This is a genomic window from Spiroplasma endosymbiont of Phyllotreta cruciferae (assembly GCF_918697755.1).
Genome location: NZ_OU953854.1, coordinates 407,597 through 465,267, shown reverse-complemented (window position 1 = coordinate 465,267; position 57,671 = coordinate 407,597). Strand labels below are relative to the sequence as shown.

78 protein-coding genes and 5 pseudogenes (1 of these 83 cut by a window edge) are annotated in these 57,671 nt (G+C 25.7%); 38 read left to right on the top strand and 45 right to left on the bottom strand.

Features of this window, described 5'->3' with window-relative positions:
• From NL276_RS03040 to NL276_RS03015, 7 genes and pseudogenes are all read left to right on the top strand, one after another.
• Positions 1 to 430: the 3' portion of a recombinase RecT gene (locus NL276_RS03040; RefSeq protein ID WP_253301120.1), read on the top strand. The gene continues 368 nt to the left of window position 1, outside the view; 430 of the gene's 798 nt are visible here — the last part of the coding sequence; its start codon lies beyond the left edge, outside the window; the stop codon is at positions 428 to 430.
• A 108-nt stretch (positions 431 to 538) separates the two neighbouring features.
• Entirely contained in the window at positions 539 to 703 is a 165-nt protein-coding gene (locus NL276_RS03035) for a hypothetical protein (protein WP_253301119.1), read from the top strand.
• A 57-nt stretch (positions 704 to 760) separates the two neighbouring features.
• Positions 761 to 1,000 (top strand): hypothetical protein, encoded by a 240-nt coding sequence (locus NL276_RS03030; protein WP_253301118.1) that lies wholly within the window; start codon positions 761 to 763, stop codon positions 998 to 1,000.
• A gap of 1 nt (position 1,001) precedes the next feature.
• On the top strand, positions 1,002 to 1,181 hold the full coding sequence (locus NL276_RS03025; RefSeq protein ID WP_253301117.1) for a hypothetical protein: 180 nt from the start codon (positions 1,002 to 1,004) through the stop codon (positions 1,179 to 1,181).
• Between the two features lie 76 nt (positions 1,182 to 1,257).
• Positions 1,258 to 1,521, top strand: coding sequence for a transposase family protein (locus NL276_RS03020; RefSeq protein WP_253301010.1), 264 nt, complete (start codon positions 1,258 to 1,260; stop codon positions 1,519 to 1,521).
• Positions 1,488 to 1,808 (top strand): annotated as a pseudogene (locus NL276_RS05195) (IS3 family transposase); the annotation flags it as partial. The gene NL276_RS03020 and the pseudogene NL276_RS05195, both read left to right, overlap by 34 nt.
• 12 nt (positions 1,809 to 1,820) lie before the next feature.
• Positions 1,821 to 2,372, top strand: a complete 552-nt coding sequence (locus tag NL276_RS03015; protein WP_253301039.1) for a DDE-type integrase/transposase/recombinase — start codon at positions 1,821 to 1,823, stop codon at positions 2,370 to 2,372.
• Between the two features lie 77 nt (positions 2,373 to 2,449).
• Here the strand turns inward: NL276_RS03015 and NL276_RS03010 are convergent, their stop codons facing one another.
• The 6 genes from NL276_RS03010 to NL276_RS02985 all read right to left on the bottom strand — a co-directional run bounded on the left by NL276_RS03010 (position 2,450) and on the right by NL276_RS02985 (position 5,431).
• Positions 2,450 to 2,608 (bottom strand): hypothetical protein, encoded by a 159-nt coding sequence (locus tag NL276_RS03010; protein WP_253301116.1) that lies wholly within the window; start codon positions 2,606 to 2,608, stop codon positions 2,450 to 2,452.
• Position 2,609: 1 nt separating this feature from the next.
• Positions 2,610 to 2,783, bottom strand: coding sequence for a hypothetical protein (locus NL276_RS03005; protein ID WP_253301115.1), 174 nt, complete (start codon positions 2,781 to 2,783; stop codon positions 2,610 to 2,612).
• Positions 2,784 to 2,884: 101 nt separating this feature from the next.
• A complete protein-coding gene (locus tag NL276_RS03000; RefSeq protein ID WP_253301114.1) occupies positions 2,885 to 3,193 on the bottom strand; it encodes a DNA methyltransferase in 309 nt (102 codons plus the stop codon).
• A 665-nt stretch (positions 3,194 to 3,858) separates the two neighbouring features.
• Entirely contained in the window at positions 3,859 to 4,449 is a 591-nt protein-coding gene (locus NL276_RS02995; protein WP_253301113.1) for a recombinase RecT, read from the bottom strand.
• A gap of 109 nt (positions 4,450 to 4,558) precedes the next feature.
• Positions 4,559 to 4,747, bottom strand: coding sequence for a hypothetical protein (locus NL276_RS02990; protein WP_253301112.1), 189 nt, complete (start codon positions 4,745 to 4,747; stop codon positions 4,559 to 4,561).
• Between the two features lie 366 nt (positions 4,748 to 5,113).
• A complete protein-coding gene (locus NL276_RS02985; protein WP_253301111.1) occupies positions 5,114 to 5,431 on the bottom strand; it encodes a ricin-type beta-trefoil lectin domain protein in 318 nt (105 codons plus the stop codon).
• A 1,485-nt stretch (positions 5,432 to 6,916) separates the two neighbouring features.
• Here NL276_RS02985 and NL276_RS02980 point away from each other — a divergent pair.
• From NL276_RS02980 to NL276_RS02925, 12 genes are all read left to right on the top strand, one after another.
• Complete coding sequence (locus NL276_RS02980; RefSeq protein WP_253301110.1) at positions 6,917 to 7,201, top strand: hypothetical protein; 285 nt, start codon at positions 6,917 to 6,919, stop codon at positions 7,199 to 7,201.
• The gene (locus tag NL276_RS02975) at positions 7,156 to 7,647 is read left to right on the top strand and encodes a hypothetical protein (RefSeq protein WP_253301109.1); all 492 of its coding nucleotides are present in this window, start codon (positions 7,156 to 7,158) and stop codon (positions 7,645 to 7,647) included. Before NL276_RS02980 ends, NL276_RS02975 begins: the two co-directional genes overlap by 46 nt.
• Complete coding sequence (locus NL276_RS02970) at positions 7,628 to 8,014, top strand: hypothetical protein (protein ID WP_253301108.1); 387 nt, start codon at positions 7,628 to 7,630, stop codon at positions 8,012 to 8,014. The genes NL276_RS02975 and NL276_RS02970 overlap by 20 nt, the downstream gene beginning before the upstream one ends.
• 12 nt (positions 8,015 to 8,026) lie before the next feature.
• Positions 8,027 to 8,482 (top strand): hypothetical protein, encoded by a 456-nt coding sequence (locus NL276_RS02965; protein WP_253301107.1) that lies wholly within the window; start codon positions 8,027 to 8,029, stop codon positions 8,480 to 8,482.
• Positions 8,483 to 8,499: 17 nt separating this feature from the next.
• Positions 8,500 to 9,729 (top strand): hypothetical protein, encoded by a 1,230-nt coding sequence (locus tag NL276_RS02960; RefSeq protein WP_253301106.1) that lies wholly within the window; start codon positions 8,500 to 8,502, stop codon positions 9,727 to 9,729.
• Positions 9,730 to 9,764: 35 nt separating this feature from the next.
• On the top strand, positions 9,765 to 10,103 hold the full coding sequence (locus NL276_RS02955; RefSeq protein WP_253301105.1) for a hypothetical protein: 339 nt from the start codon (positions 9,765 to 9,767) through the stop codon (positions 10,101 to 10,103).
• Positions 10,104 to 10,524: 421 nt separating this feature from the next.
• Positions 10,525 to 11,367 carry a hypothetical protein gene (locus NL276_RS02950; protein ID WP_253301104.1) on the top strand — a complete coding sequence of 281 codons (843 nt, stop codon included), beginning with the start codon at positions 10,525 to 10,527 and terminating at the stop codon, positions 11,365 to 11,367.
• A gap of 12 nt (positions 11,368 to 11,379) precedes the next feature.
• Entirely contained in the window at positions 11,380 to 12,273 is an 894-nt protein-coding gene (locus tag NL276_RS02945) for a hypothetical protein (protein WP_253301103.1), read from the top strand.
• Between the two features lie 15 nt (positions 12,274 to 12,288).
• Positions 12,289 to 12,558 carry a hypothetical protein gene (locus NL276_RS02940; RefSeq protein WP_253301102.1) on the top strand — a complete coding sequence of 90 codons (270 nt, stop codon included), beginning with the start codon at positions 12,289 to 12,291 and terminating at the stop codon, positions 12,556 to 12,558.
• 13 nt (positions 12,559 to 12,571) lie between these two features.
• Positions 12,572 to 13,162 carry a hypothetical protein gene (locus NL276_RS02935; protein WP_253301101.1) on the top strand — a complete coding sequence of 197 codons (591 nt, stop codon included), beginning with the start codon at positions 12,572 to 12,574 and terminating at the stop codon, positions 13,160 to 13,162.
• A 6-nt stretch (positions 13,163 to 13,168) separates the two neighbouring features.
• A complete protein-coding gene (locus NL276_RS02930; RefSeq protein ID WP_253301100.1) occupies positions 13,169 to 13,825 on the top strand; it encodes a hypothetical protein in 657 nt (218 codons plus the stop codon).
• Positions 13,825 to 16,014 (top strand): hypothetical protein, encoded by a 2,190-nt coding sequence (locus tag NL276_RS02925; protein WP_253301099.1) that lies wholly within the window; start codon positions 13,825 to 13,827, stop codon positions 16,012 to 16,014. The genes NL276_RS02930 and NL276_RS02925 overlap by 1 nt, the downstream gene beginning before the upstream one ends.
• 14 nt (positions 16,015 to 16,028) lie before the next feature.
• Here the strand turns inward: NL276_RS02925 and NL276_RS02920 are convergent, their stop codons facing one another.
• The 5 genes from NL276_RS02920 to NL276_RS02900 all read right to left on the bottom strand — a co-directional run bounded on the left by NL276_RS02920 (position 16,029) and on the right by NL276_RS02900 (position 20,391).
• Positions 16,029 to 16,529, bottom strand: coding sequence for a lipoprotein (locus tag NL276_RS02920; protein ID WP_253301098.1), 501 nt, complete (start codon positions 16,527 to 16,529; stop codon positions 16,029 to 16,031).
• A gap of 78 nt (positions 16,530 to 16,607) precedes the next feature.
• Entirely contained in the window at positions 16,608 to 17,630 is a 1,023-nt protein-coding gene (locus NL276_RS02915; protein WP_253301097.1) for a hypothetical protein, read from the bottom strand.
• A gap of 28 nt (positions 17,631 to 17,658) precedes the next feature.
• Positions 17,659 to 18,174, bottom strand: a complete 516-nt coding sequence (locus NL276_RS02910; RefSeq protein WP_253301096.1) for a hypothetical protein — start codon at positions 18,172 to 18,174, stop codon at positions 17,659 to 17,661.
• 409 nt (positions 18,175 to 18,583) lie between these two features.
• Complete coding sequence (locus NL276_RS02905; RefSeq protein ID WP_252154740.1) at positions 18,584 to 18,733, bottom strand: hypothetical protein; 150 nt, start codon at positions 18,731 to 18,733, stop codon at positions 18,584 to 18,586.
• Between the two features lie 236 nt (positions 18,734 to 18,969).
• A complete protein-coding gene (locus NL276_RS02900) occupies positions 18,970 to 20,391 on the bottom strand; it encodes a hypothetical protein (RefSeq protein WP_253301095.1) in 1,422 nt (473 codons plus the stop codon).
• A 25-nt stretch (positions 20,392 to 20,416) separates the two neighbouring features.
• Here NL276_RS02900 and NL276_RS02895 point away from each other — a divergent pair, with 25 nt between their 5' ends.
• A complete protein-coding gene (locus NL276_RS02895; protein ID WP_253301094.1) occupies positions 20,417 to 20,569 on the top strand; it encodes a hypothetical protein in 153 nt (50 codons plus the stop codon).
• A gap of 188 nt (positions 20,570 to 20,757) precedes the next feature.
• Here the strand turns inward: NL276_RS02895 and NL276_RS02890 are convergent, their stop codons facing one another.
• From NL276_RS02890 to NL276_RS02870, 5 genes are all read right to left on the bottom strand, one after another.
• Complete coding sequence (locus NL276_RS02890; RefSeq protein WP_253301093.1) at positions 20,758 to 21,051, bottom strand: hypothetical protein; 294 nt, start codon at positions 21,049 to 21,051, stop codon at positions 20,758 to 20,760.
• 136 nt (positions 21,052 to 21,187) lie between these two features.
• A complete protein-coding gene (locus NL276_RS05335; RefSeq protein WP_502202972.1) occupies positions 21,188 to 21,586 on the bottom strand; it encodes an IS3 family transposase in 399 nt (132 codons plus the stop codon).
• Between the two features lie 140 nt (positions 21,587 to 21,726).
• On the bottom strand, positions 21,727 to 21,990 hold the full coding sequence (locus NL276_RS02880) for a transposase family protein (protein ID WP_253301010.1): 264 nt from the start codon (positions 21,988 to 21,990) through the stop codon (positions 21,727 to 21,729).
• Between the two features lie 86 nt (positions 21,991 to 22,076).
• Positions 22,077 to 22,610 (bottom strand): lipoprotein, encoded by a 534-nt coding sequence (locus NL276_RS02875; RefSeq protein WP_253301091.1) that lies wholly within the window; start codon positions 22,608 to 22,610, stop codon positions 22,077 to 22,079.
• An 84-nt stretch (positions 22,611 to 22,694) separates the two neighbouring features.
• The gene (locus NL276_RS02870) at positions 22,695 to 23,642 is read right to left on the bottom strand and encodes a hypothetical protein (RefSeq protein WP_253301090.1); all 948 of its coding nucleotides are present in this window, start codon (positions 23,640 to 23,642) and stop codon (positions 22,695 to 22,697) included.
• Positions 23,643 to 24,095: 453 nt separating this feature from the next.
• Between NL276_RS02870 and NL276_RS02865 the strand changes: the two genes are divergently transcribed.
• The 10 genes and pseudogenes from NL276_RS02865 (at position 24,096) to NL276_RS02825 (ending at position 30,324) form a co-directional block, all read left to right on the top strand.
• Positions 24,096 to 24,557, top strand: a complete 462-nt coding sequence (locus NL276_RS02865; RefSeq protein WP_253301089.1) for a hypothetical protein — start codon at positions 24,096 to 24,098, stop codon at positions 24,555 to 24,557.
• 17 nt (positions 24,558 to 24,574) lie between these two features.
• Positions 24,575 to 25,861, top strand: coding sequence for a hypothetical protein (locus NL276_RS02860; protein ID WP_253301088.1), 1,287 nt, complete (start codon positions 24,575 to 24,577; stop codon positions 25,859 to 25,861).
• 6 nt (positions 25,862 to 25,867) lie between these two features.
• Entirely contained in the window at positions 25,868 to 26,785 is a 918-nt protein-coding gene (locus tag NL276_RS02855) for a hypothetical protein (RefSeq protein WP_253301087.1), read from the top strand.
• Positions 26,775 to 27,020 carry a hypothetical protein gene (locus tag NL276_RS02850; protein WP_253301086.1) on the top strand — a complete coding sequence of 82 codons (246 nt, stop codon included), beginning with the start codon at positions 26,775 to 26,777 and terminating at the stop codon, positions 27,018 to 27,020. Before NL276_RS02855 ends, NL276_RS02850 begins: the two co-directional genes overlap by 11 nt.
• 49 nt (positions 27,021 to 27,069) lie before the next feature.
• Positions 27,070 to 27,333, top strand: a complete 264-nt coding sequence (locus NL276_RS02845; RefSeq protein WP_253301010.1) for a transposase family protein — start codon at positions 27,070 to 27,072, stop codon at positions 27,331 to 27,333.
• Positions 27,300 to 27,620 (top strand): annotated as a pseudogene (locus NL276_RS05185) (IS3 family transposase); the annotation flags it as partial. The gene NL276_RS02845 and the pseudogene NL276_RS05185, both read left to right, overlap by 34 nt.
• A gap of 12 nt (positions 27,621 to 27,632) precedes the next feature.
• On the top strand, positions 27,633 to 28,184 hold the full coding sequence (locus NL276_RS02840) for a DDE-type integrase/transposase/recombinase (RefSeq protein ID WP_253301039.1): 552 nt from the start codon (positions 27,633 to 27,635) through the stop codon (positions 28,182 to 28,184).
• Between the two features lie 28 nt (positions 28,185 to 28,212).
• Positions 28,213 to 29,247, top strand: coding sequence for a hypothetical protein (locus NL276_RS02835; protein ID WP_253301085.1), 1,035 nt, complete (start codon positions 28,213 to 28,215; stop codon positions 29,245 to 29,247).
• A gap of 16 nt (positions 29,248 to 29,263) precedes the next feature.
• Positions 29,264 to 29,914 (top strand): hypothetical protein, encoded by a 651-nt coding sequence (locus NL276_RS02830; RefSeq protein WP_253301043.1) that lies wholly within the window; start codon positions 29,264 to 29,266, stop codon positions 29,912 to 29,914.
• Between the two features lie 74 nt (positions 29,915 to 29,988).
• On the top strand, positions 29,989 to 30,324 hold the full coding sequence (locus NL276_RS02825; RefSeq protein ID WP_253301084.1) for a hypothetical protein: 336 nt from the start codon (positions 29,989 to 29,991) through the stop codon (positions 30,322 to 30,324).
• A 24-nt stretch (positions 30,325 to 30,348) separates the two neighbouring features.
• Here NL276_RS02825 and NL276_RS02820 read toward each other — a convergent pair whose 3' ends face one another.
• The 8 genes from NL276_RS02820 to NL276_RS02785 all read right to left on the bottom strand — a co-directional run bounded on the left by NL276_RS02820 (position 30,349) and on the right by NL276_RS02785 (position 33,918).
• Positions 30,349 to 30,525, bottom strand: coding sequence for a hypothetical protein (locus NL276_RS02820; RefSeq protein ID WP_253301045.1), 177 nt, complete (start codon positions 30,523 to 30,525; stop codon positions 30,349 to 30,351).
• A gap of 4 nt (positions 30,526 to 30,529) precedes the next feature.
• Positions 30,530 to 30,991 carry a hypothetical protein gene (locus NL276_RS02815; protein WP_253301083.1) on the bottom strand — a complete coding sequence of 154 codons (462 nt, stop codon included), beginning with the start codon at positions 30,989 to 30,991 and terminating at the stop codon, positions 30,530 to 30,532.
• Entirely contained in the window at positions 30,985 to 31,890 is a 906-nt protein-coding gene (locus tag NL276_RS02810; protein WP_253301082.1) for a recombinase RecT, read from the bottom strand. Before NL276_RS02810 ends, NL276_RS02815 begins: the two co-directional genes overlap by 7 nt.
• Before the next feature lies 1 nt (position 31,891).
• Entirely contained in the window at positions 31,892 to 32,593 is a 702-nt protein-coding gene (locus NL276_RS02805; protein WP_253301081.1) for a hypothetical protein, read from the bottom strand.
• A gap of 2 nt (positions 32,594 to 32,595) precedes the next feature.
• Positions 32,596 to 32,733, bottom strand: a complete 138-nt coding sequence (locus tag NL276_RS02800) for a hypothetical protein (protein ID WP_253301080.1) — start codon at positions 32,731 to 32,733, stop codon at positions 32,596 to 32,598.
• Between the two features lies 1 nt (position 32,734).
• Positions 32,735 to 32,899: a hypothetical protein gene (locus tag NL276_RS02795; protein WP_253301079.1), complete on the bottom strand. Its 165-nt coding sequence runs from the start codon at positions 32,897 to 32,899 to the stop codon at positions 32,735 to 32,737.
• Positions 32,892 to 33,146 (bottom strand): hypothetical protein, encoded by a 255-nt coding sequence (locus NL276_RS02790; RefSeq protein WP_253301078.1) that lies wholly within the window; start codon positions 33,144 to 33,146, stop codon positions 32,892 to 32,894. Before NL276_RS02790 ends, NL276_RS02795 begins: the two co-directional genes overlap by 8 nt.
• A 508-nt stretch (positions 33,147 to 33,654) precedes the next feature.
• On the bottom strand, positions 33,655 to 33,918 hold the full coding sequence (locus tag NL276_RS02785; protein ID WP_253301077.1) for a hypothetical protein: 264 nt from the start codon (positions 33,916 to 33,918) through the stop codon (positions 33,655 to 33,657).
• 238 nt (positions 33,919 to 34,156) lie between these two features.
• Here NL276_RS02785 and NL276_RS02780 point away from each other — a divergent pair, with 238 nt between their 5' ends.
• Positions 34,157 to 35,068 carry an IS30 family transposase gene (locus tag NL276_RS02780; protein ID WP_253301076.1) on the top strand — a complete coding sequence of 304 codons (912 nt, stop codon included), beginning with the start codon at positions 34,157 to 34,159 and terminating at the stop codon, positions 35,066 to 35,068.
• Between the two features lie 167 nt (positions 35,069 to 35,235).
• Here the strand turns inward: NL276_RS02780 and NL276_RS02775 are convergent, their stop codons facing one another.
• From NL276_RS02775 to NL276_RS05320, 10 genes and pseudogenes are all read right to left on the bottom strand, one after another.
• Positions 35,236 to 35,766: a hypothetical protein gene (locus NL276_RS02775; RefSeq protein WP_253301075.1), complete on the bottom strand. Its 531-nt coding sequence runs from the start codon at positions 35,764 to 35,766 to the stop codon at positions 35,236 to 35,238.
• A gap of 64 nt (positions 35,767 to 35,830) precedes the next feature.
• Positions 35,831 to 36,814, bottom strand: coding sequence for a hypothetical protein (locus NL276_RS02770; protein ID WP_253301074.1), 984 nt, complete (start codon positions 36,812 to 36,814; stop codon positions 35,831 to 35,833).
• Positions 36,815 to 36,971: 157 nt separating this feature from the next.
• Entirely contained in the window at positions 36,972 to 37,718 is a 747-nt protein-coding gene (gene rnc / locus NL276_RS02765; protein WP_253301073.1) for a ribonuclease III, read from the bottom strand.
• 7 nt (positions 37,719 to 37,725) lie between these two features.
• The gene (plsX, locus tag NL276_RS02760) at positions 37,726 to 38,730 is read right to left on the bottom strand and encodes a phosphate acyltransferase PlsX (RefSeq protein WP_253301072.1); all 1,005 of its coding nucleotides are present in this window, start codon (positions 38,728 to 38,730) and stop codon (positions 37,726 to 37,728) included.
• 137 nt (positions 38,731 to 38,867) lie between these two features.
• On the bottom strand, positions 38,868 to 38,942 hold the full coding sequence (locus NL276_RS02755; RefSeq protein WP_253301859.1) for a hypothetical protein: 75 nt from the start codon (positions 38,940 to 38,942) through the stop codon (positions 38,868 to 38,870).
• A 30-nt stretch (positions 38,943 to 38,972) separates the two neighbouring features.
• A complete protein-coding gene (locus NL276_RS02750; RefSeq protein ID WP_253301071.1) occupies positions 38,973 to 39,305 on the bottom strand; it encodes a KH domain-containing protein in 333 nt (110 codons plus the stop codon).
• A gap of 224 nt (positions 39,306 to 39,529) precedes the next feature.
• The gene (locus NL276_RS02745) at positions 39,530 to 40,081 is read right to left on the bottom strand and encodes a DDE-type integrase/transposase/recombinase (RefSeq protein ID WP_253301070.1); all 552 of its coding nucleotides are present in this window, start codon (positions 40,079 to 40,081) and stop codon (positions 39,530 to 39,532) included.
• Between the two features lie 12 nt (positions 40,082 to 40,093).
• Positions 40,094 to 40,240 (bottom strand): annotated as a pseudogene (locus NL276_RS05180) (helix-turn-helix domain-containing protein); the annotation flags it as partial.
• A gap of 140 nt (positions 40,241 to 40,380) precedes the next feature.
• Positions 40,381 to 40,644, bottom strand: a complete 264-nt coding sequence (locus NL276_RS02740; protein ID WP_253301010.1) for a transposase family protein — start codon at positions 40,642 to 40,644, stop codon at positions 40,381 to 40,383.
• A gap of 71 nt (positions 40,645 to 40,715) precedes the next feature.
• Positions 40,716 to 42,011, bottom strand: a pseudogene (locus tag NL276_RS05320) (polyribonucleotide nucleotidyltransferase); the annotation flags it as partial.
• Between the two features lie 109 nt (positions 42,012 to 42,120).
• On the opposite strand from NL276_RS05320, the gene NL276_RS02720 reads away from it, so the two are divergent.
• Complete coding sequence (locus tag NL276_RS02720) at positions 42,121 to 42,447, top strand: rhodanese-like domain-containing protein (RefSeq protein ID WP_253301066.1); 327 nt, start codon at positions 42,121 to 42,123, stop codon at positions 42,445 to 42,447.
• A gap of 37 nt (positions 42,448 to 42,484) precedes the next feature.
• Here NL276_RS02720 and dnaJ read toward each other — a convergent pair whose 3' ends face one another.
• The 9 genes and pseudogenes from dnaJ to NL276_RS02665 form a co-directional block, all read right to left on the bottom strand.
• Entirely contained in the window at positions 42,485 to 43,624 is a 1,140-nt protein-coding gene (gene dnaJ, locus NL276_RS02715; protein ID WP_253301065.1) for a molecular chaperone DnaJ, read from the bottom strand.
• 58 nt (positions 43,625 to 43,682) lie between these two features.
• The gene (gene dnaK / locus NL276_RS02710) at positions 43,683 to 45,464 is read right to left on the bottom strand and encodes a molecular chaperone DnaK (protein WP_253301064.1); all 1,782 of its coding nucleotides are present in this window, start codon (positions 45,462 to 45,464) and stop codon (positions 43,683 to 43,685) included.
• Positions 45,465 to 45,495: 31 nt separating this feature from the next.
• On the bottom strand, positions 45,496 to 46,116 hold the full coding sequence (locus NL276_RS02705; protein ID WP_253301063.1) for a nucleotide exchange factor GrpE: 621 nt from the start codon (positions 46,114 to 46,116) through the stop codon (positions 45,496 to 45,498).
• 34 nt (positions 46,117 to 46,150) lie between these two features.
• Positions 46,151 to 47,119 (bottom strand): heat-inducible transcriptional repressor HrcA, encoded by a 969-nt coding sequence (hrcA, locus tag NL276_RS02700; RefSeq protein WP_253301062.1) that lies wholly within the window; start codon positions 47,117 to 47,119, stop codon positions 46,151 to 46,153.
• Positions 47,120 to 47,256: 137 nt separating this feature from the next.
• Positions 47,257 to 49,019: pseudogene (locus tag NL276_RS05170) on the bottom strand (ATP-dependent Clp protease ATP-binding subunit); the annotation flags it as partial.
• A gap of 167 nt (positions 49,020 to 49,186) precedes the next feature.
• On the bottom strand, positions 49,187 to 49,561 hold the full coding sequence (locus NL276_RS02680; protein ID WP_253301059.1) for a hypothetical protein: 375 nt from the start codon (positions 49,559 to 49,561) through the stop codon (positions 49,187 to 49,189).
• Positions 49,521 to 49,754 (bottom strand): hypothetical protein, encoded by a 234-nt coding sequence (locus NL276_RS02675; RefSeq protein ID WP_253301058.1) that lies wholly within the window; start codon positions 49,752 to 49,754, stop codon positions 49,521 to 49,523. Before NL276_RS02675 ends, NL276_RS02680 begins: the two co-directional genes overlap by 41 nt.
• A gap of 68 nt (positions 49,755 to 49,822) precedes the next feature.
• On the bottom strand, positions 49,823 to 50,104 hold the full coding sequence (locus NL276_RS02670; protein WP_253301057.1) for a hypothetical protein: 282 nt from the start codon (positions 50,102 to 50,104) through the stop codon (positions 49,823 to 49,825).
• A gap of 209 nt (positions 50,105 to 50,313) precedes the next feature.
• Positions 50,314 to 50,454: a hypothetical protein gene (locus tag NL276_RS02665; protein WP_253301056.1), complete on the bottom strand. Its 141-nt coding sequence runs from the start codon at positions 50,452 to 50,454 to the stop codon at positions 50,314 to 50,316.
• Between the two features lie 243 nt (positions 50,455 to 50,697).
• Here NL276_RS02665 and NL276_RS02660 point away from each other — a divergent pair, with 243 nt between their 5' ends.
• Positions 50,698 to 51,096 carry a hypothetical protein gene (locus tag NL276_RS02660; protein WP_253301055.1) on the top strand — a complete coding sequence of 133 codons (399 nt, stop codon included), beginning with the start codon at positions 50,698 to 50,700 and terminating at the stop codon, positions 51,094 to 51,096.
• A complete protein-coding gene (locus tag NL276_RS02655) occupies positions 51,089 to 51,427 on the top strand; it encodes a hypothetical protein (RefSeq protein WP_253301054.1) in 339 nt (112 codons plus the stop codon). Before NL276_RS02660 ends, NL276_RS02655 begins: the two co-directional genes overlap by 8 nt.
• Positions 51,428 to 51,587: 160 nt before the next feature.
• Here NL276_RS02655 and NL276_RS02650 read toward each other — a convergent pair whose 3' ends face one another.
• Positions 51,588 to 52,565 carry an IS30 family transposase gene (locus tag NL276_RS02650; RefSeq protein WP_370281052.1) on the bottom strand — a complete coding sequence of 326 codons (978 nt, stop codon included), beginning with the start codon at positions 52,563 to 52,565 and terminating at the stop codon, positions 51,588 to 51,590.
• An 87-nt stretch (positions 52,566 to 52,652) separates the two neighbouring features.
• Here NL276_RS02650 and NL276_RS02645 point away from each other — a divergent pair, with 87 nt between their 5' ends.
• The 4 genes from NL276_RS02645 (at position 52,653) to NL276_RS02630 (ending at position 56,933) form a co-directional block, all read left to right on the top strand.
• Positions 52,653 to 53,663 carry a hypothetical protein gene (locus tag NL276_RS02645; RefSeq protein WP_253301052.1) on the top strand — a complete coding sequence of 337 codons (1,011 nt, stop codon included), beginning with the start codon at positions 52,653 to 52,655 and terminating at the stop codon, positions 53,661 to 53,663.
• Positions 53,664 to 53,965: 302 nt separating this feature from the next.
• Positions 53,966 to 54,388 (top strand): hypothetical protein, encoded by a 423-nt coding sequence (locus tag NL276_RS02640; protein WP_253301051.1) that lies wholly within the window; start codon positions 53,966 to 53,968, stop codon positions 54,386 to 54,388.
• A gap of 801 nt (positions 54,389 to 55,189) precedes the next feature.
• Positions 55,190 to 56,350: a hypothetical protein gene (locus NL276_RS02635; RefSeq protein ID WP_253301050.1), complete on the top strand. Its 1,161-nt coding sequence runs from the start codon at positions 55,190 to 55,192 to the stop codon at positions 56,348 to 56,350.
• 85 nt (positions 56,351 to 56,435) lie between these two features.
• Positions 56,436 to 56,933: a hypothetical protein gene (locus NL276_RS02630; RefSeq protein WP_253301049.1), complete on the top strand. Its 498-nt coding sequence runs from the start codon at positions 56,436 to 56,438 to the stop codon at positions 56,931 to 56,933.
• A 27-nt stretch (positions 56,934 to 56,960) separates the two neighbouring features.
• Here the strand turns inward: NL276_RS02630 and NL276_RS02625 are convergent.
• On the bottom strand, positions 56,961 to 57,671 hold a 711-nt coding region (locus NL276_RS02625), incomplete at its 5' end, for a hypothetical protein (RefSeq protein WP_253301048.1).

Here is a 57,671-nt window from a genome sequence, read left to right as displayed (position 1 = left end):
AGATGTTAGAACTGGTGAATTAGTAAATTATGATCGTTTAAAAGGTACTACTTTTAATTGAATTCAAAATGAAGATGAAAGAGAAAAATTACCAATTATAGGTTATGTATCATATTTTAAAATGGTTAATGGTTTTGAAAAAACTTTATATATGACAAAAGAACAAATGGAAAATCATTTTATGAAATATTCTAAAACTTATGCTAAAAATAAATCATTTTATATTGCTACTTTTGATGAAATGGCATTAAAAACAGTATTAACATCTTTATTAAGAAAATGAGGTATTATGTCTGTTGAATTACAACAAGCTTATAAATCATACCAAGCAGTTATTACAACTAATGATGAAAAAATTTATATTGATAATGACAGCAATATAAGCATAAATAAGGGCCAAATTAGTAATGAAAACATATTAAATAATTAATTTATCCGAACCAAGTGAAGAAGTGACAGATAATAATGTAGTTAAAGAAGAAGATATCTCAAATGTAATACCAGTAGTTAATAATAACAACGATGAGGACTGAGCCACTTGATAAAAATGGGTATTGATCCATCAGGAACAGGGACTACTGCTATTGCTGTTTTTAAAGATAATAAATTAATTAATAAATCGGAATATAAACATCGTGATTGAATTGCACAAACCGATATTATTTTAGATGAGTTAAGATCAGATGCAATTATTAATATTTAAGATTGTTTATATACAAGTTCTAATGCAAGTAAAGATAGAGATAATTTATTAAAACTTATGGGAGCAATTAAGTATAAAACAGAAAAATTATCAAATATTAATTGAGTATCACCAAAATATACTAAATCAGTTGTTAAAAATATAGAAAATTTAAGTAAATATAATGATAGTTGTATGTGAGAATATGAAAAAGATAATAATTTAACCTATCAATATGGTAAAGGTTGAAAATATAATAATAAAAAAATAAGTAACCATTTACGAGATGCCATTATTATCGCTAATTATGAGGTTTAATGTGGTAAAAAAATCATATAATCAAAAAACAGGAAAATATTATTCTTGTAAAATTCGGAATGTTAATATTTACTTAAATGAAAATGAAGAACAAGTTTGAAATGAATTAAATTTTAATACTTATTCACAACGAATAGAACATCTTATCAATTTTTATATAAAACATAATAAAGAAAAATAAAAAATTAGAGTGCACCCCAAAAAGTAAGTAAAGTAAAAAAAGACTTTGCTAAACTTTTAAAGGAGGTGCATTTTATATGGCAAGAAAAGGTCAAAAATATAACAAATATACATCAGAATTTAGAACAAAAATCATTGAGGAAATTAAACAAAAAAGTTGTTGAGTAGTAGCAAAACAATATAATCTAAATGCAAATACAGTAGAATCTTGATGAGCAAATCATAAAAAAGGAAAATTAAACAATCATAAAGGACCTAAAATCTCTTTTGGTAAAAGAGATTTAGAATATTATAAAACAAGGTATGAATTATTAAAAAAGCTCCATGACTTTTACAATTAAGCAAACTAAGAATCGTCTCTTTTATTAAACAAAATTGTCATGAATATTCAATAAAATTATTATTAGAAGTAACGGGGTTAAAACGTAGTTATTGAGATAAATATAAAAATTATGACAGTAGCAAAAAAGATAAAGAAGCAATAAATGATATTGTAAAAGTCTATGAAGAAAATTTAAAACAATTTGGATATCGAAGAATTACTAAATATTTAAAAGAAGATTATGATATAAAATATAATTCAAAAAAAGTTTTAAGGATTATGCGTTATAATCAAATACAACCTGAATATGTAAGAAAAATGAGAAGAAAAATGAAATATAAACAGAATAAAGAAAAAAGTTTATTGCAATATCCTGATTTAATTAATCGTAAATTCAATGATATAAAAACAAGGTTTTCAGTGCTATATACTGATGTAACATATTTAATTTGAAAAAGAGAAAAATATTATCAATCAACAATTATTGATGGATATACTAAAGAAATAGTTGATGTAAAGTGATCTAAATATAATGACAATAAATTAGTAATAGATAATTTAAATGATGCAATTAATAAAATAAAATTAATAAAAAAAGATCTGAATGGAATAATAATTCATTCAGACCACGGATATCAATACACATCCGCTATTTATCTCGATAAATGTGTATCTAACGGTATTATAATTTCAATGGGGAAAAATTACCACTGTGCAGATAATATTGTTATAGAAAGTTTTCATTCATTACTTAAGAAAGCTACAATCCATAATAAAATATATAATTCACATGAAGAATATATACAAGATGTTATAAAATGAAATACATGATATTCAAATCGTAAAGAAAAAGATATAATAAAAAAATAGTAAATACTTTTTATTAGTACTTACTAAAATGGGTGCAGTCTAAATAACCAATTAAGGTTATTTTTTATTTAATATAATTAAGTTTTTTTTCCGTATGTAAGTAATAAATATTCTCAATATTCAGTTGAATTAATATTTATATCTTCAACATCAGTACCAGTTATATATTCACCAAGTAGAGTTTTACATGGTCTATTACCTTTTTCAGAACGATAACATAAAATATAATTATTCATTTTAACCATTTTCATTATCTTTTTTACTTTCATTGACAATATAATAATTTATAAAATGCTGTACTCGTTGGCTATGTGTGTATAGACTAGGTAATTCATTTCATATTTTTTCTTGTTCTTTGTTAAGATAAACATTAATATTTCTAATTACAACTTGATATTTTTTTGATTTCATTTTTAAATAACCTTTTATAACATAGATAATGCATTACTTTATTATTTTTAGCAGCGATATTTCCACTATTAATATTTTTATGACATTGATCACATTTTATTTTAATCAAATAAACTAGGTTGGACATATTTTAATCGCTCCTTTGCTAATTTATAATATTTTTCGTTAATTTCCATACCAATTCAACGTCGATTTAATTGTTCACAAGCTACTGCAGTTGTACCACTTCCTAGAAAACAATCTAATACAATATCACCCGGCTGAGAATGTTTAAATAATTGTTCTTTAATCATTTCTAATGGTTTAACTGTTGGATGATCAATATTACCATCTTGTCCAATAGGATAAAAATAAGTAGTTTTGCAATTTTCATAAGACCTAGTATATTTAGCTCCTGATTCAAAATTCATAAGCAATATTCAGTATCTTCATAATATGGATTATTTCTTGGAATAGGGTTAGTTTTAATTCATTTTAATAAATATCATCTTCATTTATTTTTACGAATAACAGGAAGATATTGATCTATTTGTTCAATATTTAGTCAAATTAAACAATTCATATATTTTGTAATTCTCTTAAATTCGTTTAAATATTCTTCATATTTAATATTTTCAATAGATTTAATTTCAACTAAACCGATGGCATTTTTAACTATTGCTTTTCCAATAGGAGTATCTTTTTTTACATTAAGATTATTTTGTTTTTTTCTTATACTTTCATAAAAATAGGGTGGATCAGTTAATATTAAATCAATACTTTTATTAGGGATAGTTTTTAATATTTCTAATGAATCTCCATGTATTAATTGGCCTAAGTTAGTTATCATGCGTAAGGATCAAAATTATTTTCAACCGGTACTACATTAGAAATATCATCTTCTATTACTACATTATTAATATCGTTATAAATATATGGTTTTTCTGCTAATTATTGAGTAGGTGTACTATAATATTATTATTAATAGGTAGTTCATCGCTGACTGCCCCCTGATTTTTAGCGACAGTAATATCAGTAAATGGGATATAATCAAAATTACCATCTTCGGTAGTAAGAAAAAAGTTATCTAATTATTTTATTTATATTTTTTATAAAACATAAGCTTTTGTAATACTATCCCATCTTCTTTAATTTCTTTTTCATCTAAATCAATATCAGAAATATCAATTCCCATTTCTAATGCTAATTTACGATATAATTTAGCTTCAACCATTTCTTTTGGTCATTTAACTCATGGACTATATTCACCATTACCACTTGGACTAGATCCTTTTAATATATCAACATCTGATTTTCTTAACAAAATACCTTGAAAATTATTATTTTTATCTTTTGCAAATGCATAAGCTCCAATTATTTCGTTATAATCACTATTATTAGCATTAAAATTAATTTCATGTATTTTAGGACAAGAATTTAAACTGTCTCACTCAAATTTTTCGCCTTTAAATATAATTGCTTTTCTTGGACTATATCCAGCTTCTTCAATTTTTTTACAATAAACTTTACTATCAATAATTGTTGTTAATTTATTTTTAAATGGAATAATATTAAAATCTTTACTAAAAATTAATCCTTTATTACTTAATTTAATAATTCCTAATGCTGTAATTTTTTCATTATCTGCATTAGAAACTAATGACATATAATTTTGTCCATTTTTCATTTTTAATTCTTCAAGAGCAAGAATATTTTATTTTAAATATTTATCATTAACTTTTAACTCATATTTAATAACGGCACCTTTAATATATTGTTGTAATTCATTTACCATGTTATTTATCTCCTTTAATTTTAATTTTTATACCTTTAATACCAATTAATTGATTATCAATTTCTTCAGGAGTTGATTTTTTCTTTGCAACTTCAATTTCATAACGATCCATAATTGCTAAACCATAATCTTTATAACAATCTGGATAATTATCAAACATTTCATTTAATAAATCTTTTAAATTCATCATTATTATTCATCTCCTTGTCATTTAATATTGTTATCTTCTTATTCATAATTTAATTCCTCCTAATTCTTTTTTCCTAATGCTCAATTTTCATCAGTCATATCTTCAAATGAGACTGCATAACTTTTAAGAATTAATTGATTTAATTTATTAATAGTTTTTTTATTTAACTTTTTCATAATAAATTACCACATAAAATCTAATGTATGATATTCAGGTCTTCTTCTGGGTAAATTAAATCTTTTAATAACATGTGCAATAGTAGAGTCGTGTACAGCTAATTTTTTAGTTATTTATTTATATTTATATCCTTGTAAATACATATTTTTAATTTGATTATATTTACCAGTATATTTATTTTTGTTTGGTCTATCTATCTAAATCGAGACAGATATAATCTTTTAAATTTATTATTTCTTTTAATTGATCACAAATTCCACCCTCACAATAAAAACGATAACTTTTACCATATTTAAATCTTGAATTTAAATCTCTAACAGTTCCATTAGGTAAATTATATTTTTCTTCTATTTTCATACTGGTTAAATTACTAAAATAATATTCTTTTAGACAATTAATAATAAATTCATCACTATATTTTGCATTTCAAATCTTTTTTCTAAGACCTGTTTCATCAAAATACATATATTCAAATGTTCCTATTTTTGCATTATTTATTTTTCCCATTATATTTCATCCTATCTTATTTAAAAATGTTAATTATGATAATTAAGATAAAACAACTACAAAGTGTAGTTGTTTTTATAGTTGGGAGCCAGAGAGTTTTCTCTCTCTTCTTCCGCACCATTTCAGGTCAAAGCGTTCAGTTTTTAAAATAAATCTACTTGCATCTTGAAGAGCCTAATGCTATACGCAAATTTATTTATAAAGTCACTATCTCTATTTTTTATTGTCGTTCGATATTAACCTTGGACTTATCACTACTATCGCTTGTTAAAGCGTCTATTATTTCCGGACTGATTACCGTTGGGCTAGAACGCCTAATTTATAAAATATTAAGTTTTATTTAATAAAATAATTAACTGAAACAGAGAAAGGACAACACCTTAAATGATGAGAAAAAACAGAAGACATTTTGTAAAGATTTCTGAGATATTTATAAATGTGTAAACAACTTAAAGAGGGTATCAAAAAGTTGTTATAAAGTTTTTATTAGAAATATTTAAGATGCTATCCTTTCTCTGGATCAATTAATTAATAATTTTGGTTTTACAAATAAAAAAAACCATTTTAGTAAATGGTTTAATTTATTATTCTTATTCAATTTCTTTGGATATTTTCATACCCCAATCTTTTACATGCGACCTTTTCTGGCTCATATTGTTGTGCAAATTCCATAAAGTACCCTTTTCTTTTGGCACTCTCACTCTTTGTCTGATAATTTAATATTTATATCTTATCATAGTTGTTAGCAAAGTCAACTAAATAGTGCTAAAGTTTTGTATATTGTAAACCAAATGCAACACTTTATGAAAAATAAAGTGTTTTTTTATTTTTCTATTAAAAAACATAAATTATTTGCATTATTCATCGGATAGTATCTTTAAATTTAGAATTTTTATTATAAAAACAGATTAAGTTCTGTTTTCCCTACACAAAATAAACGATATTTTTATAAATTTCCTTTCAAATAAAGGTATTATCCGATGAATAATGCAATACCAAAACTTAATATTTTGATGCTTAAAGATGAACAACTCATCTATGGCGCGAAGCTTTAAAGAAAGTGTGAAAGCGAATGGATTTACTCCTATTTATTTCTTTAATTCTCGGCAAGATTAATCACTTGCGAAATGTCAGAGCACGTGTTTTTTGCTTGTTTTCATAAAAAGAGTGCTGTTAAACCGAAAAAAACAATATCGGACACTAAAAAAACAAAAGGGTTGGAGCTCCAAAAGGTTATTTTCTTTATATAAAGTTGTCTAGGGATGGATGAAGCGTAATTAATAACTTGGTAAACTTTTTTACTTCCGTAGGGGGGTAAACTATTTCTAAATATTCTACCGCCCCCGCTCACCCCCAAAGTGAAGCGGGCGGCGAAATAAATAAATACTAAAATACAATACATTATTTACTAAATATCAAAACATTAACCAACAAAGGAATTTTCTGTTTATTTAAAAAATAAATAAAAAGAAAGGAATAAATATTATGCAAGAATATAAAAGTAAATATATCAATAAAACTTGAAATGAAATAACAACATCATTTGATTGAGTTAATTGTCAACCTGTTAATTGTCGTATTTCCCACCATAAAAATCATTATGATTTACAGTGTTTAGAGTGAGCAAAAATGTATTTAAATTTATTTGCAGATAAATGAGATGTTGTTGCTTCTTATATGCAACATTACAAAATTAATGATATTTTAGATTTGGCTGCGGATGGTTGAAAAATATTACAAATTGAGAAAAAAATAAAACAAATAAATTAAAATATATTATTGCAATTGACCCCGCTGGAAGTGGACAAACTGGTATTATTATTTATAATGTTTTACAAAAGAAAATAATTAATAATATTACCTTTCATTCTAAAAATGAAGAAGAAGCAATAAATAATATCTATTTAATATTAAATGAATTTAAAAATAAAACTTGTTCTTATTTAAATAAAGTTCTTGTAATAATCGAAGATTATCAACTGCGTAAGGGATTAAAAATAACAAACCCACTATCTACTCCTAAATTAATCGGTGGTTTAAAGGTTTTATGTAAATATCTATTTAATTTAAAATATGTTTTACAATCGCCCGTTGTTAAGAAAAATTATATTTATAAAGGAAATATTAAAATGTCAGAGCATGAACACGATGCATGAAAACATTTACAATATTTTTTAACAAAAGGAGTTGATAAAAATGGCACAAACAAAAAGTAATTTACCTAAAAAAACAGCTATCAGTAAAACAAAAAATAAAAGAGTTAACAAATTAGAATTAACTGTTAGATTACATGAAAACCCAATTAAAACTAAAATTAAGGCTTTGGTTGCTGGTGGTGTTGAAGTTGATGCTTGCTCTGCTAAATGTCAATGAGAAGGATTAAATTATTCAACATTATCAATTTATAATCCGTCGGTTGTATCTGCGTTTTTGAAATTAAAAAAAGATGATGAGATAAAAATTAAAGGCTCCGTATTTAATCAACTAAATTTAAAAAATAAACGCTACTTTTTATCTTTTCGAGTTGATAGTTTTGAAATTATCCAAAAAGCAATTAGAAAAAGAACAAATATTAAAAAATAAGGAGATAAAGAAATGATAAAAAATGTAAAATATGTTCTTATTGATAAAAATAATGAGCCTATTAAAAATGAAGATGGTAGTTTTGACATTAAAACTTCTGAAATTATTTTAGAAAATACTGCTGAAGTTGAAGAATTTAATGCAAGTAATTTAGAAAATAGCAATCATCAAATCAACGAATTACAAACAAAAAACACTGAATTAATTTCACAATTAGAACAACAAACCCTGCAATTAAAACAAATTGAAATTAATAATTTTAATAATTCTTTAACTGATAATGAAGAATTTAAAAACGTCTTATTAAAATCTTATGATATTAATGATGATATTGATGTCATTAAAACACACTTACAAAGTGTTTACGATGAATTAATTAAAGTACAAACTGTTAATACTGGTGGTGTACCAAAAACAGAAAATAAAGAAACTAATATTTTAGATACAGACAATGTATTTAATAAATAGAAAGAAGGAAATAAATTATGGCACAAAACCCACAAAGAATATTTGGTGATATTGTTAACCAAGCAACAAAAAATGATCGTGAAACATTTGAACAATGATATTTACAAACTTATCAACAAAAATTTAGTTGAGAGGCATTATTTGCATGAAAAGAAGCCAATAAATTTGGTTTAACATATAAAAGAAAGAAAAATATTAAATATAACCAAGGTTTAGGAAAAGATGAACAAGTATTTAATACTGACGATAGTCTTTTAAACTACACTGAAGTAAAATTTGAAGATGGAACAGTTGAATTAGATACAATTTTAACTTTTGCTCGTAAATTAGACCCTGTAGAAAGTGATTTTAATCCCAATCTTTGAGCTGCAGATATTGAACAAGCAATGGATACTGAAGTTGCTTATAAACGCAATAAAATTTTAGAAATTATTAATAAAGAAAAAGTTACAACTATTCAAGGGCAAAAAGCAGATGATAAAAATGCTTTACAAATTCATGATGAAATTATGGATAAAATATATGAAAATGGCTTTACCCCGTCAGAAACAGTTGTCTTGGGTTCGGCTGATTTTATTCGTGGCATTCGTAATAAATTACAGTTACAACTTGGAGCAAACGACCAAATAAATAGTGTAATAACAACAAGCGGAGCAATGAAAACTGTTGAAGGAACAACATACTATATGGTTCCAAAAAAATTACCAATTATTAATAAAGATGGTTCGGAAGGAACAATTAGTTTATTACCCGATGGCGTTAATGCAATTGCCTTTAAGTTTAGCAAGAAATACGACCCTCTTATTTTACGCAAAAAAGACCACCACACCCCATTAAGGGTTGGCGCTGCTGCATTAGGTACTGGTATGGGTAATACTTTGATTATGGAAAGGGTTTTATATTTAGGTGGAGCAGTAGTTGAAGCTAAGGGAATTATTAAACATATTGTTGCAAAAATTGATATTAGTAAAATTAATAAATTAGACAAACCAACTATTCATGTTACAGATCCAACACAAACAACATCCGAACAATTAAAACCACAATTTAAAGATATTGTTTTAAAAGCAGTTAAAACAGTAGATAGTTCTTTAACTGAAAATGATTTTGATTACTTTATTGAAAACAAAGGTGAAGATTGACCGATTGATATTACAAACAATAAAACTGTTGCTGTTCAAATTGAAGGAAAAAACAGCGCTACTGGTCAAACAAATCCGATTGATGTTGTAATTAAAAACACTTAAGTACTAAAAAATAGTACTTTTTCGTTTTATAAAATATGCCAATTGGAACAAGTAAAACTGCTCTGATTTATCCTGTTAAAAAAACACCAACTAGATTGTCCATTCAACAACAAGAAAAAAGTTTTGGTTTACAATTATTAAAATTTTTAGGAATACAAGTTTTAGCTCTGGGTTTATCTATTTTGACAGGGGGAATTGCTTCTGCTATTGGATTAGGAGCAGGATTATCTAATTTTGCTGCAGCATTTATCTCATTTGGAGTAGAAACAGCAACCGATTTTGCTGTAAATCAAATATACGATAAATTAACATCAGAAGTAACTGCAAAAAGTACTGCCTTAAATTTGTTTACCAGCAATTGGCGGTATTGGTAAATTAACGCGTGCTGCTCGAACAACTAGAATTTTAAAATTAGCAAAAGAAACTAAACTACTTGAAAAATTAGGTGTAATAACTGCTAATAATATTTAGAAGATGTTGTAAAACAATTTACGGATAAAAAGATTTTATCTGATTTAATATTTGATTTTACAAAACAGGCTAATAATAAGACTTTATTAATTATATACTATTGGAAAATTAGCGCGAAATGATTTTTATAAAGGTTTTAAAGTTTCTAATTTAGAAACAATTAATAATTTATTAGAAATTGAAAAAAATATTCAAAAAATAAGTCCTACATTAGTTCAAAAAATACCACGCGTAAATGAAAAAAATGCTAATAAATGGTTATCTGAATATGGATTAAATATTAATAAAATAAGCAAAATTAGTACTAATGAATGATATAACATTATGGCCAATCTTCATAAAAAAGGTGTTGGTAAAAACGTCTTGTTAAATGCTAATTTAATGCGTAGCAGTAAAATATATAATAATAAATTATTAAACATTTTGCATCAAACGCCAATTAAATTAAATAAAGTCTTAAATTATTTAAACCCAAATTTTTATATTCAAAAAGTAACTAAAAAATTATTAACCCCCATTGAAAAACAAATAATTACAATTAAACAAAAAGTAATTAGTAAAATTACCGATAAAACTAAAAAAATATTATCTAAGTATGAAACTAAAGCTATTCAAAAAGGACAATTATTACCTTTTGCGTATGGTTCTGATGTTTTTCTAGCAGTTAAAATTGTTCCTTTATCAGTTGCGGATGAAATTGCTTTAACAATATATTATAAAAATCCTAAATATGCTCCAATTGTTGTTATGACAACTTTAATCAAAGCAGAACAATTTGTTTTAGCTCCTGAACCATTCAAATTTTATATGAACAGCGAATGGTTTATTGGTTGGGGATTTAAAAAAACCAGTTTGTTTAATTTAGTTTCTTTTGCCCCAGTTGCTTATCAACAAGTAGTAAAAGATAGTTTTAAAATATATCGTTCAATTGCTAAGGTATTAAAGTTGCAAGAACAATTTAAAAATAATTTTACTAATAAAGATAAATTGTTAAATACGCTAGAAGATAGTGCGGTTACTAGTTTATTGGGTAATGGGCTAGCATTTCAAACATACAAACAAATAAGAACAAAACAAGATTTAAACAAAACAATTAAAACAAAAACACTATTAAATAGTAAAAAGTTTATTTTAAATAAAATATATTCTAAAAAAAGTAAATGATAAGGAGATGATTAAATGTTAAATGAATTATGACAAAATGTTACTTTGGAAAATTATAATAATTTTATTCCAATGACAGGTAAAATTACACAAGTTCCAGTTCGTTATAATAAGTTCTTTAAAGGTGATGTAGAATTATGATTTAAAACATTTGCTTTAAGAGCCCAAAATATGATTAATTCTTACTTAAACTATCCATTTTCAAAACTAAAATTTGAAACATTTAAAGACCCGTTATTAAAGAAAATTTGTATTAATATGGTGTTTATTACCATTGAACATTGAACATTTAACCGTATTCCAATTGAGTTTTTTACTTCGGCAAATATGATTATTGGTAATATTAATTATTCTTCACAAAATGACCCCATGGCAACATGACAAGGTCTATTGCCTACCTATGCAAAATCATTGGCTAATTTAACAACTTTAAAGAAAATGTTTCGTACTTTTCAAAAAGAAGGTATTGATTTAACAATGATAGATTTAGAAGCATATTATACCCAATTAGAAGTTGATGCATTACTAGATATGGTTGTTATAGAAAAAATTAAAGATGATAAACTTGTAAAAATAAAAGAAGAAATATCAGATGAATTAAAAAAATTAATTGTTATACAAGGTTTCTCGGATTGAGAAGTTGTTGATACTAGTGATTTTGTATCTAATAGTATTTCGGAATATAAAATTAAGAATTTTGATAAGTCAAAATATGTTTATAAAATTTGAGCTAATATTGAACAATATCCGATATTAATGGTAGAAACTTTTAAAAATTATAGTGAAGATATTCATTCGAATTCTCAAATTACTTTATTTATTAAAAAAAACGGGAATGTTCTTATGTGATTAAATAATTCACCCTATAATATGTCAATATTACATATTCAAAGAAAAAAAGTAAGTTAGAAAGGAGATGATTTTGTGCCAAAAGTAGAAGTTAAAGATGTAATTATGTTTTTGAAAATCTTTGGAGTTTCATCATTGTTTTTTATCGCAGGAATTATTATTTGTTTTATCGGAGAAAAAACATTAGGTATTTCTTGACCAGCGTATGTTATTGTTTCAGCAATGCTTATCGGGTCTGGAATTATTGTTTTAATTATTGAAACTATTAGATTTATCAAAACTCATAACAAACAACAAAAACAAGATAGTATTGAAGATGTTATTAAAAAAGAAGATACAAAATAAAGAGGTGATATAAATGGGATTGTTATCAGCCAAAAAGAAATTAAAGAAAAGCTATGATATTGATAGTTATTATCTTAATTTAGCATCAACGATTACTAATCGCAAAAATGTTACTGTTCAAAAACATAATGAAATTTTAGAAAAAAGAATTTGTGAAGATAATGCTAATTTTTTAAATCCACGAGATTTAGAAATTAGCATTTATAATCCACTTACTAATCAAAAATTAGATACTAAATTAATTAATAACTTTTTAAAAATGCAAGACTTTACTAATAAAAATTGATATAACGAATATAAAATTAATAGGAATGGTAAAGGTGCATATTTTATTTTTGCTAATAATTCAAAACTAAATTTTATTACCATTGATTTTTACAATGACCAATATGATGAATTAGGTAATTTAGTATCTTGTACTTTTGATTATGACCCTTATCTTAAAAATAACCAGAGTATTTTTATTACTGAAAAATTAGAAATTGATTATGTAACTAAACAAGTAAAAGTTATTAGAAAGTTAAAAACACGATTATACAGTACTATTACCGACTTATATATTGATGATGCTAAATGAAATAACTATACAACATTGCAAAGATAAGAAATATTGCCACTTAATTTTATTCCAATTGAAATTATTCCTAATAATCCTAATTTTGAACCTTCTGCTCGTTATGGTAAACAATTTGCTAGTATTTTAGATATTATTGCTGAAAAGATAATGTTAGACCCCTTATTAAATGGTGGTAAATTTACCATTAATACTAACGGCGTGACTGGTGTTGTTGACCAAGAAATTAGTAAAATGTTGGCTTCATTTATTGAAAATGACTTGTTATTAGTTGAAGGTGACCCCGATAGTAATTTTCAACCAGTAGACTATATTGCTGGTAATTTTAAGGGTGAGAAATTAACCAAAATATATGATTGATTATTAACTAATTACTATAAAATAAATCGCCATCATGTTCCTGCAATTGCTAAAGGAGCACAACAAACGCAAGCCGAAGTTGCTGGTGTAAATATTCAAACAAACGCATCATACGAACAAATGATATATATTAGAGAAATTAAATTAACTGAATTTATTATTAAGTTAATTAAATATGATAATGCGATTTTAAACAGTAGAACATTCAATATTAAAAATATTGACGAGTTAGTTGTTGATGTTCGCTTACCAGTAAATGCTACTTTAAACAGACAATTAAAAAACAACGAAACTATTATCAATATGCCTAATGAAGAAGGAGAACAAGAATAATGTTAAAACCATCTGAAAAAATGTTAGCACAATTATCAGAAAATGATGAACCAATTGACTATTCAATCGATAGTATTCCATTAGATTTTGCTAATCAATCGCAGTACAGCGACCCTAATTTAGAACAATTATTTACAGAAGACCGCGCAAGAACCTTATATATTTATAAAATTAATAATCTTGTTAAGACAAAGCAAAAACCTACCTTAAATTACTCGCAAAATAGCGTTAAAATCGGTTTTATTGACAAAGATGAATATATTAAAATAACTGGTTATGAAATTAGTGACTTTAATTTTAAATTACAAATACAACAAAATACCACAATTCAAGATAATAGCACAAGTTATGTAATGATTGATGAAAAAGATATTTTAATTAATGATATTTCAAAACAAGACAGATTATTTTTAGAATCTTATGATTTAAAAATAGTGTCTATTAATGAACCAATTAGTGAAGACAACAAAAATGAATGTTATATTATTGAAGAATATAAACGCCCTTATTCACCTGGCGGTGTTGACATTATTAAATACACTCATTTAGTTAAAATAACTGATTTCAAGTGAAAAAATCAAAATAGTATTCATTTAGTATTACAAAAATCATTACCCGAAAATACTGTATTTACTGGTATTGAAATTAAATATCCTAAATCAATGTTATTTGGAAATATTAAGTGCTGAGGAAATGTGAATGGTGTTTATTCTTATCCATCATCAAATATTGAAAATGCTAGTTTGGTTCCTTTGTTATCAATGCCAATAGAAACAGAACATAATTTAAGAGTGTTTCAGTATTGATTTACCGAAAGTTTTTTACCATGAAGTGTTGCCAAAAACTATATTCAAGGAAAAGATATATTAGGTTTATTAGATGTTAAAGAATTAAATATTATTTTATTAAATTATCTAACATATCGTTATAATTATGATCGTAAATTTCAAGGGGCAAAATATGATGAAAAAGGTAACCCTACTAATATAGCGGCAGAATTACGCCAAAAATTCAAAGGACAAAAACCCGAAGATGTCATTGATGGTTTATTTGAAAACTGAAAATTAGATAATTCAACATCTATTAATGAAAATGTTGTCAAAAGATTTAAACAAATTATCTATATGTTATCAAATTATACATATAGTAAATACGCCATTAATAAAGGTTATGATGATGATGTTAAATTAATTGCTCCTTATTATTTTGAATTAATTTCAATCCCCAATAAAATAGAAGATGGATATTGAGAATTTAAAGATTGTCAAGTGTTATTAAATTCATCATATTTTAATTTTGCTGGCGGCCCGACCCCGCCTATAAATTATTGAAATCAAGTTTATGCAAATGAAATACCTTTTAATCAAGTTGATAATAAATATTATTTTGTTATATGACGTAATGATAATAGTGGTGATTGAAAAATTAGTAAATTTAAAAATAATATAAAATTGAATGTTGGCGAGACATATACTATTAACGAGAGCTTATATTTATTCAATGGAAATTTCGCTGCTGATTTAAAAATTGATTTACAAGTTATTTTAAAAAACGGAGTTCCACTTGGGTGATTTTTTGATAGGGATAGTGCTTTTTTAAAATCTGTTTATCGTTGAAATAAAGATAGCGAAACAAATACACCAGTTATTGATTCAAAAACAGGACAAATTACAGATTGAAATTTAAAAAATCAAAATAATATTAATAACAATTATGAAATTAAAGTAACTGTTAAAAACAAAGATATTTCAGAAAACCCTATTTATCAATTAGAAGCCAATTATTTTAATTGATTATCAATAACAAATGAATTGGAAACAAATAATATACCTTCCCTTATTCCTGCTGAAATTAAATTATCAGATGGAGAATATGGCAAGTACTTAACTAATTTAATTGTATCTAATGATAAAATAAAAAAATATTTAAATTACTTTTCACAATGATATAGATTACTTTATTCTAAAGCAGTTTGAGTGGGTATGACTAAAGATTTAGTTGAAGATAATATTAAAATAAATTATGACAAAAAACTATTTGCTTTAAATAAAATTGAAATATCGGGTATATGGGGCGATGGAAATTATGATATTACAATTTTTACAGAAAAAGAACAAATTAATATTAATAATTTACAATTACTTAATAAAAATAATGAAAAATTATCATTAATTAAATTAGAAATATAAAAAGTTATTTAGATTTATAAATCTAAATAACTTTTTAATTTATTTTCAACATCTACATTTGGCTCATTATCTTTATTTCAACGATAAACAGATTTTAAAAAAGCACTATCCCTATCAAAAAATCACCCAAGTGGAACTCCGTTTTTTAAAATAACTTGTAAATCAATTTTTAAATCAGCAGCGAAATTTCCATTGAATAAATATAAGCTCTCGTTAATAGTATATGTCTCGCCAACATTCAATTTTATATTATTTTTAAATTTACTAATTTTTCAATCACCACTATTATCATTACGTCATATAACAAAATAATATTTATTATCAACTTGATTAAAAGGTATTTCTTGTGCTGCTATTCATTCTAAAATACCATCTTTTGTATTTATTTTATTTTTTTCTTTTAATTTTGTTAATTCTTCTTTTGTATATTCTTGTGGTTTATTACAAGCAACTAAACTTGTTGTACTTGTTCCTATTAAAGTAATTGTTCCCAAAAGACTTAATATTTTTTTCATTTTAAAATAACCTTTTTTGTAAATTGCATAATGTTAACTAATTATAAAATAAAAACATAAATTATTTATTAATATATATTAATGTTTGTGTTTATTTTTTGAATAAATGTTATGCGTTAAATAGGCATCACAATCTTGAAAATATCCACAAGTTTGACCAGAAAAATCCATTGGTTCTGTTTGATTTGGTCTTTGAATTTGAGTTTCTAATGAAGTATTTGGATTATAAGAAATTATATAATTATAATAATTATTAGGATTATTTGAATCATTAATTGTAAAACCTCGTCTATTTAATTCTTCTCTAGAATATCCCTGTCTTAAAAATTCAGTTTCAGCATTCTGCATATTTCTTCTATAATCAATATCACCTATTCCGAATAAAGTATACATATTTCCTTCTCTAATTGTTCTAAAGTCTCCATTGGCCGGATCAAAATATTGATAGCTGTATCTTGATAAAGAATTAAGATCATTGTCTTCTCTAATGCCAGTAATTAGATAAAAGCGATTACGTTCTCCTTGATATTGAGGTAACCTACCAGTAGAAGCTAATGCAACAGGTACATTGTTTTCTAAACTATTTCTAACCAGTGTTGCAAACTCATTACTATTAAAATATCCCCTGGTTCAATCAGTTATTGAGTATTGACGTCTATTATTTAAATTATTGCCATTAATAACTCCATTTATAGCACGCACTCAATTTTGGGGAGAAGTACCTATTGATGAACTTGTATTCATATTATTTGGAGTAGAAAGTAGTTGTTGATAATTTCTATTATTTACTCTTGTTTGGGGTCAATAATTTAAACCTAAAATTCTTAACGCAAGTTCTCCTGTTGCTGGCCCGCATCACATAGGTTCTTGTTGAATAATTCTATTTCTAGCTATATGTTCTAAGGTATCAAATAATTGTATATTTAATTCATTATTATTTCTTTTATTTCTATTTAAAATTTCTAAATTATTGCTTTGTGAATAATTAATATTACCATTTTTTATAGTTTCTTCTTTTTGATAAGAACTAGCGGCAATTGTTGTTGGTGCAGTAGTTCCACTAATAGTTAATATACTTAATAAACTTAAAAGTTTTTTCATTTTGTATAATTTCCTTTCTTTATTTTATTTAATTACAACCAGTAATATAGGCAGTTTCTACATCTCCTCAAGTTGATCAATCTTTTATATTTATTTTAAAACAACCATATGTAGATCATCCCCCACCTTCTTTAAATTTTTCTTTAAGAAAACCCATTGAACTTCAAATTGCTCCCCCAACGATTTTTATATAATAATCGCTGTCTATGTTGTGTTGAATTCAAAAGCCATCTCTAATGCGATTTAAGAAATATTGAGTAAATCTATATTTGTCATTAGTATAGCTTAATTCTAATTTTTCGATTTCTTTTCAAGTGGGTGTTTTAAAAATTATATGGTATTTCCCATCACTATATTCTAAATCATCACCAGTTCCATATTCGCGTTTATTCCTATTTAATTTATCTAAATTATTTGTTTTTAAATAGCTAATATCACTATTTTTTATAGTTTCTTCTTTTTGATAAGGACTAGCGGCAATTGTTGTTGGTATAGCAGTCCCACTAATTGTTAATACACTTAATAAACTAAAAAGTTTTTTCATTTTGTATAATTTCCTTTCTTTAATCTTGAAACTTTTTATCAAGATCTACCTGTATTATATATATATATGCAAGTCAAGTATTTTTAAATATATTATTTTAGAAAGGAGGAAGCTATTTATATAATTATTATTGTGATTATATTGTACTAATCTGGGCTCGCGGTGATTTTCATAAGTTTGTGAAAAATGCCTTAAAGTTTAAAAAAAGTTTTGCCGCGCTTTTCAAAATACTTGGGAAAAATTCTAAGCGTTAAGCGAAGAATTTTATAAAGGTTCCCAAATTTGTTTGAAAGAATCTCAAAACTTTTTTTAACTTGTAAGTCATTTTATCACAAAAATTTAAGAAAATCAACCGCTCGCCCAAAAATTAAAATAGCACTTTATTAAAAATAAAGTGCTATATTTGAATTTATACTTTACATTTTAATAAGTTTTTAATATGTAAAAGTTCAATTTTTAAATATTGGATTGTTTTTTCTAATTCAGTAATTCTAATAGATAAATTTGTATTATCTCTATTTAATTGCTGAGTTGTTTTATTAGTTATTCCAATTGGCATAATATATCTCCATTTCTAAGAAATAAAATTGATTTAAGGAAAACAACTTAAAACCAATTAATTAAATAAAAAATATAAGATATATTTAAAAATATAAAATTAAAATGTATAATATTTATATCTAGATATATTGTTTAAGGTTTTTTATCTAGTATTTTGGTTAAGTGTCGTTATCACTTAACTTTTTTATTTCTATACAAATTATAACAAAAAATGGAATAAATTACTTTTTTATTTTATAATTTCATTTTAAAACGATATGGATAAGAACCATAAAATAAAGCATCATATGGGTCGTGGTACATTTTACTGTCGGGTGTGTTTGTTTTGGTATCACTAAATCTTAATTCACTAATACACTTGTCTAAAAATGGAAAATTATCTATTCTGCCATATATTTTGCCTTGCACAAACATTTTTCTTATTCATGTTACACGATTAATTATGCCCGCTTCTTTATTCAATGAAGTTTGATGTTTTTTGGCTTTAAACATTTTAATTTTATAACCTAAATAAGGGTAAATATCTTCTTGTAATTTTTGCATAAAATCGTGAGCATTAATATCATAATGAAATGTAGCATATTCAAAACCATCAAATTTATCAAAGGTATTAATTATTCATTGTCTGTAATGTTCAACTATTTCATTTAAATTCATTGTGTTTTTTGGTGTAACAACATTTTCCTCAATTAAATATTTATCATATTCATTATTTTCATTAATTTTATAACCACTAAATAAAAACACCGTATGGTCTTCACTACCGTTAGCATAATCCACACCAATTGAATAACTATCAAATTGATACTGTTTTGTATTTGGATTATAAAAATCTTGTAAATTATATTCTTTAATATATTGACTATAATTTCGTAAAACATAAATACTGGGGTCATTATTGTTATATTCAAATCCGTAGTATTCAAGTTCAAATAAATCAGGCCGTTCTTCTTTGTTTGTTAAAACAAGTTTTTTAGTAATATCAGGTATTTTATTTCAAACAGTCCCCATTGTTAATCGTAAATTAAAAACACCCAAACCATTAAATGCTTGTTTGTTTTCTGAATATACTTGATTGTGTTCTTTTAAAATATTTTTAATACTTTCATTTAAGGGTAAATATGGGGTTACAAATTTTTCATAAAAAACATGGTATTTATCAAAAGGATTAAAAGTAAATTGATTAGAATATGTTTTATGAAAATATGTTGTTACGGTTATGTATTGTTTTGCTATGTTGTCTCATTCTTGAAATGTCCAAGATAATTCTTTTATAGGAATAGGATTATCCAAATTATATTGTTCATTATCATTTTCATCAATATATTTTTCATAAGACACCTTTAACCTTTTTGAACGAAACATTGAAACTCTTAAATTATTATATCTTTTATCTAGTTCTTTATCGGTTAAAATTTCTTTTTCTTCGGCATGGATCATTTCATCGGTTCAAGCTGATATAATCCCGCTTCCTTTACCAACCTTACCCATAATTTTATTACCATTCGCATAACCCGCAAAAGCAATGCGAACACCACTAGGAAAAACAATTTCGCCACCTTCTTTCATATTTTTCGGTCAAACAATGCCATTTTCATTGTCCGGCCCAATATCAATCTGATATTTATCATATAAGTAATTACACACATTAATCATATCGCCAAATGTAGTATCTTCATGGGTGTTGGCATATCTTCGTAAAATGACCGACGAAGCATCAGTAAAATTGCAAGCAAAAAATAATTTTTCTGCTAAGTGATTTCATGTTTTATTAGTACCTCTTCCAGCTGAAACAAACTTAAAAAAACAAGGTGAAGTAAAATATCGAGCATAACCATCACCAACAAAATCTTTAAATACTTCTCAATCAAAACCAAAATTATAGTCACTAAAATTTAAATCATATTTTTTATTTAAATGTTCATAACTAGTAATTTGTTTTTTTGTTGTTAATATTGCTAAACTGATTCATAATAACCTCCATTTTACATTACATATAAATTATAATATAATTTAATGCAATTAAAAACGAAAGGAATCTATAAAAATGAAATTAAAAATATTTCATCATTTTACTTTTAAAGAAAGAGTAAATGAAGAGTGCACCCAATTTAGTAAGTACCAATAAAAAGTATTTACTATTTTTTTAATTATATCTTTTTCTTTACGATTTGAATATCATGTATTTCATTTTATAACATCTTGTATATATTCTTCATGTGAATTATATATTTTATTATGGATTGTAGCTTTCTTAAGTAATGAATGAAAACTTTCTATAACAATATTATCTGCACAGTGGTAATTTTTCCCCATTGAAATTATAATACCGTTAGATACACATTTATCGAGATAAATAGCGGATGTCTATTGATATCCGTGGTCTGAATGAATTATTATTCCATTCAGATCTTTTTTTATTAATTTTATTTTATTAATTGCATCATTTAAATTATCTATTACTAAGTTTATTGTCATTATATTTAGATCACTTTACATCAACTATTTCTTTAGTATATCCATCAATAATTGTTGATTGATAATATTTTTCTCCTTTTCAAATTAAATATGTTACATCAGTATATAGCACTGAAAACCTTGTTTTTATATCATTGAATTTACGATTAATTAAATCAGGATATTGCAATAAACTTTTTTCTTTATTCTGTTTATATTTCATTTTTCTTCTCATTTTTCTTACATATTCAGGTTGTATTTGATTATAACGCATAATCCTTAAAACTTTTTTTGAATTATATTTTATACTATAATCTTCCTTTAAATATTTAGTAATTCTTCGATATCCAAATTGTTTTAAATTTTCTTCATAGACTTTTACAATATCATTTATTGCTTTTTTATCTTTTTTGCTACTGTCATAATTTTTATATTTATCTCAATAACTACGTTTTAACCCCGTTACTTCTAATAATAATTTTATTGAATATTCATGACAATTTTGTTTAATAAAAGAGACGATTCTTAGTTTGCTTAATTGTAAAAGTCATGGAGCTTTTTTAATAATTCATACCTTGTTTTATAATATTCTAAATCTCTTTTACCAAAAGAGATTTTAGGTCCTTTATGATTGTTTAATTTTCCTTTTTTATGATTTGCTCATCAAGATTCTACTGTATTTGCATTTAGATTATATTGTTTTGCTACTACTCAACAACTTTTTTGTTTAATTTCCTCAATGATTTTTGTTCTAAATTCTGATGTATATTTGTTATATTTTTGACCTTTTCTTGCCATATAAAAATGCACCTCCTTTAAAAGTTTAGCAAAGTCTTTTTTTACTTTACTTACTTTTGGGGTGCGCTCTTAATTTATCTCTTTTTCTATTTTTCATTGACTTTTACATTACCATTTTTGTCTAAAATTAAGTCAGGTTCTTTTGTATCTGAATTTCAACGATAAACTGATTTAAAGTAAGTTTTATTTTTTAGATATTCTCGTCATTGGACTATAGAAACAATATTATTAGTTTTACCAATTACTAAATCTATTGGAAAATATGGGGCTTTATATAAAAATAATTCATAATTATTTTTAAAATCTATTTTTTTTGTTTGCTTATCAGATAAAAAAGTAACGTTTTTAAATTTAATAATTTTTCAATCATTATTTTCATTACCGCGCCATACTACATAATATCATTTATTATCCACTTGATTAAATGACTTTTCTTGTGGTGCTATTCATTCTAAATTGTCTTTAATTTCTTGCTTATCTGTATTTATTTTGTTTTTTTCTTTTAATTTTACTAATTCTTCGGTTTTATATTTATGTATGTTATCTTTACAAGCAATTAAACTTGTTGTACTTATTCCTACTAATGATATTGCACCTAGTATACTTAATACCTTTTTCATATTTTAACCCGCTTTTAGTAATTTGGGTAGTTTAATTAAAAATATAAATAAAATTATTTTATTTCTACTATTAAGTGAATTTAATTAATTAAATTCACTAATAATATCACAAATTGAACCAATTAAAGAAAATATTCCAGAAATTGTAGGCCCTACTTCTGGGATATATTCGGATGTTGATGAAATAAACGAACTAATATTTGAACAAGATGAAAGAATATCTGGTGAATCAATTCTTCTTTTTAATTCATTTAAATCATTTTCTAATCCTTGTACTCTTTCAAACAATTGATTTATATAAATTCTATTTTTAATTGCATATATAACTGTTGATAAATTTGCTAATCTCAATGTAAAATTATGTTTATAATTTTGTTGTCATTCTTTTTTATCATTAGAATTTTTATATGGTACAGTATATTTTAATTGATAATCAGTATCGCTTTTTCAAATTTTAAAATCATTAAGTCATGTTTTTAATGGATAGGCTATATCATCTAAGTTGCGTTTAATTAAATAATTGACAGTAAATTCCGTATTTCCTTCAACTTTTACATAACTATTGTCTTCTAACTTTTCCTTTGCTGAATAATTAAATTTAATTTTTGCATAAGTATTTTTTTTATTAAGTATTTCAAATGAAAAAGAAGAAAAATCTCGTACATATATGTCTCTTAATAATTGACTTTTTAATTGACTTTTTGCTACTAAACTAGCTCAAATCACTGAATCACTATCATCATCAATTATTCCAAGATCTATATTATCTAAGTCATTCTTTATAGTACTAATAGTTTTGATTGATACTTTTTTTGCAGTTTCATGATGTAAATTATACAATGCTGCCATACCACCAAAACGTTTAAACCTTTTAATTTCAACAAATTTTTCTAAATTATTTGTTTGTGAAGAATTAATCTCACTATTTTCTATTTTAATTTCTTCTTTTTGATAAGGACTAGCAGCAATTGTTGTTGGCACAGCAGTTCCACTAATTGTTAATACACTTAATAAATTAAGTAACTTTTTCATGCTTATTTTTCTCCTTTTCTTAATCTTGAAACTTTTTATCAAGATCTAACTTCATTATATATATATATAAGCAAAATTATCACTTATTTTAATAATTTTATCTTTAAAAATAACTCTTATTACGCGTTTTAAGGGGTAAATTAGGAATGGAATACATTAAGTTTATTTATTTTTTTTTATTGTATATTGATAAAATAGTATAATATTATTATTTCAGTTAAATAAAAAAGAGAATGACCCGACATCATTTTTACTAGCATTATATATTAATAAATAATTATTTCAATTTCATTATAATACTTTTTATCTTATAAGTTTAGTATTTATATATAAAATATATTGTATTAATAAACTATTGGTGTATAATCAAGTCATAGGTTTAATCTTTTTCCGTAAAAAGAGTTTATGCTGACTTGTTAATCGAACAAGGATAAAAAAAGAGGAGTTTATAAAATGGCACTTACAAAAGAACAATTAATCGAACAAGGTTTAAGTGAAGAGATTGCAGAAAATATCTTAAATCAGTTTAATAATGAAGCAAAGCAAATTAGAGAAAGTGTACAAAAACGCGAAGATGTTATATCAAAAGAAGACTTTATTAAATTATCTAATGAATTAGATGAATTAAAAGCATTTAAAAATGTTCCATCAACTAAAATTGAAGATATTAAAACTAATTTAGAAAAAGTTAATGGTAGTTCTTTATCGGAAAAAATGAAAACTTTAAAAGAATTAAAACCCGATTTGTTTGTTGAAGAACAACCATCAGTTTCACCAACTAATTTTATTAAAGATATGATTGAAAATTCGGTTGAAAATAAGAATGATGAAATTGAAATTATTAAAGAAAAAGGAGCATATACTCCTGATGAAATTAAAAAATTAACTGATTATACACTTAAAAACCTTAGATAATAAGGGAGTGAAATATTATGGCAACAATTAATTTGCCACAAGTACCTTTTACATTACAAGGTAATACAACAGGGCAAAAAGCCTATGTTGATATGGTTAATGCTTTATTGCGTGGACCTTTATATAATGAATATGCAAGTATTATGCAATATGCAACAGCAACTGCTGAACAAGTTGCTTGATTACCAAATGCTGGTCAAGCATTATATAATTTAACTCATCGTGTAGTATGACAAGATGATTATTCATTGCCAAATGGTGGTGCAACTCAAACGATGGGATTAACAAGAATTCCAGTTCCTATTGATAAAAGATTTAATTTAAAATTAATGAATGAGGCTTTTGACTTAGCATTAATAGAGCAAAATATTAAAAATGGTGTTATTGCTGATGCTATTTCTAGTGTTGTACAAAATAAATTTGTTAATTTAGAATGTGAATTAATTCAGGCTATTTATGATTATTGTTTAGCAGATGGTCAATATGAAGTTATTCCATTTCGTAGTTATACAGCCGAAAATGCCGATGATGCAAATAAAGCATTCTTTACATTAAATGAAACTTTGATTGAATTAACAAATCAAATTAGTAATTTATATTTTGGTTTGCCAACCGATAAAATGTTTATGGTTTTAGGTCGTAGAGCCTATTTAGGATTAACGTCCGCTTATTTAAAAGTAATTGGTTCACAAGCACAATTAAAAGCAATGGTTAATGGTGAATTATATGAAAATACTGCAATGGGTATTCCAGTATCGAAAAGTTTTCATTTAGAAAAAACATATACAAAAGGACAAGTTAACCGTGATAAAGGTTATAATTTTAATAATGTAAATGGTTTAATTATTAATAAACAAGTATGAGCATATCCAATTAATATGGATACTATTCAACAAGTTTTAGATAATGATACTGCTAACCCTAAATGAATTGGTAAAGTGCAATATGCTACGCCAACAATTTTATATCCAAAAACATGTAAAATTATTTTAGAAAAACAACCAACTAAACAAGAAATTGATCAAGCAACTGCTAATTTAAATAAAACATTCCGTGTTCCTGTTGATTATGATATTGGAAAACCTGCTTTATCAACAATTATTACTACATCTAATTTAGGAGCAATTACTATGTCTGGAACAGAACCAACCACTACTGAATTAGAAACAGCAATTAAAGCAAAAAATAGTAAATATGTAAATGGAGATGCAACATTTAGCTCTATTACAGCTACTGGTGCATTAGCAACTGGAAATCCAATTAAATATAGTGGAACAGTTAATTTAACTTATACAAAAGCTTAATTAATTATGAATTTATTAATATTACGGGTTTTAACTTTATTAGCAGAGAACTTAGGTAATAATGCAGTAATAAATAAATTTGTAAATTTAATTAATAAAGTTAATAAATTTGCTTCATATTATGCTAATCCATTACAAAAAATTACAAATAAGATTGAAGATATTTATCAGTGATTAGATCCGTTTACTTATTTAGATTTAATTAAAAAAGGATATCAAAAAGAAATTAAACAAACATTAAGTAAATTAGAAAAAGATAATAATATTAAAAATAGAGAACAATTTAAAAATGAAAATTATCTAAATACTAATTGACAACCTTTAAATGGTAGTTGACTTGATAGTGGAATGTTTAATATAACAAATAAATTAACTTTAACAGGTAATTTAACTATTTTAATATATACAAAAACAGCAAAACATCCAAAATTTTATGGACCCTATGTTTATCCTGGTGTTCCAGTTGAAATTTGAAAATTATTAAGTAATGCTTTATCTAATGCTGGAACATTGTTTTGGCGTTATTGATTAAGAAAATGATTACCTAGTCATTTAAGAAATTATATTAAAAAAAGATTACCACAAGCATTAAAAGAAAAATATCCAAAAGGAAATATTAAATTAACATTACCAACAGTTCAAAAATTACAACAAATTAAAAACTTTATTAATAATTTAAAGATTGGACATTTTAATTTTAATTTTGCTGGTGAAATTAATAATAAAAAATGATATCGTGAACGCCGAAGTGATGTTAAAAATATTAATAATTCATATAAAACACCAGTTAAAAATATGTTTTACAAAACTAATCAAACTATTAAAACAATTAAGAAAACAAAAACAAGAGTTAATAGTTATAAGCCAAGTAATTTAAAAAATAAGTATCGCAATCAATTAAGGGGTGTTTTATATGAAAAATAATTTAAGTAATTTGTTATTTATAACAGTTGAAGATGTTAAAGCAAGTAAACTTTGACAACCCATTAATGATCGTAAACAATCTGCTTACAATGATAATTTAATTTATAATGCTATTTTAAAAACTAGTTTATGAATGGATCGATTATCTGGTGGCACAATTTCCGATAAAATAAATAAAAAAGATTTATTTCCCTGAGTAAAAAAAGATAATACTAGAGTGCACCCCAAAAAGTAAGTAAAGTAAAAAAAGACTTTGCTAAACTTTTAAAGGAGGTGCATTTTATATGGCAAGAAAAGGTCAAAAATATAACAAATATACATCAGAATTTAGAACAAAAATCATTGAGGAAATTAAACAAAAAAGTTGTTGAGTAGTAGCAAAACAATATAATCTAAATGCAAATACAGTAGAATCTTGATGAGCAAATCATAAAAAAGGAAAATTAAACAATCATAAAGGACCTAAAATCTCTTTTGGTAAAAGAGATTTAGAATATTATAAAACAAGGTATGAATTATTAAAAAAGCTCCATGACTTTTACAATTAAGCAAACTAAGAATCGTCTCTTTTATTAAACAAAATTGTCATGAATATTCAATAAAATTATTATTAGAAGTAACGGGGTTAAAACGTAGTTATTGAGATAAATATAAAAATTATGACAGTAGCAAAAAAGATAAAGAAGCAATAAATGATATTGTAAAAGTCTATGAAGAAAATTTAAAACAATTTGGATATCGAAGAATTACTAAATATTTAAAAGAAGATTATGATATAAAATATAATTCAAAAAAAGTTTTAAGGATTATGCGTTATAATCAAATACAACCTGAATATGTAAGAAAAATGAGAAGAAAAATGAAATATAAACAGAATAAAGAAAAAAGTTTATTGCAATATCCTGATTTAATTAATCGTAAATTCAATGATATAAAAACAAGGTTTTCAGTGCTATATACTGATGTAACATATTTAATTTGAAAAAGAGAAAAATATTATCAATCAACAATTATTGATGGATATACTAAAGAAATAGTTGATGTAAAGTGATCTAAATATAATGACAATAAATTAGTAATAGATAATTTAAATGATGCAATTAATAAAATAAAATTAATAAAAAAAGATCTGAATGGAATAATAATTCATTCAGACCACGGATATCAATACACATCCGCTATTTATCTCGATAAATGTGTATCTAACGGTATTATAATTTCAATGGGGAAAAATTACCACTGTGCAGATAATATTGTTATAGAAAGTTTTCATTCATTACTTAAGAAAGCTACAATCCATAATAAAATATATAATTCACATGAAGAATATATACAAGATGTTATAAAATGAAATACATGATATTCAAATCGTAAAGAAAAAGATATAATAAAAAAATAGTAAATACTTTTTATTAGTACTTACTAAAATGGGTGCGGTCTATACTGGTTTAATTGAATATGATAAATGATTAAGTTATATTCAATCTGCTTGTTTATTAGCAGTTATAAATTGATATTTACCAAAAGGAGTTAATGATTTAACTGGTAGTGCTTCATTTTCACAAGGTGGTGTATCATATTCACAAACTAATGACCCAGAAGCAAATGAAAATATTACTTGTGATGTTAAAAATGCTTTAAAATTAGCGGGTGAAATAATTGATATTATATCTAGTAAAACAGTATCTAGACCTTATAATTATAGTTTAGATAATTATGCTCATCCATGAGAAGAAGAATATAAACATATTAGTAAAAAAACTTTTTATCCAACATTATTATTTTGATTAAAAGAGCGATTACAAACAGATAATTCAATAAATATTACTTATCCAACTATTAATGACTTTTCTAAAATTGATTATAACGAATATATTAAACTTATTGTTCCGTTTGATAATGATACTATTTATTATGAAAATAATGTTTGAAAAACAAAACAAAGTGGTCAGTCACAGAATTTGCATATAGTTATTTGTGAAAGTGGCAGAGCTAATGCTGACTATGATAAACAAACTGGTGGTTTAAGAATATGAGATTCAAGTTTTAAAAATAATGACCAAGTTGCAGATTTTAGTGTTATTAAAACAAAAAAAACGCCTGGACTAGAAGCAACAGATGACACATTACCAACTACTAAATATATTAATGAACATTATCAATTAAAAGGTGGTGGTGGTAATGATTGAGAAGTCGTTGATACTAATGATTTTGTACCTGATACTATTTCAGAATATAAAATTAGGAATTTTGATAAGTCAAAATATGTTTATAAAATTTGAGCTAATATTGAACAATATCCGATATTAATGGTAGAAACTTTTAAAAATTATAGTGAAGATATTCATTCGCATTCTCAAATTACTTTATTTATTAAAAAAAACGGGAATGTTCTTATGTGATTAAATAATTCACCCTATAATATGTCAATATTACATATTGAAAGAAAAAAAGTAAGTTAGAAAGGATTTTTAATTAATGAAACAAGATAAAACAACTTGATTAAAAGGGGCCTTACCTTGAAATTGATTTAAAAAAGACCCTATTCCGACTTATAATTGAACTCATAAAGATATTAGAGAATGAGAAAGAAAATATAAAATTCGTAGTTGAGTAGTTAATTTTTATACATTGATATTTTTAGCATTAAATTGTTGATTAGAATATGGCATGATTAATGCAATAAAAGATAGTATTAATTGATATAATTATGGTCAATATTGGGGTAATGGCATCGCAATATTATTAACACCTTTATTTACACATGGAATTCAAGGCATATTTGTTGCTAGTAGTAAACCGAAAGTAGATATGAAAATTGATATACCACGATTAAAAATATCTAAAATGGGATTAGTATTTACAATATTGCCTTTAATTACTTTAATAATTTCTTTAATTATCATTTGAATTGATAAATCAAAATGAAAAAAAGACCATTTAAGACATTGTTTAGATTGTCGGATTAATCCGCGTGTTATTCAACCAAGAATAGCAAAACAATGAAATAATTTAGATGGTATAACAGAAGAGATATTTAAAAATATGCAAGATGAATATACTAAAAAACAAGAAGAAAAATTAAAAAATATACAAAATGAAAATAAACAAGAATTAAATTTAAAATAGACTATATATAGGGGCGGCTGATATTTTTGGGTGGTTATATAGTTTAATTTAATAAATTATTTTGTTCTGAAAAAATGGATGGCCACTGTTTGAGTAAGGATAAGAAAGGAATTAAAAAAATGTTTAATGATACATTAATGATTACTTTACTTGTGTTATCGGGTGCTGGTGGAATGGGTAGTCTTGGTATTCTTGGATTATCTGCTAAAAAAATTAAAAAATATAAAGCAGAAATTAGAGAATTAAGAACTGCTGTTATTGCCCACGAAAAACATTTACGAGGACCTGATTATGCAACAGAATTAGCATTAAAAACAGGTCAAATTAAAAATGTTAAAAAACAAGTTAAAGTAAATGATAAAAAACAAGCGCAAAAAGATGCTATTAGACAACTAACAAATAGTATTTAAAAAATAACCTTAATTGGTTATTTTTTATTTTTCTTTATTGTGTTTTATATAATAATTAATAAGATATTCTATTCGTTGTGAATAAGTAAAGCCATTAAATTCATTTCAAACTTGTTCTTCATTTTTATTTAAGTAAATATTAACATTCCGAATTTTGCAAGAATAATATTTTCCTGTTTTTTGATTAAATGAATGTTTCATAATATTAACCCTTATAATTAGCAATAATAATTACATCTCGGATATGATTACTTATTTTTTTATTATTATATTTTCAGCCTTTACCATATTGATAAGTTAAATTATTATCTTTATCATATTTTCATATACAACTATCATTATATTTACTTAAATTTTCCATATTCTTAACAACTGATTTAGTATGACGTGGTGATATTCAATTAATATTTAATAATTTTTCTGTTTTATATTTAATTGCCCCTATAAGTTTTAATAAATCATCTCTATCTTTACTCGCACTAGCAGATGTATATAAACAATCTTCAATATTAATAATTGCATTTTGTTTTAACTTATCTAAAATAATATCGGTTTGTGCAATTCAATCACGATTTGTATATTCAGATTTATCAATTAATTTATTATTTTCAAAAATAGCAACAGCCGTAGTACCGGTTCCTGATGGATCAATGCCTATTTTTATCATTTCGCTCATTCCTCATCATTGTTAACTGCTGGTACTACATTTGATATATCTTCTTCTTTTACTACATTATTATCTGTCACTTCTTCACTTGGTTCGGATAAATTATTATTTGATATATTTTCATTACTAATTTGGCCCTTATTTATGCTTATATTACTATCATTATCAATATAAATCTTTTCATCATTAGTTGTAATAACTGCTTGGTCTGATTTATAAGCTTGTTGTAATTCGACTGACATAATACCTCATTTTCGCAATAAACTAGTTAATACCGTTTTAAGTGCCATTTCATCAAAAGTAGCAATATAAAATGATTTATTTTTAGCATAAGTTTTAGAATATTTTATAAAATGACTTTCCATTTGCTCTTTGGTCATATACAAAGTTTTTTCAAAACCATTAACCATTTTAAAATATGCAACATAACCTATAATTGGTAATTTTTCTCTTTCATCTTCATCTTGAATTCAATTAAAACTAGCTCCTTTTAAACGGTCATAATTTACTAATTCACCAGTTTTGACATCTGATACTGCTATATCTAGATATTGTCCACTTCTTTGGGCTAATTGAATATAACCCTTATAACCCATTTGAAATTGAGCTTGATTAATTCATTCTTGGATTTCACGACCATTAATAATTCTTGTTATTTTAGTATTATATGGTACGACATAAGCATAACCAAATTGCTTTTCCATAGGTAAATTTAATAAAACACCCTGATAACAAGCAGTCATAATTGTTTTTGGGTCTGCTTTTTGTAATAATTCATTACTATTTGATATCGAAACTATATTACTTTTAAATCTTGCAATTTCATTTTCACTAGAAAATTTACTTTTTATTCAATCAGTTGCTTTATCTGTTCTTAAAAATTCAATAATATTTGCCATATTATTTTTCTCCTTTATTTATTTTGAATTTAATTCCATTAACTCCGATAGTATTAATATCTTTATTACTATCTCATTGTTCTTTAATTTCATTTTTAACAATTTGTTCATCAACAATTAAATAATTTTTAATTAAATTAATAAGTTCTAATTTATCAGCATTTTGTAAAAAATCATCATTAATACCTAATATTTCAATATTTTTAATTAATAATTTATCTTTACGAAAATTACTAGTAATAATTTTTAATTCTTGCTCTTGTTTTGCTACACTTTTAATTTCTAAAAATTGTTCTTTTTTATGAGTTTCAATAATTTCATTTTGTTTTTGAAATTGAATATTAATGACACTATTTTTTAAAGAATCATGATTATTCTTGATATTATTTTCTAAATTCAAAATATCTTTTCTAATAAAATTTAATTCATCTTTAAAAATTTTTATTAATTCTAAAGGTTCTCTAAAAATATAATCAATTTTTGAAACTACTAGTTTTAAATCTTTTAGTGATTGTGATTTATATTCTCCATTTATTAATCAAGTTTGTTGTCGATATATAAATTCTGCTAATTCTTGCCCATTTTCATCAATTCATTTTTTAATTGTTAATGCTTTTAAACTTAATTCTTTAAAATCATTTCCTTTTAAATAAAACGGATAAGTAATATTTTTAACTTCATTATTTAACTTTAAATCTGCCATAATTAAATTTCCTCTAATTCCATTTCATTAATTAAATTATCAATATATTCATAAGCACTTTCTTCTGAATAACATTCTTCTAATGCAATATTAAATAAGTCTTCTTCTGTATAAACATTGTTATCTTCATCTTTTCACATATTATTCAACTCCTTTTCATTTAATATTTTCATTTTCTAAATCAATAATTGTAGTTTTACAATAATTTAAATTTTCAGAATAAATTCTTGTCTCATCAAATGTATAAAAATATGTAGTATTTAAACTATATTTATCTTTTGTTACTAATAAGTATCTTTTATTCATAATTTATCACCTCGTAATCCGCTTCTTCATCTTCTAAATAATCACTAATTAAACCTTTAACTTTATCAATTTCATATCATTTGCAATTTAAATTAAAATCTATTGGTAATTCAATATTACCTACGTGTCGTTCTTCATTACCAAATTTAAGATATAAATTTAACTCCAAATTATCTGAATAACCACTATCAATTTGTGCATAAATAATATCTTTATTGGTAATTTTTAATGCTTTATTACATATCATTTTTAATTCCTCCTATTTTTAAACTCGTTGGTACTCACTCCCGAGTGAAAGTGCCAAGCGAGAATTAGTTATATATAAATTAAGTTATTTATTTACTACGCCACTCGCTTCACTGCGGGTGAGCAGTGGCGGTATATTATATAATCGACAGTTGTTTTTTCTTTGTGGAGCCAGAGAATTCTCTCTCTTCATCCGCACCATTTCAGGTCAAAGCGTTCAGTTTTTAAAATAAATTCACTCGCATCTTGAAGAGCCTAATGCTGACTTTGTGGTTTTTATTAAACCGCTGTCACTTCTAAGAAGTAATATCTATCGCAAATTTATTTGTAAAGTCACTATCTCTTTTTTTATTGTCGTTTGATATTAACCATGGACTTATCACGACTATCGCTTAGTTATAATGAACCAGCGCCGATTTACTTTTTTCCTCATACACTATTTCAGTACTTGCCTCGGATGGCTGTGGGAATGAGTTAATACTCATGTTCTTATGGAAGCACTTAGTTATTTAAAATAACTGTCCCACTCTGCATTGAGTTGTTTTATAAAATCAAAATTTTAAAGAACCAGTTTTATCATCAAAGATAATTTTTGAATTTTCTAGTTTTTTATAAAATCGCTTTTGTTTTTTATCTTTTATGCGATTTAATAAATCTTTATGATTTTCACAAGTTCATAAAACTTTATTTGATACAAATTCTTCGGTAATGAATGATATTGCTTTATAGCAGTTATAAATATCGCAAATTTGTTCTTGCTTATTATTTTTCATTACTCATTCCTTTCTTTGATATTATTTTTTTATTTATTAGCCAAATTAATTAATTAATTGAAACAGAGAAAGGACAACACCTTAAATAAGGGGAGAAAAAACAGGTACACTTTGTAAAGATTTCTAAGATATTTAATAAATGTATAAACAACTTAAAGAGAATATCAAAAAGTTGTAATAAAAAGTTTCTATTTTAAGAATTTAAGATGCTGTCCTTTCTCTGAATCAATTAATAATTATGGGTTTACAAATAAAAAAACAACCCTTTTTATTTAACAAGAGTTGTTTTTTGCCGCTTCATCGTACATTATACAAAATAAAAAGACTAAAAAATAACAATTATGATCCTAAATTAGCAGATGATGACTATTGAGAAAAGAGGAAAAAATGTATTAAACATATTATATTTTCAGATAAAGAATTAAGATGATTAGATAAAAGATTTAATAAGTATCATGATACACCAGAGCAAATTTGCAAAAATTATGAAAAAGAATTTGGTATTAAATTTCCTGTATGTGTTAAAACTTTATATAAGTATATTTATTGTGGTCTTTTAAATTTGTCAAAAGAAAATTTATATTTTCATGGTAAAAGATTTAAAACAAAAAATAGAAAAGATAACCGTGGTAAAATCACTAATTATAGAATTATTGAAGAAGCAAAACACGATAAATATGAATTTGGTTGATTTCAAATGGATACAATAGTTGGTAAAAATCATCAATCTATTTGTTTAGTATTAACAGAAGAATTAAGCAAAAAAACTTTTTGTAAAAAATTAAAAGAAAACTCGGGAGCAGAAATTACAAAAGCAATTAAAAAAATTTTAAATAATAAGATTTTCAAAAACATAAATATTAAAGGAATTATTACAGATCAAGGCAAAGAATTTAGTAACTGAAAAGAAGTAGAAAAAATTACTTCTACTAATGTTTATTTTTGTGATGCTGGAACACCCACTCAAAAACCATTGGTTGAACGAATAAATAGAGATATTAGACATTGATTTCCTAAAGGAACAGATTTTAATAATATTACGCAACAAGAAATAGATTGAGTTATTGATGTAATTAACAATAAACCAAGGCATTGTTTACAATGATTAAGTTCACAACAATTATTTTTAAATTTATCATCACATATATAATAATTTTATTTAATTAATCAAAATAATTTAGATAAAATATTTTTAGTGTGTCAAAATTCATAAATTTAAAATAAAAATATCATAATTTTAAAAATAAAATTATATTGAATACTTATTTTATTGTGTTATAATAAATTTAAATAAAGTGTGGCATTTGAATTTACAATTTACATTTTTGGAATGTGTGTTTTTACCACTTTTGGTTTCAACAAGACTAAGGTTGGCCGTGACACTTCAATAATGATAAATAAAAAAGCATAAGCACAAACAACTAAACTCGGAAATAAATATGTTCCAACAATTAGTCACCAAGGTGGAATCGAAATATAAGTAGTAAATTCTAAGAACCCTTGGTATGTAATATTTAAAATGAAAACAAAAATCCAACTAGTTATTAATGATAAAAAAGCAATCACAAACATTAATAATAGGAAACAAGATAAAAGTAAAAAGGCAATTGTTCCTGTTCCATATCCTTGGGCTTTTAAATTTACAATAATGCCACGGTTAACAAATAACAATTTATTTACAATCATACTAATCATAATAAACGATGAAATTACCAATAATAATGAAATCGCAACTAAAATTAACCAAATAATTTTCTCTTTATTTGTAATCAATTCTTTCATATGATTTAATGGGCTATAAGTCCCCGTCGAATATGAAAAATTAGCATTATCATAAAAATTTGCCATATCACTTTAACTATTTTTTGTTGTTAAAAAATTATTGTTTCATTGGTCTTTTACAAGCGCAGCATTAATTGTTACCCCCGCTACTCATAATCCGCGCCGCTGCTGCCATATTCTGTTGTAAACGATCATATTCATCACCACGAATTCATAAGTACGGATTATAAATAAATGATGATTCATTTGAAGCACTATTAACATAAGCATTAGCCCCAAATCCAACAACGCGATATTTAAACCCATAAATTGTAAAAAGATCACCAATTTTAATTTTATTATGCGAAGCATAAGAATTATTAATAATAATTGGGGGATAATCACTTGCTGCATCATAATTTAAAAAAGTTTGATAGTCACCCTTAACCATAATTGGGGTTGCTCAATAATATGGCCCATCACTTTGAATATAAAAGTTTTCTGCTTTAAAAATATCATAAACTTGCATTGTTTCATTCATAATTGCCCGATCAGCAACCGAACCAATAATTACCGAATTTAATAACCATAATTCCAACTGATAAATCCGCGCTTGATTTTGCGCAAAATTTTGATAAGCATTAGTAAAAACATCAGTATCAGTCGCTAAATGTGGATTATCCGGAGAACTAACAAAGGGAATTAACCCATCACGATTGGTTAAATATCCTAGTAGTTCAACATATTCGGCTTGACTTAAAAAATAATCACTACTAGATAAAATATTACTCGTAAAATTTAAAACAACATTCCCCGTTGCTTTTAGTTGCTCAACAAAATAAGGATTCGAACTATTTGACGCAAGTCATTTCCCGTTATATTTGGGATCTTGTGTTGAATCTAAATAAATTTGATAACTATCATTTGTTCCTCTTAATGAAAAATAAGAACTCTCTGCTTTAGTAACATCAATGGTTTGATTAGGATTAATATAATTAATATTATTTAATCCATATGATAAATTTTTATTATTTGAAGCAATTTTTAATTGCCCACTAAATCGAAAAGAAATATTGGTATTATATAAGTTTTTCTCAATCACAGCTAATTGACTAGTACTTAAATCATTTGACATAATCATTCCCAAAAAAAGAGTAATGACAACACCTAACATTAAAAAAAATCCCAAAACCTGCAAACTATTCTTGGTAAAACTTAATCAAAAATTCTTGAATAAATGTCTTATCATTAGTTTTCATCTCCATATAATTTAATCATAAATACATTATTGTTTATTTTTCAAAGTTATATTTTGGATTTTTTGCTAATTTTTGTAACGCGTCTCGCGCTGCTAATTGTTCTGCTTCTTTATGCGTATAACCATGGCCTTCCCCATAACAAATTCCATCAATTTCTGCTATCACAGTATATAATACTCGATTGCCCTCTAATGGTGGTGATTCTTTTACTAACTTATATTCTAATGTTCGCACATCACCAGCTTGTAAAAATTCTTGTAACTCAGTTTTATAATCTCGGATTTGATCAAAAAAACCCGGATTGGAAACCATTTTAATTAAAGTTTGATCAATAAAAGCACGAATTGTTTCTTCTCCTAAATCAAGGTACAATGCTGCTAACATTGATTCATAAATATCTGCTAAAATTCGATTTTTTTCGTACCCTTTTGTTTTAATCTCTCCTTTCCCTAACAACAAAAAAGGAGCTCAGTTCATTTGACGGACTAACTCTGCTAATGTCCCTTCACGAACTACTTTACTACGTAAATTAGTAATTTCTCCCTCATTTTTGTCAGGAAAAGTTAAAAATAGATATAATGAAATTTCTTTTGCTAAAATAGCATCACCCAAAAATTCCATGCGTTGATAAGTATAATTTAAATTATTTTCATTAGCATAAGAATTATGTGTTAACGCTTCTAAATAATATTTTTTTTCTTTAATTCGAATATTATATTGTTTAAAAAAATCTTTTAATTCAGCAAATAATTGCTCGGGTTTTTTATTTATAAACTGCATCGTAAAATTAATCCTCCTTTAACAATTTTACTGTCATTTTTTGGACAAAGTCATTAACAATTGCAGTACGCGCCATTTCTAATGTACTAATTCATGATTTCTCATCACTGCTACCATGCGTTTTAATGGCAATTGCCTTTAACCCTAGAACTAACGCTGAAGCATTATTTCGATAATCAAATGTTTCGCGAACACCGCGGAATGCTTTACGAAGCGATAATGCTTTTAATTTACGATAAAGATTTTTAGTTAATTCGTGTTTAATAACGCCCATTAAGTTTTTTGCCATTCCTTCTAAGGTTTTTAAAGTAATGTTACCTGTAAAACCATCCGTTACAATAATATCAACAAGATTACTCGTAATATCCCGTGGTTCAATATTTCCTTTAAAGTTAACTTTATTATTTTCTGCTAACAATTTATAAGCTTCCTTATGATAATCTTTCCCTTTTGATGCCTCTTCTCCAATATTTAAAATAGCAACTGTTGGCGCTGGATTATTCATAATTGCTTGCGCATAAACACTAGCCATAATGGCAAAATTAACAAGATCTTGTGCATCATTTTCCAAATTAGCCCCCACATCTAACATTAAAACTGATTTTCCTTTTTTAATGGTTGGAATAAAGGGCATAAAAGCTGGACGAGAAATTCCAGGAATTTCACCAACAATAAAGTGACACGCCGCTAAGAAAGCTGCAGTTGACCCACCCGAAAGAAACGCATCTACTTTTTGATCACGTAATAATTCAGCAGCACGAACCATTGAACTATCTGGTTTACGACGAACTTCCATTAAACCTTCTGTCATTAAAATAACTTCCGTTGTTGCAAAAATTTCATATCTTGTTGCATCTAATTTTGCTTTAGTTGCTGCCGTTTGAATTTCACTTTCACTTCCAACTAGAACAAATGTAACATCTTGATATTTTTTCATAAAGATTTTTAAAGCCCCAATAATTGGATCAATTCCCAAATCGGTTCCCATCATATCAATCGCAATTTTACTCATAAACTAAATCTCCTAACCTACCTTTATTATAACAAATAATTAAATAGTTTTTTCTTTGAAAAGATTGGGGAAATTAATAATTATTTTTTTGGTAAAACTTCAAGTAATTGTAACTTAATTTTTCCTTTACTATCAACTTATAAAACTTTAACTTTAACAAAATCATTCAATTGCACAATATCTTCTGTTTTTTCAACCCGTTTTTCTGCTAATTTTGAAATATGAATTAAACCATCAACATTTTATTTTAAATTAACGAAGGCCCCAAACTTTTCAATTTTAACAACAGATCCTGTCATTTCAGTTCCAATTTCAACTGGCATCGCAATCGCTTTTATTAATTCATAAGCTTTTTCAATTGCAGAATAATCCTTATGATAAATTGTTACTTGTCCATCATCTTCAATGTCAATTTTAACATCATCGGCTTTTTCAATAATGGCTGTAATCATCTTACCACCAGGACCAATCACTTCTCTAATTTTATCAACTGGAATCATAAATGTTTTCATCTTCGGTGCCGTTGGTGCTAACTGTGTTCGTGGCGCAGCAATCGTTGCTAAAACAATTATCAAGAATTTGTAAACACGCTTTTTTTGCTGCTAATAACGCTTCTTGTAAAATTGCTTCATTAATACCCGCAATTTTAATATCCATTTACAACGCACAAATCCCTTGTGCTGTTCCTGCTACTTTAAAATCCATATCGCCAAGATAATCTTCCATCCCTTGAATATCAGTTAAAATAGTATAATTATAGACTGCACCCATTTTAGTAAGTACTAATAAAAAGTATTTACTATTTTTTTATTATATCTTTTTCTTTACGATTTGAATATCATGTATTTCATTTTATAACATCTTGTATATATTCTTCATGTGAATTATATATTTTATTATGGATTGTAGCTTTCTTAAGTAATGAATGAAAACTTTCTATAACAATATTATCTGCACAGTGGTAATTTTTCCCCATTGAAATTATAATACCGTTAGATACACATTTATCGAGATAAATAGCGGATGTGTATTGATATCCGTGGTCTGAATGAATTATTATTCCATTCAGATCTTTTTTTATTAATTTTATTTTATTAATTGCATCATTTAAATTATATATTACTAATTTATTGTCATTATATTTAGATCACTTTACATCAACTATTTCTTTAGTATATCCATCAATAATTGTTGATTGATAATATTTTTCTCTTTTTCAAATTAAATATGTTACATCAGTATATAGCACTGAAAACCTTGTTTTTATATCATTGAATTTACGATTAATTAAATCAGGATATTGCAATAAACTTTTTTCTTTATTCTGTTTATATTTCATTTTTCTTCTCATTTTTCTTACATATTCAGGTTGTATTTGATTATAACGCATAATCCTTAAAACTTTTTTTGAATTATATTTTATATCATAATCTTCTTTTAAATATTTAGTAATTCTTCGATATCCAAATTGTTTTAAATTTTCTTCATAGACTTTTACAATATCATTTATTGCTTCTTTATCTTTTTTGCTACTGTAATAATTTTTATATTTATCTCAATAACTACGTTTTAACCCCGTTACTTCTAATAATAATTTTATTGAATATTCATGACAATTTTGTTTAATAAAAGAGACGATTCTTAGTTTGCTTAATTGTAAAAGTCATGGAGCTTTTTTAATAATTCATACCTTGTTTTATAATATTCTAAATCTCTTTTACCAAAAGAGATTTTAGGTCCTTTATGATTGTTTAATTTTCCTTTTTTATGATTTGCTCATCAAGATTCTACTGTATTTGCATTTAGATTATATTGTTTTGCTACTACTCAACAACTTTTTTGTTTAATTTCCTCAATGATTTTTGTTCTAAATTCTGATGTATATTTGTTATATTTTTGACCTTTTCTTGCCATATAAAAATGCACCTCCTTTAAAAGTTTAGCAAAGTCTTTTTTTACTTTACTTACTTTTTGGGGTGCACTCTATTATCATCTTCTTTTACTAAGCACATTGCAATTCCTACCACTGGTGATGTAATCAGAACCCCCGCCGCCATTAAAGCTAAGGTTGCCGCACAAATTGAAGCTTGCGAAGTACTACCGTTTGATTCTAATACTTCTGAAACAATTCGAATTGTATATGGAAAGACCTTTTCACTAGGAATAATTTGCAACAATGCTTTTTCTCTTAAGGCCCCTAATGTAACAACCAACAAGACCTGTGTTTCACCCCAGGCAAATAAAGCACTCCCATGAACAACTGGTAAGACATCAATTTCACTAGTTAAAGGTCGAATTTCATCAAGATGGCTACCATCTAATCTTGTTTTATCAATTAAAATTTGACGACGAACTTCTTGACGAACAACAGCATGCAATGCTGTTTTTAATTATAAAATAATTCGTTGTTGTTCTTTTTAGGTCATCTCCTTTGAAATAGGATAGTGTTCCAAGGCTTGTTCTGTTAAAACTTGAATTGTTTCATAACGGACAACTTTTTCCTTAATTTGTGCCGCAGCAATTAATTTTGCCGCATAATGTTCCTTAACATAATCAATAATTTCGCGACGAACAGTAAATAATGTGACATCCATTTTTGGTTGGCCAACTTTAGCAATTATTTCATGTTGAAAGGAAACTAATTCAGCAATTACCTTATACCCCCTTGAAATTGCTTCTAACATTATTGTTTCTGAAACTTCTTTTGCCCCAGCTTCTACCATATTAATTGCATCAGCAGTTCCTGCTACAATTAATTCCATTTGTCCAGTATTTAACTGTTCTAAGGTTGGATCAACAATAATATTCTGATTTTGATCAACTGTTAACAATGTTCCTGCTACTGGTCCAGCAAACGGAATTTTTGAAATTCCAAGTGCTAATGATGCCCCAAATAAACTAGCAATTCGAACATCACTATCGTTATCAACAGCTAAAACATTAATAACAATTTGGACTTCATTTCGAAAATTTTCTGAAAATAATGGTCGTAAAGCACGATCAATCACCCGTGCTGACAATGTTCCATATTCTGATGGTTTCCCTTATCGTTTTAAAAATCCCCCCGGGATTTTTCCAACCGAATATAATTTTTCTTGAAAAACAACTGTTAATGGAAAAAAATAAATTTCACTAACCTTATTACTAACTGTTGCGGTTACTAAGACTACTGTTTCACCATAACGGATTAAAACAGGCCTACTTGCCTGTTTTGCTAATTGCCCATATTCAACAATCAACGGACGATTATTAATTATCTTTTTAAATACTTGTTTTGCCATCAAAACCCTTAATTCCTCTCTGTTATTTTAAACCTTTTTAATTTTATCACACATTATTTTGATATTTACGATATGATATAAATATAGCGAAAAAGTTGAGGAACCTAATATGAAACAGCACTCAGTTTATATTGATAATCAAACCTTTGAAACATTAAAAGAACAGGCCTACTTGTTAGATGTTCGAACTAATGTCGAATTTAAAACTTTGTCTCAAATACCAAATTCAACAAATGTTTATATCTTTGACTTATTACAACGCCCAAATTATTATTTACCAAATAAAGAACAACTAATCATTACCTTGTGCAACGGTGGTAACCGTAGTAGTGAGGCAGCATTAGAATTACGCCAGCTTGGTTATTCTAATGTTTATGTTTTAACAACTGGCATTTATGGTTATTATCGTTGAAAAGAACATAAAAATAGTAAATAAAAAGGATTTAAAATTAATTTTAAATCCTTTTTATTTACTATAAATCTTCATAGAAATTATCGGTAATTTGAAATGAACTAATATCTTTTAATTCTTGCAGTTTTGTTTTTTCCTCAGTAGATAGTTTAGTAGGAATTGCAACGATAACATTAACAATTAAATCACCACGTCTACTAGATGTTGGACCTTTAAAAAAACCATGGTTTGGAATACTAAAAACACTATTTGTTTTTGTGTTTGCTGGTAATTTTAAATGAACATCACCATCAAAAGTTGGCACTTTAATTTCAGCTCCCAATAATGCATCTAAATAAGAAACTGGTAAATCTAAGTGTAAATTATCATTAACCCGTTTAAAATATTTATTTGGTTTAACGGAAATTTCTAAATAAAGATCGCCACGAGGGCCACTATTTAAACCATAATTTCCTTTTTCCCGAATTCGTAATTGTTGGTTTTCATAAATTGATTTTGGTAGTTCAATTTCAACAACTTCTTTCCCACGATAATGACCTTGCCCTTTACATTTTGGACATTTACTTGTAACAACTTTCCCACGCCCCTTACAATCAGGACAAGGTTGTTGGGATTGAATTACTCCAAACAAACTACGTTGTTCAATATTGACATATCCATATCCATCACAAGTTGTACAAGTGTGAATATCTTTTTTCGGATCTTTTGCCCCTGTCCCATCACAGGCTTCACAAGTTTTATAAACATTCAAATCAAGTTTGACTGTTTTTCCAAACATTTGTTCCTTTAAAGTAACTGTAACACGTGCTGCAACATTTTCTCCTTTAATTGGTTGGTTACTAAATCCACGACGTTTCTTAGCACCACCACCAAAAAAGTTTTCAAAAATATCACCAAAACCACCAGAAAAAATATCTTCAAAATCACCACCACTACTAAAGCCTTGACTAAAGCCACCAAAACTATTTGGATCATTTCCAACATTGCCAAACTGATCATAGTTCCGACGTTTATTTGGATCAGATAATACTTCATAAGCTTCATTAACTTCTTTAAATTTTGCTTCAGCATCCTTTTCTTTTGAAACATCCGGGTGGTATTTTTTTGCTAGTTGCCGAAATGCCCGCTTAATTTCATCATCGGTTGCATTTCGGTTTACACCCAGTACATCATAATAGTCTCGTTTCCCCCATTTTACCATCTTCCTACTTTCCTTTTTAAAGAAAAGATAACTAAAATAATTTTAGTCATCATTATTGTTATTTATCTTTCTTTTCATCATCTTCAGTAATTTCTGGTTCAGATTGTTCACCTTGGTGATCATTCATATATTTTGAAGCATCAGCCATCGCTTGTTCAAGCCCCGCCATTTTTGCTTCTAATTCGACATAATCTTCTTTTTCTAATAACTCTTTAATTTCTTTAACCATTTCTTCAGATGTTTTTAATTGTTCAGCATCCATTTTATCTTTGTTTGTTTCTAATGCTTGACTAATTATCGCAACATATGATTCAGCTTTATTACGTAATTCAATGTTTTTTAATTTTTGTTCATCTTTATCTTTGTTTTTTTCAGCTTCATCAACCATGCGTTGAATTTCTTCATCGGTTAATCCACCACCATTAGTAATTGTAACAGGTTGTTCTTTGTTTGTTTTTAAATCTTTTGCTGTTACTGACACAATTCCGTTAGCATCAATTGAGAACTTAACTTCAATTTGTGGCATTTCTTTTGGTGCGGGGTCAATTCCTGATAATTGGAAACGACCCAATGTTTTATTATCACCAGCCATTTTACGTTCTCCTTGTAAAACATGAATGTCAACCGCCGGTTGGTTATCAGCAGCAGTTGAAAACACTTGTGCTTTTGAAGTTGGAATTGTTGTATTTTGGGGGATTAACACAGTTGATAATCCTCCTAATGTTTCAATTCCTAATGATAATGGTGTTACATCTAATAATAAAACATCTTTTACATCACCCACTAAAACTCCCCTTTGAATTGCTGCTCCAATTGCAACAACTTCATCAAGATTAATCGCACGGTTTAGTTCTTTTCCTAATTCACGTTTAATAACTTCTTGTACAGCTGGAATTCTTGTACTTCCACCAACTAATAATACTTGGTCTAGCTCACTAGATTTTAACTTTGCATCAGCTAATGATTTACGAACAGGTTCAACGGTACGGTCAACAAGGCTTTTTGTCATTTCGTCAAATTTTGCTCTTGTTAAAGTTAAATTTAAGTGTAATGGATTTCCATCGCGAGCAGTAATAAAAGGTGCCGCAATTTCTGTTTGTAATTGTGAAGACAGATTTTTCTTTGCCTTTTCAGCTTCTTCTTTTAACCGTTGCATTGCCATTTTATCTGTTTTTAAATCAATGTTATTATCCTTTTTAAATTCTTCAACCATTCATTTAATGATAACATCATCAAAGTCATCTCCTCCTAAATGGTTATCACCAGCAGTTGATAAAACCTCAAAAGTTCCGTCAGCTAAATCTAAGATTGAAACGTCAAATGTTCCTCCCCCCAAGTCATAAACTAACACTTTTTGTTCTTTATCAACTTTATCAATTCCATAAGATAACGCCGCTGCGGTTGGTTCGTTAATAATTCATTCAACATCTAATCCCACAATTTTTCCGGCATCTTTTGTTGCTTGGCGTTGCGCATCATTAAAATATGCTGTAACAGCAATAACTGCTTTTGATACTTTTTGCACTAATTTTTTTTCAGCATAACTTTTTAAGTAACGTAAGATTTCTGCTGAAATTTGTTCCGGACTGTAATCTTTGCTATTAACATGAACTTTATCAGCTGTCCCCATCTTTCTTTTAATTGAACTAATTGTGTTTGGGTTAGTTACTGCTTGACGTTTCGCAGCATCTCCAACAATAATTTCATCATTTTTAAATGAAACAACCGATGGTGTTGTACGTTGCCCTTCTGGGTTTTCTAAAACTTTAAATTCGTTTCCTTCCATAACAGCAACACATGAATTTGTTGTTCCGAAATCAATTCCAATAATTTTTGACATAATATTTCTTTCCTTTTTATCTCCAATATTGTTATTTTGCTACTTGCACTGATGCATGTCGTAATACACGATCATGAATCATATATCCTTTTTGCATAATTTGAACAATGCATCCTGAATCAACATCATTTGATTCAACAATCTCAATTGACGCATGGAGGTTAGAATTAAAACGTTCTCCCACTTTTGTCTCCATTGCCGTAATTCCTTCTTCTTCAAAAACCATTTTAAACATACGGTGAATCATTTCAAATCCAGTTAAAAAGTTTTTGACCTCCGGTGTAACGTTTGTAACTTGTAATTCTCGCTCAAAGTTATCTAATGTTGGCAATAATTTTTCTGCCATTCCTGCGGCACGATAAAGCTTAATATCTGCTACTTCAGCATGAATTCTTTTCTTTAAGTTTTCCCCATCGGCTAATGCTAATAACTTTTCTTCTCGTAATCGCATATTATCTTTTAATAATAAATCAATTTCTTGTTCTAAATCTTCAATAATAGCCAAGTTATTTGCCTCAACTGTTGGTGTTTCAGCTTCTGATGATGCTGAATCCGAGGTTGCCGCTTGAGTATTAGCTAATTCTTTCCGTAGTTTTTCAATTTTTTCTTTTAATTGGTTTGGTGAAGATTTGTCATTTTTTTCATTACTCATTAATCTCAACCTTTCTATCTTCTTTTTGATATGCTTATCTAATGCGGTTTGCTAATCACTCTAATACTTCGTAGAGCTTATCATATTCCAAGCGCTTTGGTCCCACCAAAGCAATTCCCCCTTCTTGCATATCATCAACTTTATATGTTGTTGTTAATAATGCCATATCGTCATTTTTAAATCCTGTTTCATTTCCAATTTGAATGGAAACCAAATCTTCATTTGGATTATCTTGTTGTTTTTTAAAATAATCAAACAGGGAAATTGTTTCAATAAAGCGAATGATTTGTTTAATTCGTTCTGGATTATTATACTCAGCATTTTGTAACATATATTGTAAACCATGAGTTAAATAACTTGGCTTAACAATGCTTGTTACAGCATTCGCAAATTGTTTTAAAATATATTCATAGTGTTTAACTTGTTGTTCTAAGACTGGCTGAATAACATCAAACTTAGCAGTAATATCAGTTATTTTGGTGTTTTCTAACCGACTATTGAATAATTCAATTGAAATTTGTAAATCATTAATTGAACTATTGTCATCAATATTAAATAATTTGTTTTCAACATGGCCATTTGTTAAAACAAAGACAACAACAGCTTGGGTCGCAGAAATTGGCAATAACTCAATTTTCTTTAGCATCTCTTCTTTAAAATTTGGACCAACAACAACCGTTGTTAAATTTGTCATTTCACTTAAAATTTGACCTGTTTGATCAAGAATATCATTAATTGACATATTACGATCAACAAATAATGCTTCAATACGGTCTTTAATATCATCAATATTTTTTTCATCCATTAGATTATCAACATAATAACGATATCCTCTTGTTGATGGAATTCGTCCCGATGAAGCATGTTCTTTTTCTAAAAAACCTTCTTTTTCTAAAATTGCACATTCATTCCGAATTGTGGCAGAAGAAGAATCTATTAAGGGTGAAGCCATAATAGCTTTACTTCCAACAGGGCTGCGCTGTTTTTGTGTATTCTTCCACAATTACTTTTAAGATGTTTTCTTGTTGTTGGGTTAACATCACCAGCACCTCCTAATTCCAATTCTTATTTAAATTTGGCAATTAACACTAAATATTGCTAACAATAATATTATAAATTATCATTCTTAGAATGCAAGTGCTAATTTAATTTTGTACTGTTTTTAATAACCATTTTGTTATTGGTAACATCAATCGTATATGATTTTCCTTCTTGAATTTCTTCAGAAATAATAGCATGTGCAATTAATGATTCAAGGTTCCGTTGAATATAACGTTTGATTGGTCGAGCACCAAATTCACGATCATATCCTTCATTTAAAATTTTTCTAAAACAGCTTCTGAATAAGTAATACGAATATTTTTACTATTTTCAATTCGTTGCGTTAATTCCGATAATTCTTTTTCAATAATTTCTTTAATCACTTCTTTAGATAAAGCATTAAAGGTTACAACATTGTCAATTCGGTTTAAAAATTCTGGTTTAAATTTTTTAGCTAATTCTTTTTGAATTAATAAACCAACTCCCTCATTGTTTTCATTTAATAAATATTCCGACCCAATGTTTGAAGTCATAATAATAATTGTATTTTTAAAATCAACTGTTTTTACTAGCGAATCAGTTAAACGACCATCTTCTAAAATCTGTAAAAGAATATTCAGGATATCGGGGTGGGCCTTTTCAATTTCATCAAATAAAACAATTGAATATTTATTACGACGAACAGCTTCTGTCAATTGTCCCCCTTGTTCATGACCAACATAACCTGGCGGCGCACCAATTAACTTACTAACAGAATGCTTTTCCATATATTCTGACATATCTAATCGTACCATCTGTTTTTCTGAGTTAAACAAAACATAAGCTAAGCTACGAGAAACTTCAGTTTTTCCAACCCCGGTTTGACCCAAAAATAAGAAACTACCAATTGGTTTGTTGGGATATTTAATACCACTACGACTGCGAATAATTGCATCGGAAACTGCTTCAATTGCCTCGTTTTGACCACGAACACGACGACATAAAATCTTATTCAAATTCATTAGTTTTGCTTTTTCGGTTTCAACTAAGCGGTCAACAGGAATTCCTGTTCATTTTCCAACAATTACTGCAATTTCACGTTCAGTTACATCTTCTTTTAACAAGTGTGACTCAGAAGCACTTTTTTCTTGCTAATGTAATTGTTGTTTTAACTTTGGCAATAAGGCGTATTGAATTTCTCCCGCACGATTAAAATCACCGCGTAATTTAGTTTGTTATAATTCTTTTTTTAATTGTTCAACTTCTGATTTTAAATTTTTTAATTTAGTAATACTTTCTTTTTCGGAATTTCACTGAATTTCTAATTTTTCTTGTTTTGCTTTTAATGGTTTTAATTCATTTGCAATATCAACCAACCGTTCATTAGAAGCTTTATCGTTTTCTTTTTGTAAAGCGGCTTTTTCAATTTCTAATTGAACAACACGGCGATTTAAATTATCTAACTCAGTTGGCACTGATGCAATTTCTGTTTTGATTGTTGCTGATGCCTCATCAATTAAGTCAATTGCTTTATCTGGTAAAAAACGATCAGTAATATAACGTGATGATAAATTAACAGCAGCTACTAAGGGATTATCATTAATTTTAACCCCATTAAAAGTTTCAAAGCGTTCTTTTAAGCCACACAAAATTGAAATACTTTCATCAATTGTTGATTCAGCAACCATTACTTTTTGAAAACGACGTTCTAAAGCAGCATCTTTTTCAATATATAAACGATGTTCATCTAGTGTTGTGGCACCAATACAATGTAACTCACCACGAGCTAACATTGGTTTTAGTAAATTACTAGCATCCATACTTCCTTGGGTTTTTCCAGCACCAATAATTAAATGTAATTCATCAATAAGGTTGTATGTATTATTTTGGGGTTTTATATGTATCTCAGAAATTGTGGAATAAAAATATCACTTACTTATTTAGATTGTATTACTTTTAATTTTATTGTCAATATATTTTTCTATTTTTTTTAAATTTTTCCACGACAAAAATACATGTTTATTAATTTTATCTAATAAATTAAATAATTTTAATAAACATATAAGTTTGTTTGTAAATTATTATTTAAAAAATTATTAACTGAATAATTAAATTTATTTTCTTCTAATGATTTATTACTATTAAATAAATTAATTTTATTTTTAAAATTTATCATACTAGTATTTAATTTATTTTTAAGAGTTTTTTCATGATAAGTTGCTTTTTTAACCAAAACACCCTTACAGTAATGCGATATATCACCTTCCACATGACAACCAATATTATTTCATAATGTTTGATTTCTGACACCTTCTTTATTATTTTTAATTAATCTAATTGTCTCTTTTAAAAATTTCATTTTTGTTTCTTTTATAAAAGAAGCACTATTTTCTAAGCATTCTAATAATTTTTTCATATTTAGCATTAAAAAAATAATCCACTGCTTGATGATATGTTTCTTTATTTTGCTTGTTTTTACTTTGATAAGGATATAATTTTTTAAATCTACTTGTAAGGTGAAATTTATCTATTGTGTAATGTACTTTATTTTTAGGGAAATATTCTTGAATAAATTTTGCAATATTTTTAATTCAAGGGGCGCCATCACCTAACACCATAATTTCAATATTATCACTAATTTCATAATAACTTGTAATTAATATAAGTAATTTATTAACAAAATTAGTTAATTTACTATTTTTTTAATATATTCTGGAATATTGTCTAATTCTATAACACCCAATTTATTTGCAATTACAGGTCTTTTTTCAGTTGATTTTTTTTCATCAAAACCAGTATGAACTGTTGAAAATATACTATGTTTTTTTATTTTCTTTTTTCCTGTTTTCTTTTCATTTCACATTTTTAAATAAGTTCCATCAATTTGAATATATAAACTATATGGTACCTTTATTTTTTTATCAGTTTTATTAAGATAATATTCTTTATCAATTTTTGCATTTTTCATAATATTTGAAATTGTTTTTATACAAATTTTTACATATTCCATAGTATCTAAAATATCTTGATATGTTTTTTTATTACCAATAAATGATAATATTTTTCTTTACCTGTTTATGAATTAATTTTATAATATCTTCTTCTTTTAAAAGTTATTTTCCCATTTAAAATTATTAATGTTCTTTCAATTTTATCTTTTACTTTATAATCTTTAAATTATTTTAAAGTTTCATCAATTTTATAATTTTTAAAAATTCATTCATCATAATTTTCTAAATTTTGTTGAATAATTTCAATACTTTGTATATATAATAAATTAATAGAATTACTAATAAAATATTTATCAATATTTATCATATTTTTACCCTCTTTCTTAATTTAGGACAATATCACAAAAATAATAAAAATGCAAAAAAACAATAGTAATTTTTATTTAGTATGTTATAATTTAAATTTATTTAATAAAGTAATTAACTGAAAGTAAAGCAATTTACTTTTTTTATTTTGATGTAAAATATAGATAATAAAAAAAAGAACCGTGTCAAGTTCTCCTGTACATGTTTTTCTCTACTTATATTTAACCATATAAAAGGAGTAAAAATGAAAGAATTTAATCCAAATAAAGCAAGTTTGGCAACTTTTTATCGTAAAATAGAGCAATTTTGAGAAAATAAATCACCTAATAAACCATATACTTTGAATGATTTAACCAATGAATTCAACCTTTCTTGCAAGTGAAGATATGATACTTATGCGAGCGAGAAGATAGTTCCTTTACTTGAACGACAAGTTGATAGAATCGAAAGTGAAATAATTAGTTATATGATGAAATCACCAGATGGTGCTAAATTATATTGACAACGAGCATTTAATTATAAATATTCACTGCAAGAAAAAGAACTTGAAAAAGAATTAAACTTAAATAATCAGCAACCAATAATTGTTAATTTACAAACGTATATTAGAGATATTAAAAAAGAAAGTGATAATAATGCTTAATCATTTTACTTATTTGTTAGAAACGCCTTATTGGTTATTACAAAATAGTACTGTTGGTAATAAATATCCCTTTGCAAAGAAATATGAGTTAGTTAATGAAATTAATCAAATTGGAACACGATATAGTGGTAAAACTATTTCAAATATTAAAATGTTTGGTGAATTATTAAAAATTAGTTTATTAATTAAAGAACCAATTTGTATTATTGCTAGTATGTATTGAAGTAAAGATTTAAAAGATAGTGTCTTTCAAAACACATGAAATATGTTAGATGAAAATAATATTCCGTATACTATTAATTTATCTAATTTTACTTTTTGTAAATTGTAAATTCAAATGCCACACTTTATTTAAATTTATTATAACACAATAAAATAAGTATTCAATATAATTTTATTTTTAAAATTATGATATTTTTATTTTAAATTTATGAATTTTGACAAACTAAAAATATTTTATCTAAATTATTTTGATTAATTAAATAAAATTATTATATATGTGATGATAAATTTAAAAATAATTGTTGTGAACTTAATCATTGTAAACAAGGTCTTGGTTTATTGTTAATTACATCAATAACTCAATCTATTTCTTGTTGCGTAATATTATTAAAATCTGTTCCTTTAGGAAATCAATGTCTAATATCTCTATTTATTCGTTCAACCAATGGTTTTTGAGTGGGTGTTCCAGCATCACAAAAATAAACATTAGTAGAAGTAATTTTTTCTACTTCTTTTCAGTTACTAAATTCTTTGCCTTGATCTGTAATAATTCCTTTAATATTTATGTTTTTGAAAATCTTATTATTTAAAATTTTTTTAATTGCTTTTGTAATTTCTGCTCCCGAGTTTTCTTTTAATTTTTTACAAAAAGTTTTTTTGCTTAATTCTTCTGTTAATACTAAACAACTAGATTGATGATTTTTACCAACTATTGTATCCATTTGAAATCAACCAAATTCATATTTATCGTGTTTTGCTTCTTCAATAATTCTATAATTAGTGATTTTACCACGGTTATCTTTTCTATTTTTTGTTTTAAATCTTTTACCATGAAAATATAAATTTTCTTTTGACAAATTTAAAAGACCACAATAAATATACTTATATAAAGTTTTAACACATACAGGAAATTTAATACCAAATTCTTTTTCATAATTTTTGCAAATTTGCTCTGGTGTATCATGATACTTATTAAATCTTTTATCTAATCATCTTAATTCTTTATCTGAAAATATAATATGTTTAATACATTTTTTCCTCTTTTCTCAATAGTCATCATCTGCTAATTTAGGATCATAATTGTTATTTTTTAGTCTTTTTATTTCTCGTTTAATTGTATAACGACTTTTATGCAATATTTTTGCTATTTCAGATATATTAGATTGACCATTTTTTCTTTTTAATGAACCAAGTTCTAATAAATCTTTTAACATTACTCTTTCTTTAAAAGTAAAATGATGAAATATTTTTAATTTCATTTTTATAGATTCCTTTCGTTTTTAATTGCATTAAATTATATTATAATTTATATGTAATGTAAAATGGAGGTTATTATGAATCAGTTTAGCAATATTAACAACAAAAAACGAATTACTAGTTATGAACATTTAAATAAAAAATATGATTTAAATTTTAGTGACTATAATTTTGGTTTTGATTGAGAAGTATTTAAAGATTTTGTTGGTGATGGTTATGCTCGATATTTTACTTCACCTTGTTTTTTTAAGTTTGTTTCAGCTGGAAGAGGTACTAATAAAACATGAAATCACTTAGCTGAAAAATTATTTTTTGCTTGCAATTTTACTGATGCTTCGTCGGTCATTTTACGAAGATATGCCAACACCCATGAAGATACTACATTTGGCGATATGATTAATGTGTGTAATTACTTATATGATAAATATCAGATTGATATTGGGCCGGACAATGAAAATGGCATTATTTGACCAAAAAATGTTAAAGAAGGTGGCGAAATTATTTTTCCTAGTGGTGTTCGCATTGCTTTTGCGGGTTATGCGAATGGGAATAAAATTATGGGTAAGGTTGGTAAAGGAAGCGGGATTATATCAGCTTGAACCGATGAAATGATCCATGCCGAAGAAAAAGAAATTTTAACCGATAAAGAACTAGATAAAAGATATAATAATTTAAGAGTTTCAATGTTTCGTTCAAAAAGTTTAAAGGTGTCTTATGAAAAATATATTGATGAAAATGATAATGAACAATATAATTTGGATAATCCTATTCCTATAAAAGAATTATCTTGGACATTTCAAGAATGAGACAACATAGCAAAACAATACATAACCGTAACAACATATTTTCATAAAACATATTCTAATCAATTTACTTTTAATCCTTTTGATAAATACCATGTTTTTTATGAAAAATTTGTAACCCCATATTTACCCTTAAATGAAAGTATTAAAAATATTTTAAAAGAACACAATCAAGTATATTCAGAAAATACACAGGCGTTTAATGGGTTGGGTGTTTTTAACTTACGATTAACAATGGCGCTGTTTGAAATAAAATACCTAATATTACTAAAAAACTTGTTTTAACAAACAAAGAAGAACGGCATGATTTATTTGAATTAGAATACTACGGTTTTGAATATAATGACAATGACCCCAGTATTTATGTTTTACGAAATTATCGTAAATATATTAAAAATTATAATTTACAGGATTTTTACAATTCCAATACAAAACAGTATCAATTTGATTGTTATTCGATTGGTGTTGATTATGCTAATGGTAGTGAAGACCATACAGTATTTTTATTTAGTGGTTATAAAATTAATGAAAATAATGAATATTATAAATATTTAATTGAGGAAAATGTTGTTACACCAAAAAACACAATGAATTTAAATGAAATAGTTGAACATTACGGACAATGAATAATTAATACCTTTGATAAATTTGATGGTTTTGAATATGCTACATTTCATTATGATATTAATGCTCACGATTTTATGCAAAAATTACAAGAAGATATTTACCCTTATTTAGGTTATAAAATTAAAATGTTTAAAGCCAAAAAACATCAAACTTCATTGAATAAAGAAGCGGGCATAATTAATCGTGTAACATGAATAAGAAAAATGTTTGTGCAAGGCAAAATATATGGCAGAATAGATAATTTTCCATTTTTAGACAAGTGTATTAGTGAATTAAGATTTAGTGATACCAAAACAAACACACCCGACAGTAAAATGTACCACGACCCATATGATGCTTTATTTTATGGTTCTTATCCATATCGTTTTAAAATGAAATTATAAAATAAAAAAGTAATTTATTCCATTTTTTTTATAATTTGTATAGAAATAAAAAAGTTAAGTGATAACGACACTTAACCAAAATACTAGATAAAAAACCTTAAACAATATATCTAGATATAAATATTATACATTTTAATTTTATATTTTTAAATATATCTTATATTTTTTATTTAATTAATTGGTTTTAAGTTGTTTTCCTTAAATCAATTTTATTTCTTAGAAATGGGGATATATTATTCCAATTGGAATAACTAATAAAACAACTCAGCAATTAAATAGAGATAATACAAATTTATCTATTAGAATTACTGAATTAGAAAAAACAATCCAATATTTAAAAATTGAACTTTTACATATTAAAAACTTATTAAAATGTAAAGTATAAATTCAAATATAGCACTTTATTTTTAATAAAGTGCTTTTTTAATTTTTGGGCGAGCGGTTGATTTTCTTAAATTTTTGTGATAAAATGACTTACAAGTTAAAAAAAGTTTTGAGGTTCTTTCAAACAAATTTGGGAACCTTTATAAAATTCTTCGCTTAACGCTTAGAATTTTTCCCAAGTATTTTGAAAAGCGCGACAAAAGTTTTTTTAAACTTTAAGTAATTTTTCGCAAAACTTATGGAAATCACCGCGAGCCCAGATTAGTACAATATAATCACAATAATAATCATATGTAATTCAACCCCTTTCTAAAATTATTTAAAGTACTTGACTTGCATATATATATATATATATATATATAATGTCAATAGATCTTGATAAAAAGTTTCAAGATTAAAGAAAGGAAGTTATACAAAATGAAAAAACTGTTAAGTTTATTAAGTGTATTAACAATTAGTGGAACTACTGTACCAACAACAATTGCTGCCAGTCCTTATCAAAAAGATGAAAAATTAAATAGAAATAATAACCTTGAAAATAAAAGTTTTGAAGAATTAATGTCTACTGATATTAAAATTGAAGAATTAATTAGTATAGTTAATTTAAATGTTGATCTTGATTTAAAATTTGATTTAAGTAAAAAAGAAAAATTTTCAAATTTAGGTGATAACATACAATTTAAAGATGGTTGATGAACAGTAGATGATATAGAAGTTTATACTTTTAACATAGGAAAAAACGAACCAAAAGATTATTCTAAAATTTTTTCATTAAGTGCAGAAAATAGTTTTACTAAAATATCATGGTACAGTCGTATAGTTGAAAATGGAGTAAGTATAAACGATTTTTTTAAAAAAAATAATTTTAAAGACTTAATTATATTAAATAATAAGGTAAATAATTATTCACAAGCTATTGAAAATATTAAATATACACTGCAAGATTTTTATTTTAAAGAAAATGGACGTAAAAATTCTTTCCCGTACACTTATTTTAATGAACTTAAAGCAAGTGTAAGAATAGGATTTACTTATTTTTGAGAGAATGGTAATTGTTATTTTCAATTTTTAAAATTAGAAAATAAGTCAAAGAAAATAAGTTCAGAAAGCACTTTTTTTCCAAATCCAATAGTTTCACTTGGTTCTGGATTTAAATTATCAGAAAGTGAAAATTCTAATATTTCTAGATTAAAGGATTGATTATATAATTTTAATATTTGAAGAGAAGAAATAAAACGTCAAAAAAAACAAAGTTTTTCTAGTTATTCTGAAATTCAAAAAAAAGATTGAAAAGGAAATAAATTTAATGAACTCTTAGAAAAAATAGATTCTTTAAAAGATAAAATAGAAATTAGCAAACTTTCGAGTAATTTTAATCAATTAAAAAGTGATTTTAATTCTTTAAAAGATCAATTAATAAAATTAAAAGAACAAATTAATAATTCTAATTCTTCTTGAAATTGTGCCAATATAACAGCTTTTTCTGGGGGAGCTACAAGTTTAATTCCTGTAGCTGGAACTTTTTTATCTGCTATGTTTACAATTATTTCGGCGGGATGTGCAATTGCTAATGTATAATTGAATATTGGGTTGTGTAAATTTTAAATTCATTTATAAATATTAGTAAAATCAAACTTTTAAAATTTTATATAAAAAAATAAAAATGATGAAAAAAATATTAAGTATTTTAGGAATAATCGCCTTAACATTAATAAGTACAACAAGTTTAATTGCTTGTAATACACCACAAGAATATACATCAGAAAAATTGAAAGAACTAAAAGAAGAAAACAAAATAAATACAAAAGATCAAACCATTAGAGATAATTTAGAATGAATAGTACCACAACAAAAACCGTTTATTACTGTTGATAATAAGTATTATTTTGTTGTGTGGCGTGGTGATAAAAATGAGAATTGAAAAATTGTTAAATTTAAACATTTTGAACAAAAAGAAAAAGTTTTAGATAAATACGATAAATATGAACTTAAAACATCTCATTTTGGCGGTGATTTATTTATTTATAAAAATGGATTTGTAAGTTATGATTGAAATAAAGATGACGGAACTTATTTTAAATCAGTTTATCGTTGAAATTTAGATACACAAGAACCTAATTTATTTATTGATAATGTTGGTAATGTAAAAGTTAATGAATAATAAAAAGTCATTTATTAAAATGACTTTTTATATTTCTAATGTAATTAAGGATAATTTTTCATTGTTTTTATTAAATAATTCTAAATTATTAATATTAATTTGCTCTTTTTCTGTATAAATTGTAATATCATAATTTCCATAACCTCATATGCCCGATATTTCAATTTGATTTAAATTAAATAGTTTTTCATCATAAGTTATTTTAATATTATCTTCAACTAAATTTTTAGTTACACTTGCCCAAACTGCCTTAGAATAAAGTAATCTATATCATTGCGAAAAATAATTTAAATATTTTTCTATTTTGTCCTTAGAAACAATTAAATTAGTTAAATATTTACCATATTCTCCATCAGATAACTTAATTTCAGCAGGAATAAGAGAAGGAATGCTATTTGTTTCTAATTCATTTGTTATTGATAATCAATTAAAAAAATTTGCTTCTAATTGATAAATGGAGTTTTCTGAAATATCTTTATTTTTAACACTTATTTTAATTTCATTATTATTTTTATTTATGATATTAACTTTATTTTTTAAATTTCAATCTGTAATTTGGCCTGTTTGTGGGCTAATAATTGGTGTGTTTGGTTCACTATCATTATTTCAACGATAAACTGATTTAAAATAAGTTCCGTCATCTTTATTTCAATCATAACTTACAAATCCATTTTTATAAATAAATAAATCACCGCCAAAATGAGATGTTTTAAGTTCATATTTATCGTATTTATCTAA